We start from the raw sequence: 57,671 nt of genomic DNA, 5'->3' as shown, positions 1-57,671 counted from the left end.
CTTGCATTTTGATAAGGGATTGCGAAACGGGCTTTACATGTACCACGGTATTTTGACCAATAAATCTGTTGGGGACTGGTTTGGCCTAAACTATAGTGATATTAATTTTCTGATTTTCTAAGACGGATGGCTTTTTTACGGCGTTTGGGATGGTACTTGGTAGGACTGTCCATTGGGATTGTATTTTTGGTTTTTTTTCTGAAGAAAAAATCGGGTGAAGAGGGAATAGAATTTTGTTACTTCCCCAATTGCAGGGTGCTCAAGGACATGCGGTCCAAAGCCTTGGTTTTTGATGAAAATCTACCTGAACAGTTCAGGGATACGTTACTTGTAAAGGCTTTTTTAACGGATGGCGATATAGATTTTGGCAACAGCGACACCAAATCTGAGCCTTGTAAAACCTATTTCATAGAGAATGAAGGTAAGGTTTTAAAAGCACAAAATTGTGCGGATAAAATTGTAGTTGAAAGTATTAGGCAATAGTATTCTCTTTATCAATTACTCAAATACTCCCCATGGAAGACTTGCGTTGCTTCCATATTGTATTTGGATGATGAAAGTTTTATTTTTTCCATTCATCAATTCGAAAGGGGCATTCGTCAATTTGTAGGCTAATCACATCAAAGAAGTATTATATTTCTGATTAAAACTGAAGATTTATATGCTTTTCTTTCTGTTGATTGGATTTGTCTTAATTGGTTATGGAGTAGTAAAAGCTACCCAAGAGAAAATTTCTACCTCTTCTGACCATATAATACAACAGAATTACAAAGTTAAAAGAGAAATTCTTGAAGATATTTTAGATAAAGTTGAATATTGGGAAACTCAAAACGGATTTTTGGATAGCCGTATTACCCAGAGATCTTTAGCAAAAACATTGAACACTAACAGTGCTTATCTATCCAAAGCAATAAATGTTTATAAGAAGCAAAATTTTGCAAGTTACCTGAAAGGGGTTAGAATTGCCTATGCCATAGACCATTTACAACAAAACCCTGAAATGCTTAAAACAAAATCCATGATTCAGATTGCTGAAATGTATGGTTTTAATTCATTGACGGTATTTACAAAAGCATTTAAAAATAAAACCGGAACCACTCCGGGAATATTTTTTAGAAAGATGATTGAACAAGAATTCAGAAAAAACATGCAATAGACTAAAAAAGACCATTAAAAGTATTTATAAGTAAAGTATGCATGTACGTTCAATTATTACCCTTAAAAGACTGATATAGTATGTCTTTTAACAAAAGTTGATTGAATTTAACATGGAGTAAAACGATGGTTTCAGAAAGAAAAATGATACTTAAGACATCAACCTTTCATCTTCTTGCACTTTTTCTAATCATCAATTCCCCTCAAACCAAGTCAAAAAAGATCATCTAGAATTTATTATCTAGACAAGCCTACAGGAAGAACTAATCTTTTACCACGGTGAAAAACCTTCCGCTTGGATTTATATTTTCACTCCAAACCAAGATATCGTTATAAATGACTTGTGTAGCAACCTTCCAGTCCCCATCTCCGTCAACGAGGTTGACTACGATGAAATCTGATTCCTCATTTCCCCAATCTATCCTCAGCTCATGTTTATAAGGCCTATGGTCTGAATAGTAAGGGGTAAACCAGTATTTTCCATCAGTCAAATCAATCAAATAACCTCTAGGGTAGGCCAGTTGGTCATTTTCAAAAAGCACGTATTCTCCGTTTATCTTTTCGTATAGGGCAATTGAATTGGTATTCAAGGTTCCTTCGATAGAAGGGTTTAACAAATCTCTGCCTGAAGAATCTTCAAGATTAAATCTAAACAGTATATCACCTAGATTTACACTTTCGCCACTATTATCATCAGAATTATTGCATCCCAATAGGACGAAAAAAGCCAAAAAGAATGTTGTTAGTTTCATAAAATTATGGTTTTATATTATAAATCATCCTCTTATTGTATTTGAAATCGTACCCATTAGGCTTCCAACCATTGTAAGCATAATATCCGTTATAAGTTCCTCCCCATCCCCAATTCATATAATAATGAGTCGTTTGAACACCAATTTCGCAATAAAAAGTGGACCTATAGCCCTCACAGACCCAGGCATGACCATTTTGATACCCACACCACCATAAAAAACAGCTTTTATCTGTATGTCCTGCCAATATTACTGGCCTACTTGCAAGTATTTCACTTTTTGTGGTTGTATGGTTCCAATTGCCAAATGAGGCAGTGGAATACCCGAATGTATTTCTTAATGCTGTTGCCCCATCAGAAGTTTCAGCTCCTGAGCCATCACAGGAATAATCCATGTTGACAGCATTTCCAATATCCTCTAATAATTGTGAAACCGAGTTAGAACCAGAATTCGTCAATGGCATGGCCGCCCAATTATAACTATCTGGATGTTGATGATACCTCATTACCTGGCCAATTGCAGTGGCCACACATCCAGACGGAGGCCTTCCACCTATGCTATTGCATCCTATATTGTCTAGGGTATTGTTAAAACCATACCATTGATTCCATTGCGCATTTATGTACGGGCCATAATTCCAATATTGGTTTTGACAATCTCCATCACCACATTTGGAAGCCAATATATTGCCCAATGCTTTCTGCATTTCACATGGGGTGTTGTAGATAGATGTAGTATCATAACTTTTCTCAATATCATTTACCACTTCTATAGATTCTTCACGAATCTTCCCAATAACCGAAGCAGTGTTGTCCAACCAACTTATAACCCCGGCAGGCAGCATTTCTTCAGCAAAATTAAAAGTACCATCATCAGAGAATGCCAATATGGGTTGTTCTCTTTTGTCACCTGAAATTACCACGAAACCACCTTCTTCATAATTGATTATGTGATAAGCGGATTTGTTATTTTTATCTGGAACAGTCCTTTTATTTCTAACTTTTTTACTCGAAAACCCAGTTTTACCAGTTTTTGAATCGAAAACCTCAAAAACCAATGTATTGGCTATTAGCTCAGCTTCTTTATAGGAAATAAAATAAATATCGTCAGACCAATCTTCTACTAGAATTTCATCATTGGTTGACTTTATATGTTCATGATTTTTGGAATCTAAATCAAAATTATTGGAACAAGAAGCAACGAATGGTATGACACTTAGTGTTGTTAAAAAGTAGATAAGTTTTCTCATTCTGTACAGTTTTATAGTTTGACATGTTATCACAACATATTGTAAGTACTACTTTGAGTGGTCTCAAAAGTCCCAAAATGGATTAAACACAAGTACTTTTGCTTCCCCTTTTCAAAATCTTAATAATTGGGAAAAACAATTGTCAATACATCTAATGGAATAAATGTCTACGAATGGATTAAACCTCCAAAATCTACTTTTTGTCAATTTATAAATTGCGCATTCAATTTATAAATCCATTTGAATTGGAAATTTTGTAATCGGAAAGTGTAATGAAAATTTTCTAGACTAAAATAAAAATGACTCTACTCACGAATCCAACTTCCTGCGTTTTCGTTCCTTTTGGATAAGTACCAGCTCCCTGGAGGTCTGGCCAGCCACGGATGTGTTCTCCTCAGCTCTTCGGATAAGATAGGGCATTACATCCTTTACGGGCCCATAAGGAACATATTTTACAGCATTGTACCCTTCCTTGGCCAAATTGTATGTAATATGATCGCTCATCCCAAAAAGCTGCCCAAACCAAATACTCTGATCGGAAGAATCAAGGTTTTTCTCTTCCATCAAGTCGATTAGCTTATGGCAACTAGCCTCGTTATGGGTTCCAGCGAATATGGTGATGCGGTCCAAGTGCTGCATGCAATAGGCAATCCCATCATTAAAATTATTGTCCGTTTCCTGTTTGGACTTGCAAATTGGACTCTCATATCCCTTTTCTTGTGCTCGCTCATTCTCTTTTTCCATATAGGCTCCGCGAACCACTTTTGCCCCAATCGTAAAACCTTCCTTTGCCGCCAGATCATATAATTGCTTTAAATAATCCATTCGGTCCCACCGGTACATTTGGAAAGTGTTGTAAACAATGGTCTTCTCTTTGTTGTATTTGCGCATCATTTGCAATACCAAATCATCTGCAGCGTCTTGCATCCAACTTTCCTCAGCATCAATTAAAAGACCTACTTCCAGTTCGTGTGCTTTTTTACAGACTTTTTCAAATCGATCAATGATCCTACCCCATTCCGCAGTTTCCTTTTCCGTTAATTTTTCCCCGGCACTTACCTTTTCATAGAGTTTAAATCGACCAAAACCAGTTGGCTTGAATACGGCAAATGGAATGGCATCCTTCTCCTTTACAAATGAGAGAATCTCCAAAGTCTTTTCCAGGGCAAAATCAAATTGATTGTCCACTTCCTTTCCCTCTGCGGAATAGTCCAAAATGGAGCAAACACCATTACCATACATTCTATCTATTACCCGAAGACAGTCTTTTTCACTGACCCCACCACAAAAATGATCGAACACCGTGGCCCGGATGAGGCCTTCTACGGGCAAGTGCGCCTTTATGGCAAAGTTGGTCACAGCGGTCCCGATTCTAACCAAGGGTTCATTGGCAATCATTTTGAATAAAAAGTAGGCCCTTTCTAGTTGGGAGTCCGATTTTAGCTCAAAAGCTATTGCGGTATTCTCAAAATTTGGTCGCATTTTTGGCAATCTTTTAAAGATCCAAATATAAGTCGCCTTTCAAGAAGATTATCAATAAAAATAATCTTTATTTAGTGGTGTAAATTGAAATATGGAGTCCGTTAAATCACAATCATACGAAGTGCATTTGGGCCAGCTTGCAGAAGCCGCTCTAAAACAGCATATTGCAAAAATCAACTATTCCAAAGTGTTCGTTTTGGTGGATGAAAACACCAAAGAACATTGCTTGCCTTCCTTTAAAGAAATGTTGAACCACCCCATTGATCACATTTTTGAGATCAAATCTGGAGAAGAACACAAGCATATTTACACTTGCTTGGATTTGTGGAAGCAATTGTCAAATTTCGATGGTGACCGCAAAAGTTTGCTTATTAACTTGGGCGGAGGTGTGATTACGGACATGGGCGGTTTTGTTGCCTCAACTTTTAAAAGGGGAATTGATTTTATAAATATTCCCACTACCCTGCTTTCCATGGTAGATGCTTCCATTGGTGGAAAAACGGGGGTAGATCTCGGAGCATTGAAAAATCAAATCGGGGTTATCAATCAACCACAAATGGTATTGGTATTTCCTGAGTTTTTAAAAACGCTGGATCCGCGACAGGTGACCAGTGGTTATGCAGAAATGTTGAAGCATGGGTTGATCATGGATGCCGAATATTGGCAGAACTTGAAAACAGACGGAAATTTTACCGATGCTTCGTGCATACAACGATCTATAGCTCTTAAAAATGAAGTGGTCTTGGAGGACCCTACAGAGAAAGGACTAAGAAAGATTTTGAATTTTGGCCATACACTTGGCCATGCCATAGAATCATACTGTCTGGAAAACCCAAACAAGAAAACGTTGTTACACGGAGAGGCCATTGCGGTTGGAATGATTTTGGAAGGATATCTTTCCCACGAGTTAAAGGGACTTCCTAAATTGTCGCTCTTGGAAATCAAAGATGTCTTTTTACAATATTTTGATTTGGTAGAGTTTGATGATAATGATATCCGTGCCATTTTGCAATTGCTCAAATACGATAAAAAGAATTCGCACGGAGATGTGAATTTTGTGCTATTGCAATCCATTGGAACTGCAGTTACCGATGTAAAAGTGCCTGTAGAACTCTTTTACAAAGCATTTGCTTACTACAGGGAATAAGAGCTTCGTATACTAAATACATTCGTTTTACAACTCTTTGGAAGCCCCATTTTTAAAAATTCATAGTTTAGGATAGCATAAAAACCTATCCATTATGAAACGAGTATTAATTGACTACAAAAAGTTGGACCACAAGGTGGCCGCCGTACTAATTGACTCCTATCCTTACGGTTACGGCGATGAAGACATCATTACGATCAAAAAGCCAAACGGTGAAGTGATCGAAGCTGTTGAAGTAAGAACCGAGGACACCATTTACTTGGTAAAAATCAGTAAAAGTCTTTCCCACTTCATTTCCACTTTTGAGGAGAAGATAGAAAAAGAACTTGGCAAGGAAGAGGTTATGGAAACTGAAGAAACCTCATACAATGAAGCCGATTTTGAACCGGATTCAGATTCAGATTACGAAAATGATAGCCTATACTAGAATTTTACGCTAAAGATATCTTTCGGTAATAATCTTAAGGTGATGAGCTTGGTGGCCACTTATAATGAATCCCGTGGCCCTTGTGCTCAAGGGCGAACCACTGGAAACCCCTACTCTTTTCAAAGCCTCTTCATCAAAAGATTGAAACAACAAAATAGTGGAGTCCCGAACCGCCTTGTACTCTTCCATCAAATCTTTTATGGTTCTTTTGGAGGCATTGGATTGGGGAACATAGTCGTCTTGTTCGAAACCAGGTAAGGGGGTCTTGTCATTTCTTGCAAATCGAAGCGCTCTATATTGAAAAACTCTTTCTGCATCAATAATATGCACTACCAATTCTGCCAAGGTCCATTTTCCTTCGACGTAGGCATGCCCCAATTTATCTTCGGGCAGTTTTTCCAAAAAGGAAAGAAATCGTTCTTTTCCCTTTTGCAGTTCATCCATTAAGGATACATCCCCCAAGGCGAGTATATATTTATGGTAAAAAGGACTATACTCAGAAGACGGTAATTCTGAACTTTTCATAAGGCGATAAAAAGAACTGTAGAATTACAGTTCGTTGAAAATGGTATGCATCAAACGCTTCTTGTCATTGATGCTTTCTTCCAATGATATCATGGTTTCGGTCCTGCTGATACCGTCAATGTCATCAATCTTAAAGATGATATTTTTGGCATGAGTGGTGTCCTTGGCCCGAATCTTACAGAAAATATTGAACTTACCCGTGGTAATATGGGCAACAGTTACATATGGAATTTGGTTAAGCCGCTCCAGCACAAACTTGGTCTGATGGGTTTTCTCAAGAAAGATTCCCACATAGGCAATGAACGAGTAGCCCAGCTTTACATAATCCAATGTAAGTGAGGAACCTTTGATGATTCCTGATTCTTCCATTTTCTTCACCCTAACGTGTACTGTTCCTGCGGAAATCAACAGTTTCTTAGCAATATCAGTAAAGGGTGTACGGGTGTTATCGATCAGCATATCTAATATCTGATGGTCGATTTCGTCTAGTTTTACTTTGGTCATTACATTGAATTTAACAGCAAAATTAGTTAAATAAAGAAATTAACGTAATAAAAATGCTTCTTTTTTAAATAAAATGCAAGAAGTTATAAAAGTTAGCTGCCTATTTTTCAATCCTTTTGATCAAAGCCATGATTTCATTGTGCTTGGACAGCTGTTCCAAATCCTTTTTATTTAAACAGTTAAACGTCTCATGGCCAAAAAAACCCTCTAGTTTACCAATTTCAGCAAGCTCCGGTTTAAACTGAATTGCGTTTCCTTCCAAAATTTCCTGAAAACGGATACCAATACGGGAACCTTTTTCCAAATTAGAATTGATTGTTTGTGGGTTTTGGATTAAAATATCAAAAAAACATTTTTCATTTTCCGGAATCCGGTAATAATCCTCAGTACGCTGCGCATCTATTTTTTCTTTGGAAATAGTATCCAAAGCGGCCATGAGTGCATGGAATATGTACTCTCGCGTGTGCTCACGCATGTAGTCTTTTTCATAATGACCTGCCTCAAAAAGTATAGTGGGTACACCCTGCATTTGAAATGCATCCCCTACGCAATTGGCATTGAAGCCATCATCATAACGTCCAACCTGGCCTGGAATCAACTCTTGCAAGACCCTGTTCATGGCCACAATCAGCTTCATGGCTACTTCCCTACTCGGAGTCACATCACGCTGCTCGTTGCTAGCAGGTGACAGGAAGGAAACCGTTGCCGGTTTTTTAGCCGATCCAGCACTGAAAAGTGTGCGCTGGTCATGTAGGTTAAAGCAAAAATCAGGCTTAAATGCTTCAAAAAGTTCTCTCAGTACCTTGCTCTCAGGTTGTGAGCGTTGTTGCGCATCCCTGTTCAAATCAATCTGATTGGCATTTACCCTTGTGTAAGCCTTTGCGCCGTCAGGATTAAGCATGGGAACTACCATAAGGGTACAAGAATCAAGAATAGTTTTTGCAAGCGTTTCGTTGCCCTGCAAATAGTTTACCATATCCCAAACCGCCTTTGTGGTTGTGGATTCGTTTCCATGCATTTGAGACCACATAAGCACTCTGTGCTTACCATGCCCCAATGTAAATGCACTTATGGGGTCACCTTGTACAGATTTCCCCAATACCCTTAACGATGATGAAGCCACTTTTTTAAAACAGGGCATTAACATATCTAATGTAATGTACCTGTCCTTTAAGTTAGGCTCCTTGTATTTGGAATGCTCAATCATAGCGTAGCTAAACTTAAAGCATACAAAAGTAATCTTTGAAAAGTTTACAAATGTATTCCATAAAGTAGCTATTTGTTACAAATATATCAGGTATGTCGTACTGGAAAATGCGCTTTGATACATTTGTGAATAAAAAATTTCGAATGAATGCCAACTAATTGTAAAAGAGACTTTTAAAGTATATTATATGAATTAAAACTTATATATTGATTGGATTTTAACCAACGGTTTTCTGGCATCTATTGGATTTATGTGTATCTTCAAATTTATAAATTTACATTTGTGAATAACGACATCCTTCCACGTATACAATCAATAATGGAGCACTACGGTTTAACGGTATCTGCCTTTGCAGATGAGATTGGTGTACAACGATCCAGTATCTCCCATTTGCTCAATGGGCGCAATAAACCTAGTTTGGATTTTGTAATGAAATTGGTGGACGCCTACCCTAGCGTTAATCTGTATTGGCTTCTAATGGGAATTGGAAATTTCCCCTCAGATCCTGAAGACAGTCAAGAAATGTTCGCCGCACCATTGCCTAAAAGCTCTAATTTTGATATGGAAGAGCCAAAAAAGAAAATTTCAAAGAATGAAAATAAATCTCACGCGCCTTCAAAAATTGTAGTTTTTTACGAAGACGGCACTTTTGAGTCGTTTCTCCCAAAAAATGATTGACCCGCTTTAGTTCTTTCCGTTACTTTGCCACTATGGTAAAATACTTTTTCTCCATCGGGATTTTTTTAATCTTTATAGCCTGTGGTCAGTCTCCACAACGCAATTGCGCAAATTTTAAGACGGGTGAGTTTACCTTCACTGCCATGGTTGATGGTGAAGAAAAGAAAACCACCTTTCATAGGACTTTGGATACCGAAGTTGATTTTTATGAAGGCAAACAGGACACATCAACAGTTCGGTGGATCAATGACTGTGAGTATGTTCTCAAGAACATTAACCCAAAGAGTAAGGCAGAGGAAAAATCAATCCATATAAAAATCTTGACCACTACGGATTCTTCTTATACATTTGAATATAGTGCCATTGGCGACAAACGAAAATTTAGGGGAACCGCATATAAAACACACTGACCATGTTTGAAATTTTTTCCAGCCCAGATGCCTGGATGGCCTTGATAACCTTGACCTTCTTGGAAATTGTACTGGGGATAGACAACATCATTTTCATTTCCATTGCCGCCGGCAAACTGGAAAAAAGAGATCGAAGAAAAGCGACCAACATTGGGTTGGTACTTGCAATGGTAATGCGAATTTTACTGTTGTTTGGAATTACCTGGCTTACTAAGATGAAAAAACCTTTCATGCTTCTTGATGAATCTTGGGTCACGGGTGGCATTAGCTGGCAGGCTATTATCCTGTTTCTTGGGGGATTGTTCCTTTTGTACAAGAGTACCAAAGAAATTCACGAAAAGATAGAGGACCGTGGTCATGATGAGCGTGAAGTTGAAAAATCAAGGTCTTCGTCCTTGACGAACGCCATTGTTCAGATTACCGTGATCAACATTGTATTTTCATTTGATTCCATTTTAACGGCAATAGGAATGACCAATGGAATTTCCCCCAATCCAACAGATGCATTGGTGCTTATGGTTACCGCAGTGGTTATCTCTGTTGTTATTATGATGCTGTTTGCTAACCCTGTCGGGGAGTTCGTGAATCGTCATCCATCAATACAAGTGTTGGGGCTCTCCTTTCTGATTCTTATTGGGTTTATGCTGATTGCCGAAGCTGCCCACCTATCACATCTGGTTGTGTTTGGCAACGAGGTTGGGGCAATACCCAAAGGGTATCTTTATTTTGCCATTGCGTTCTCTTTAATGGTGGAGTTCTTAAATCTAAGAATGCAGAAAAACAAAACTCCAGAACAGGAAACCATCGAAAATAATTGACCTAAAGTTAGTTAGGGCGCTGGTAGACAAGTTCAGGATGAGCTTCTCGATGTTCTTCAAACAGTTTTTGCTGCTGTTTTACGGTTAGGGTGCTTCCATCATGGCTCCATCCAGGAGGTCCAAAAATGTACATAAGTTTGTGTGATAGTTTATCCACCTTCTTTACATCATTCCAGATATCCTTGAACTCATGGGTCAGAATTACTACCGGATTATAGGAGTTTGGAGAGTGGATTACGCCGTATTTAACATCAATGTCATCATCCAGCTCTTTCCATGTTCCGAATACCTTGTCAAAAATATTGAGGAAACCGCCGTGGTTTTTATCCAAATACTCAACATTTTGGGCGTGGTGCACTTGGTGCATGGTGTGGGTATTTAAGAACTTTTCCAGAAAACCAAGCTTAGGGATGTATACGGAATGCAACTGAAATTGCCATAGTGCCTCAATACCTAGACAAACCACTACCATTTCAGGCGGAAAACCAATAGCTGGCATCCACATATAGAATAAAGGCTTGTATAAAATTGTGAACCATCCATTTCTAACGGCTGTACCTAAATTAAAATTATCAGAGGAATGATGTACGATGTGGGCTGCCCACAAAATACGAATCTCATGGTTGGCCCTGTGAAACCAATAATAGGTAAAATCGTCGGCCAACTGACAAAGTATCCAAACATACCATGCATAACCAAAAGACTCATAGCCCAGCAAGTTTTGCCTTACCCCATCTATCTCGGGATTAAAAAAAGCATAGGTGGCTTTAAATAATACAATCGCGAAAACTACCTTGAACAAAGGTCCCAATATGGCAGAGCCTATACCCATAAACCCGCTTGCGGCTAAATCCTTCCAATCATACAGATGGTCGTCTCCATGGGTTTTACTATAAGTGAGTTCAACTAAGATGAAGGCAATAAAAACCGGTACGCCATATACCAGCGGGTTGGTGAAATCCATAAAGTATCTATGCTATGGGGTTAGGATTTTTTATAATTATGTTCGGTTGAGAATATAGGTAGAAATTACTTTAAAACAAAGAGGTTTGGTCAGAACTATCTTTTTTAGGTTCGGATTCGGTTTTGTCAACATCCACACTTTCTTCATCCACCACTTCCAAGTCCTCTGCTTTGGTGTCCTCGGGTTCTTCAAATGGTAATGGTTCCAATGCATTGATGTTCTTTACTTTTTCCGTAGTAAGTTGATTTCCAATTGCTTTTATCCCTTTAACGGAAATAAAATCTTCAACATTCACCTGAAGATTGGGTTTGGCATCTTTACCTCTAGGTTTCACGAATTCTATCTCTAATATGGGTCGCCAATCTGTTGACACCTGTTCCATAAATGATTTCGGATGCTCAGAAATTACCAATTCTTCTTTGTTGGGGTTCTCCACTAAGAACCGTTTGAGGTAATAACGCTCTTTTTCACCTTCAAAATGCACTACGGATATGGGTTTTTTGGGGTGCCATTTTTCCAGCACGATCATATCTTCATTAAAATGGGTAGACAAATCTGGAGGAATGGTCCTTACCGTTCCTTTTTGATCTATGACCAGAAGTAAGTCGTCTCCTTTAAAGTCTCCCAATAGTTCTCCCCTTCCATCAACATTTAGTCTCCCTACGATATCATCAAACCAGATTTTTCTCGGTTTTAGGGTAGAAACTCCTTTTTCTTTCAATTCTATTCTCTTGACACTGTATTTGGTGACCAAGTTTCCTTTGGATGCCCTGCCTTTAATAAGTACATCCGCAAAGTCCAAATCCCATTTCAGTTTTTTGATACTCCCGGATTGCCGCAAGAGTACTGTAATGACTTCTGCTTCTCCATTGGGATTGGCTGAAAAATAAAGTACTTCAGAAGAGGCCTTGTCCCCAGCCAATGGGTAGATTTTATCCCGGGTAATGCTGGTGACATTAAATCTTTTAATGTAACTGGAGCCCCCTTTACCTTCTTTATAGATCATGTTATAGACCGTACGCTTGTCCTTTTTCTTAAACACAGCCACGTGGATGATGTTTTTGCCTACAAAGACTTTGGAGTCTACCTTTGTGACCATCATTTCCCCGCTCTTCGTAAAGACAATAATATCATCGATATCGCTACAATCAGTTACATACTCGTCGCGCTTAAGCGACGTTCCTATAAAACCTTCTTCTCGGTTTACATAGAGTTTTGTGTTTCTAATGACCACCTTGGTAGCCTCGATGTCATCGAAAACTTTAATCTCTGACTGTCTTTCACGACCAGCCCCATATTTCTTTTTCAACTCTTTGAAATAGTCTATGGCATATTCTACCAAATGTTCCAAGTGGTGCTTGGTTTGGGCAATACGTTCGTCCAAACTATCGATAAGTTGTTGGGCTTTCTCTAAATCGAACTTGGAGATACGCTTAATGCGAATCTCTGTTAAACGGACAATGTCTTCTTCGGTAACTGCTCTTTTTAAATTCTTGGTAAATGGTTTCAATCCTTTGTCTATGGCAGCAATCACTCCTTCCCAAGTCTCTTCTTCCTCAATGTCCCGGTAGATTCTATTCTCTATGAAAATTCGTTCCAAGGAGGCAAAATGCCATTGCTCTTCCAACTCACTCAATTGAATTTCCAATTCGGATTTCAATAACTCCACCGTATTGTCCGTGGATCGCTCAAGCATTTCCTTGACCCCAATGAACAGGGGTTTATTGTCCTCTATGATACAGCCCAATGGCGAAATGGAGGATTCGCATGCGGTAAATGCATAGAGGGCATCAATAGTTTTATCGGGTGAAAGACCGCTGGGCAGATGAACCAGAATTTCAACTTCTGCAGCTGTGTTGTCCTCTATTTTTTTGATCTTGATCTTCCCCTTGTCATTAGCTTTAAGGATGGAATCAATTAAAGAAGATGTATTGGTGCCATATGGTATTTCGTTGATGACCAACGTATTTTTGTCCAGAGCCGAAATCTTTGCCCTGACCCGTATTTTTCCGCCTCTAACCCCTTCATTATAATTGGTCACATCAATGATTCCGCCAGTGGGAAAGTCGGGATATATAGTGAACCGTTGACCTTTAAGGTGTTTTATGGAAGCATCAATAAGTTCTATAAAATTATGTGGTAGTATCTTGGTTGAAAGCCCAACCGCAATTCCCTCCGCACCTTGGGCAAGAAGCAAAGGAAATTTGACCGGTAAGTGTATGGGTTCTTTTTTTCTACCGTCATAGGATAGCTGCCATTCCGTTATCTTGGGGCTATAGACAACCTCAAGGCCAAATTTGGAAAGCCGGGCCTCAATATATCTTGGTGCGGCGGCCCCGTCACCTGTTAAAATATTTCCCCAGTTTCCCTGTGTATCAATTAAAAGGTCTTTCTGCCCTATTTGAACCATGGCATCAGCAATGCTGGCATCTCCATGGGGGTGGTATTGCATGGTATGTCCTACCACGTTGGCCACCTTGTTGTAACGGCCGTCATCCAGTTCTTTGAGAGCGTGCATGATTCTCCGTTGCACTGGTTTAAATCCATCTTCAATTGCTGGTACGGCACGTTCCAGGATTACGTACGAAGCATAATCCAAAAACCAGTCCTTGTACATCCCAGTAACTTTTACCAAGCTATCTTGGGAGGTATCCTGATTCTCTAAGCCTTCATCATTCAGTTCTTCGTTCTCTTCCATTCAGAAGGATGTGTATTTATTTGTTTTACAGTTAGTTTTCTTCAACTAAATCAAGTTCAACTTTAAGGTTATTTATAATGAATTCCTGTCTATCGGGAGTATTTTTCCCCATATAGAACTGCAATAAGTTGTCTATACTCATGGCTTTGTCCAACATTACAGGCTCCAATCGAATGTCATCTCCAATGAAATGCTGGAATTCATCTGGCGAAATCTCACCCAATCCCTTAAATCGGGTAATCTCTGGTTTTCCACTTAGCTTGTCAATGGCTTTTCTTTTTTCCTCTTCACTATAGCAATAAATGGTTTCTTTTTTATTTCGAACCCTAAAAAGTGGGGTTTGAAGGATGTACAAATGGTTTTCCTTGATCAGTTCCGGAAAGAATTGCAGAAAAAAGGTAATTAACAGCAACCGTATGTGCATCCCATCCACATCGGCATCCGTGGCGATTACAATATTGTTGTACCGCAAATCCTCCATGGATTCTTCAATATTCAAGGCAGCCTGGAGCAGATTGAACTCCTCGTTTTCGTACACAATCTTTTTGGACATGCCGTAGGAGTTCAAGGGTTTCCCTCTCAAACTGAAAACAGCCTGTGTGTTCACGTCCCTGGATTTGGTAATGGAGCCGGATGCAGAATCCCCTTCCGTAATGAACAGAGTGGTGTCCAAGCGTCGCTCATTTTTCATGTCTTGGAGGTGCACACGGCAATCCCTAAGTTTTTTGTTGTGCAAACTTGCTTTCTTTGCGCGTTCACGTGCCAATTTCCGGATACCTGAAAGTTCCTTACGTTCCTTTTCAGCCTGTACAATCTTACGCTGCAGGGCTTCAGCGGTTTGCGGATTTTTGTGCAAGTAGTTGTCCAACTGTGTTCCCAGAAAATCGTTGATGTACGTACGCACAGTTGGCAAGTCCCCTCCCATGTCCGTAGAACCCAATTTGGTTTTTGTCTGACTTTCAAAAACGGGTTCCATCACTTTAATGGAGATGGCAGAAATGATTGACTTTCTTACATCTGAAGCATCGTAATTCTTTCCGTAAAAATCCCGAATGGTCTTGACCACGGCTTCCCGGAAGGCTGCTTGGTGGGTTCCTCCCTGGGTGGTGTGCTGGCCGTTGACAAAAGAATGATATTCCTCGCTATATTGGGTTTTACTGTGGGTCATGGCCACCTCAATATCATCTCCTTTTAAATGAATGATAGGATATAGGAAATCCTCATTATTGTTATTGTCTTCCAATAAATCCTTTAACCCGTTTTCCGAATGGAATTTTTCGCCATTAAAGACAATGGTGAGTCCTGGATTTAGGTAAACGTAATTCTTGAGCATGCGTTCCACATACTCGTTGCGATATTTATATTTCTTGAAAATGGATTCATCAGGAACAAAACTTACCTTGGTGCCCCTCCGTCTTGAACTTTCCTCCAAAAATTCCTCATTGGTAAGATTTCCTGTCTCAAATTCTGCAGATTTGGATTGTCCATCACGGGTAGACTCTACCCTAAAATAACTGGACAAAGCATTCACGGCCTTGGTACCTACCCCATTAAGTCCCACGGATTTTTTGAAGGCACGTGTATCGTATTTACCTCCAGTATTCATTTTGGAGACCACATCCACCACTTTTCCCAATGGAATGCCCCGACCAAAGTCACGAACATGCACGGTGTTGTCCTTAATGTTGATTTCTATGGTTTTCCCGGCCCCCATGACAAATTCATCAATACAGTTATCGATGACCTCTTTAAGAAGAATGTAGATGCCGTCATCGGCAGAAGAGCCATCGCCCAATTTGCCAATGTACATTCCGGGACGCATACGAATATGCTCCTTCCAATCCAGTGAACGAATATTATCCTCGGTATACTGGGTTTCTGCCATGTGTTAAGGGTTAATCCTTGCTAATATAAAATTTAGGGGCAAAAATAAAAGTATGGAAGCAAGAAATTAATCAACAATGGGTGTTGATATAGCTTGTAGAGTGAATATTAATACCTTCCTTCAACTAAAAAGAAACATGTCTCTCCCTTGAAGACCTATTGTAAGCTCAATTACTGCAGTCACTTTCCGAAATATTTCGGAGATATGGATTATATAGATTATCATATATACTAGAATATCCAAGCCATCCATTTTCTATAAGGGGTACTAAACCGCAATAGCTGCTTAATAAAGGATTTGAATTTATTCTGATATCTCCGTTCAAAGTCGTCAGAGTTTCCAACCCATCTAAATTAAGTAATCCTATATTAGAGTGAATATGTAATTCCCCCTGAATAGTTGTCAACGAATGGAAATCTTCAAATGTCGTGACTTTGTCTAGGTTTGAGATAGTCAAACCACCTTTAATCGTTTTAATATTTGATAATCCAGTAAAGTCATTTAAAGATGGGTTTTCACCAATAACCAAATTACCATTTATCTCTTCAAGATTGTTGAATCCATAAACACTAGTTAACATTGGATTGTCTCCAATTACAATGCCTCCACCTATTGTTTGTAAGGTCGAGAACATGTCTAGACTCTCTAATAGCGTTCCTGTAAGCGTTAGGCTCCCTATTGAATTAATTGAAGAAAAACCCGCTATTGTTTTAAGTTTGTAATTGCCTGAAACATTAAAGTAATCACCAACTTCCATTAGGGATGAAAAGCCATTTATTTGCTCCAATGCTTGATTGTAGAAAAAACTAAAGCTCTGCACTGTTTCCAATGACTCAAACCCATCAATGGAAATCAATTTCGGATTGTTGCGAATCTCTAATGCAACCATGTTTTTCAGAAGAGCCCCCCCTGAAATATTGATTAATTCTGGATTTGTAAAAATATTAATATAATCTACTTGCTCGAGCAAAGGAAACCCCTGAATATTTGCAAGAATAGCATTTGAATCTATTCTCAATCTTTGAACTTGAACCAGACTTTCAAAACCATTTATTGTAGTCAAATTAGGATTTTTCTGAATCAATATAGAACTTTTGACAAGATGCAAATTTTTAAATGGTATGTCTTTTAAAGCTGCATTACTATTTATTTCAATGGTAATGGCAAAATCCAAATTATCCAATCCAGATATACTCTCTAAACTTTGATTGTTATTAATGAAGATGGTGCCTTTAATTTCTTTGAGTTTACCTAAGGCGTCAAGGTTTTTTAAGCTAACCGTTTCGTTTATTGAAATCCCCCCGCCTAAAACTTCCAGTTGATTTAGGCCATCCAGGGTCTCCAATATATCGTTACCGTAGACAATTAGGCTCTCTCCCAACGATGTTAGCTTGCTCAACCCTGTTATACTCGTTAAAGAAGAATTGAAATTAATTTGAAGGCCATGTACCGAACTAAGATTGCTCAGGCCATCTAAATCAATCAATGCTTCATTGCTTAAAATATAAAGATACCCTCCTATAGTTGATACACTTTCCAATCCATTAACAGTTTCCAATTTGCTATTCCCAGCAACATAAAGACCTCCCCCAACTTTAGTCAAGTCTGATAAGGAGTTTATATTGGAAATTTCAATTCTGTTCTTACTAGAAATAATTAAATCACCCGTAATCTCTGTATATTTTTTCGCTCCAAAATCATCTACTTCACTTTGTGTGGTCAATTCCACGCTCCCCTCATAAGTCTTTTGTTGTGGTTCAGCTTCTAAAGTGGTAAACTGTTGCTGGTTTCCATAGGCAACACCCTTACTGTTTATGGCATAGGCACGAATGAAATATTGGGTGTTGGCGTTTAACCCAGTCAGGGAAGTTTTAAAATCGGTGGTTCCAGAACCAGAAGATTTCTTATTATCTGCTGTTGTTGGATTGGAACTCAAGCCCCAGACTACTCCTTGTTCGGTAATATTGGCTCCACCATCATCAGAAATTGAACCGCCAATATTAGCTGAATTCTCGGTTATGTCGGAGGGAATGGCTGTTGTAACTGAAGGTAAACTTACCTCATTTGGAACTTCATCAGTTGAATCTGAACTGGAACAGGAAACAATAAAAAATGCCAAAGCGGCATAGGTAAGCTTTTTAAACATACATTAAGGTTTGGAAAGGAAAGATATGGGTTTTGATTTTTGCATAGGAATAGTTTTCGATAAAAATCAGAAAACAAGGATTACACGTTAAACCTAAAATGCATCACATCGCCATCTTTAACAATGTATTCCTTGCCTTCCACGCGCATACGGCCAGCTTCCTTGACCTTGGCTTCGCTACCATGCTTTACATAATCATCATAGGCAATGACCTCGGCCCTAATAAATCCTTTTTCAAAGTCGGTGTGGATTACACCAGCGGCTTGGGGTGCCGTGGCTCCCACCGGAATGGTCCATGCGCGGACTTCCTTTACCCCTGCAGTAAAATAGGTTTCCAAATCCAATAAGCGATAGGCCCCACGTATCAATTTAGCGGAACCAGGTTCTGAAAGTCCCAAATCTTCCAAGAACATTTGTCGTTCTTCGTAGGTTTCCAGTTCGGTAATATCGGCTTCGGTACCCACTGCCAGAAAAATGACCTCTGCATTTTCTTGGGCCACAGCATCTTTTACCTTGTCTACATAGGCATTCCCTGTTGCTGCGGCTTCTTCGCCTACGTTACAGACATACATTACAGGCTTGTCTGTGATGAGTTGGAGGGGTTTTACGTACTCCAATCTATCCTCCTCACCTATTACAATGGCTCTTACCGATTTACCCGATTCCAAACCAGTTTTCAGAGCAGTTAGCACAGCCTCTTCCTTCTGCGCTTCTTTATTTCCGGTCTTGGCAGCACGCTTAACTTTTTCGAGCTTCTTTTCAACGCTTTCCAAATCCTTTAATTGGAGTTCCATGTCTATGGTCTCCTTATCGCGAATAGGGTCCACGGAACCATCCACGTGTACAATATTATCGTTATCAAAGCATCGTAACACATGAAGAATGGCATCCGTTTCACGGATATTGCCCAAAAATTGGTTGCCCAATCCTTCACCTTTGCTGGCACCTTTTACCAAACCTGCAATGTCCACGATTTCTACCGTTGCCGGAATCACACGTTCTGGCTTAACCAATTCTTCAAGCTTTTCCAAACGGGTATCCGGCACATTTACCACACCTATATTGGGCTCAATGGTACAAAAAGGGAAATTGGCACTTTGCGCCTTGGCATTGGATAAACAGTTGAAGAGGGTGGATTTTCCCACATTGGGCAGTCCTACGATACCGGCTTTCATTGGCTAAATACTAGATGTTAGGTTTTAAGATGTCAGATTATCAGATGTCATACTTCTGTATTAAAAGCATTCGAATAAAAGATATCTTACTGAATACTGCCAACTGAATTACTGAATTAAGGCTGCAAATATAAGTTGAAGTTTTGTTTTGAACGTTTTAATACCCTTTTATCAGGAAATAAAAACCCATGGCAAAAAGTGCAATCATACCAAAGATGGCCACCAATGACAAAATACACCCAGCTTGTTTCCAAAAACCATTGTATGTTTTTTCTTTTTCTTGCATAAAAAAACCCGAACCATTTTAAGTTCGGGCCAAAATTACATGTTTTTTATGGGCTATCCGTTGGGATGCATGAACTTCTGCTTACCCAAAAGTTCTTCTTCGCTCTCAACATGGTCATCGTCAGGAACACAACAATCTACAGGACAAACTGCTGCACATTGTGGTTCTTCATGGAATCCCATACATTCGGTACACTTGTCGGGTGCAATGTAGTAAATCTCGTCACTGACCGGTTCTTGAACCTCATCAGCATTTACCGCCTTTCCATTGGGAAGGACCACATCGCCCTCCAAGGAAGTACCATCACTATATCGCCACTCATCAGCTCCTTCATATATTGCAGTATTGGGGCATTCTGGCTCGCAGGCCCCACAGTTAATGCATTCGTCAGTAATAATTATCGCCATAATTTTCTTTTTCCGTGGTGCTGATTCATTTCAGCATGCGTATTTTTGGCAAAAATAAACCCTACCAAATTAGTATACAAATATAATGAGGGCACATCTCCCAATATCGAAAGCTTTTGTTAAACTTGGAAACTACCTCACCGATTTTTGTGAAAATGACAATGATTCGTTTTCTTCATTTAACGAGACATTGGTCAGGGCCGAACAGCAAAACGGATGGTTTACCCGTGAAAACATCATCTTTGCCTTAAGACAATGGAGCAAATTGTTGACGGATGAAAATCTATCCCAATGGCTTTCCAAATATGATTTTCAGGTTGATAACGCCCCAAAGGTCATTGGTATTGTCATGGCAGGGAATATTCCTCTGGTGGGATTCCATGATTTACTTTGTGTATTGCTTTCTGGAAACAAGGTGTTGGCAAAATTATCCTCCAATGATAAAGTTTTGCTTCCTTTTCTTGCCGATTATTTGATTCAGCAAGAGCCCTTACTGGCAGAACGAATTGAATTCACTGAAGGTAAATTGGAAAATTTTGATGCCGTTATTGCAACAGGAAGCAATAATACAGGGCGCTATTTTGAATATTACTTTGGAAAAAAGCCCAATATTATACGTAAGAATAGAAGTTCAGTAGCTATTTTAACAGGGAATGAATCCAACTCCGAGTTGGAAGCCTTGGGTGAAGATATTTTCAGGTATTATGGACTGGGTTGCCGAAATGTTTCTAAAATCTTTGTGCCTCAAGGCTATGATTTTGATGCGTTCTACAAGGCTGTTTTTAAGTTTCAAGACGTAATCCATCAACATAAATACGCCAACAACTACGATTATAACAAAGCGGTTTATCTAATGAGTGATTTTAAAATCTTGGACAATGGGTTTTTGGTGCTCAAGGAAGATGAGGGGTTCTCCTCTCCCATTGCCGCATTATTTTACTCGCGTTATGATTCATTGGAAAAATTACGCAACCAATTATCGGAACAAGAGGAACAAATCCAATGTATCGTGTCTGGAGAGGCGCAATCCGGAGAAGTGATCTTTGGAGATACCCAAAAACCTAGACTGGATGATTATGCGGATGGTGTGGATACCTTGGAATTTTTACTTCAGCTATAAAGAAACCGATTCGCAAAACCGTTTTTAGATCCAAGTTTTTTTTAGACCTTTACTTTTTAAAATAAGGGAATGAAAAAACACAATTTTAGTGCAGGACCTTGCATTTTGCCCAAAGAGGTCATGCAAAAAGCTTCCGAAGCTGTAGTGGAACTGGATGGTATCGGATTATCACTTATAGAAATATCGCACCGCAGCAAAGAGTTTGTGGCCATTATGGAAAAGGCCCGCTCCTTGGCCCTTGAACTAATGGGACTGGAAGGCAAAGGGTACCAAGCCTTATTCTTACAAGGGGGTGCCAGTATGCAGTTTTTAATGACTGCTTATAATTTGCTTGATAAGAAAGCCGGATATGTAAATACTGGAACTTGGAGTCAAAAAGCCATTAAAGAAGCTAAGCTTTTTGGTGAAATTGTGGAAGTGGCTTCTTCCCAAGCGGAAAATTTCAACCATATCCCAAAGGGATATAGTATTCCTTCCGACCTGGATTATTTGCACCTTACTTCCAACAATACCATTTTTGGAACCCAGATCAAGGAATTTCCCAAAACAAATGTCCCATTGGTTTGCGACATGAGTTCGGATATTTTTTCCCGTCAACTTGATTTTTCCCAGTTTGACTTAATCTATGCAGGCGCGCAAAAGAACATGGGGCCAGCCGGGACCACTCTTGTTGTGGTAAAAGAAGATGTTTTGGGCAAGGTTTCCCGAAAAATTCCATCTATGTTGGATTATTCAGTACATGCGAGTAAAGAGAGTATGTTCAACACACCTCCTGTATTTGCAGTGTATGTATCTATGCTCACCATGCAATGGTTAAAAGATTTGGGTGGTATCGCAGCTATTGAGGAAATCAATGAACGAAAAGCCAGTCTTATCTATTCTGAAATAGAATTGAACCCTGTATTCTCAGGTTTTGCAGCAAAGGAAGACCGTTCCATTATGAATGCCACCTTCAATATCACCGACGAAGGATTGAAAGAAGTTTTTGATGGTATGTGCAAGGAAGCGGGTATCAGTGGAATTAATGGACATCGTTCCGTGGGAGGATATAGAGCTTCCATGTACAATGCACTGCCCTTGGAAAGTGTAGGGGTTTTGGTCGACATCATGAGCGAATTGGAGAAAAAAGGATAGATTAGTGTTAAGTTTTTAGTTCTAAATCCTAAATATTGATCGAAGAAAGAAGTTTTGAATTTTCGTTGCGCATCATCAAGTTGGTTAAAAATTTGAAGGAAAACAACGAGTATGTCTTCGCCAATCAATTATTGCGTTCATCCACCAGCATTGGAGCCAATGTAGCCGAAGCAGGTGCAGGTCAATTCAAAAAAGATTTCATTTCTAAAATGCCATAGCTTCAAAAGAAGCACGTGAATCCAGATATTGGTTACGATTGATTCTTAAAGCCAATTTATCTGACCTTGATTTGAAAGAGTACTTGGAAGAAATAGAGCAAATCATCAAAATTTTGACCAAAATTGTCAAAACCAGCCAAGAAACTATTTAAAACTTAAGACTTATAATTTAAGCCTATGAATATTGTACTGGCCAATGATGGCTTAGCCCAATCGGGAATTGAGTTACTTCAAAAGGAAGGTTTTGAGGTGATTACTACCCGAGTGGCCCAAGAACAATTGGTAAATTTTATCAACACCAATTCAATCTCTGTTCTTTTGGTACGAAGTGCCACCGAAGTGCGAAAAGATTTGATAAATGCCTGTCCCAGATTACAGCTCATTGGCAGAGGCGGTGTGGGAATGGACAATATTGATGTGGATTATGCAAAGTCAAAAGGAGTTCATGTAATCAACACTCCGGAAGCATCATCGGCCTCCGTGGCAGAATTGGTCTTTGCCCATATGTTCAACGGAGCTCGATTTTTGCACGATTCCAATCGGAACATGCCCTTGGATGGCGATAGCCAATTCAAGCAACTCAAGAAAAGCTATGCTTCGGGGACAGAATTACGTGGAAAAACTTTAGGAATCATCGGTTTCGGCCGAATAGGGGAAGCTACCGCAAGAGTAGCTTTGTCCTTGGGCATGAAAGTCCTGTTCCATGATCACCATACAGAAAAAGCTACGGTAAAGCTCTCATTTTATGATGGTCAAGAGGTACAGTTCAAACTGCAGAACAGTTCGCTTGAGACCGTTTTAAAAAATGCTGATTTCGTAAGCATCCATGTTCCTTCCCAAAATGGATATGTCATCGGAAAAAAAGAATTGGCGCAAATGAAGCCTACCGCGGGAATCATCAATGCATCACGTGGTGGTATTTTGGATGAAGTGGCCTTGGTGGAAGCCTTGGATAATGACAAACTAGCCTTTGCAGGACTGGACGTGTATGAGTCGGAACCCCAACCTGAAATCAAAATTTTGATGCATCCCAAAATATCGTTATCCCCACATATCGGGGCATCAACCCAAGAAGCGCAACAGCGTATTGGTTTGGAATTGGCTCAACAGGTTATCAAATTGCTAAAATGACAGGTTTTTTCACCTGAATGAAGGTTCAAAACCTACTTTTTTAGTACATTGTCTCTCTAACCTTAACACAAATACAATGTCAGGATTATTGGATTTACTGAATAGCCCCATGGGCAAGCAATTGATTAGTGGGGTGGCCGGACAAACTGGACAATCCGAGAATAAAACCGCTGATGTTTTAAGCATGGCGGTGCCTTTGTTGATGGGAGCCATGAAAAAAAACACCTCTACCCCAGGCGGTGCCCAGGGCTTGATGAATGCGCTCTCTTCCAAACACGATGGGAGTATTTTGGATGATTTGGGTGGTCTTTTTGGTGGTGGAGTGGACCAGAATGTAATGGATGATGGTGCCGGAATCTTGGGGCATGTTTTTGGAGCAAAACAACCCCAAGTGGAAAACGCCCTGAGCAGCAAATCTGGCCTGGATGCTGGGACCATTTCACAAATCCTTAAAATTGCGGCCCCTATATTATTGGGATATCTGGGAAAACAGACACGTCAGCAGAATGTAAGCAGCCCTGATGGACTAAACGGTCTCTTGGGTGGACTTATGGGTGGTGGTAGAAGTGCTACCAAGCAACAATCCCTTATTGAAACCTTTTTGGACTCCGATGGTGATGGAAGTGTCATTGATGACTTGGCTGGAATGGTGTTGAACAGTGGCGGACAGAAGAAAGGTGGTCTAGGCGGAATATTGGGTGGTCTTTTTGGTAAATAGTACCTTTCCTTAACGATATTTAATAAAGCTGTTTGAATTTTCAAATGGCTTTTTTTGTACCTTAAACGTATGAAAAAGAGAATTTTATCCCTAGTTGTGGCCTTTGTTGCCACTTTTGGCTTTTTGATGTCCTGCTCTGCACAAAAAGAAGCCTTGGATATTTCGGATGAAGAGCAAGCTGTTTTCAATTCGCAGGAAGAAAAAGAAGTAGAAATCAAGGATGAGGAAAGTGAATATGAAATCATCATCATTGAACCAGGATTCTACACATGGCTCATGAGCATAGCCAGACCTGAAGGCTATTACTCCCAACCTTTTTTGGAAAACAGGAACAATATTCTTGTCATGGAATGGAATAGGCGTGTGATGCAACCCATGAATTTCAATCCTAACCTTTACATGCTCCAAATCAATTATGACCCCAACATTGATTATGGATATGAGGTAAACTACAAACTCTACAATTACTTCGTCTATTTCCAACGGAAGTACAAACAGCGTCTTGGTCCCTTTCTTCCAAGGATTTAAAACCGTATTTTTGCATCGGAACATTCTTGCCGATGAAAAAAATAAAGAACCGCTGGGAAATTCATAGCAACTGGCAACTTCTTTTCCCTTTTTTGGGCTTCGCCTTAGTTTTACTTACCGCCTACTGGATATCTAGACGTCTGTTGCACACCTTCGATTTTAATAATAGTCCCATAGAATGGGTTTTTACGATAGGTTCCACAATAGGATTGTATTTTCTGATGATGCGTTTCTTCCTTTGGTGCTTTAAAAAATTGGAACATAAATGGAAGGTTTCCCATAAATGGGAAATGATTGCTATTTTTATTGTCTTCGCCATTACAGGAAGCCTTTCGGGAAAACTAGCCGGACCATTGGTCGAATGGATGGGATTGGGCGAAAATAACACTCATGGTGTTATCTATTGGACCGCACGTATTCTTTTGATATTCCCTGTTTATCAATTTATACTTATCATAATTGGATGGTTGTTTGGGCAGTTCAGATTCTTTTGGGAATTTGAAAAGAAAATGTTGAAGCGTATGGGATTAGGCTTTCTCTTTCCTTAGTTTTATGGTTTTGTTAACATAAAAAATGTCTTTGGATAAGTTACTTTGTCCAAGATGACCTCATTGCTTTCTAAACGTAGTATTGCTGTTGTTTCCTTTGTGCTGGCCTTGGGGATACTCACCCCGTCTGCATTAAAGCTTACACACCTTCTTTTTGAGCATTCCAAGGAAAAACGTTGTATAGCTGAAGGCACAAAGCACATTCATGAGGCGGATTTCCATTGTGAATTCCACGATTTCACCTTGGTATCCAAAGTATTTTTTGGTTCGTCTTATGAATACGTTGCTGTGGAAATGCCAACTATTGGTCATCAAAACAGTTTTTACACCTCTTTCTTTAAACCTTACCAAAAGGAATTTCTTGCCCTACGAGGACCCCCTATAGTTTCATTGTAGTTTTCGTTTCGATTTAACATATTCAATAACGTAGTAATTTTTATAATGAAACAATTATTCACGTCAATGCTTTTGGCATTGACACCACTTTATATAGTAGCACAGAGCACAGTTACAGGTAACATAACAGATTCGGAAAATGGACAGCCTTTGGAACAGGTGTCTGTATACATACCCCAATTGGAAAAAGGTGCGGTTACTGATACCAATGGTTCCTACACAATAGCAGGTCTTCCGGAGGGTTCTTACAAACTTGTAGTTGCCTACTTGGGTTATGAAACCCACTCCACAACCTTGCAGATTCACTCAGGTACCAATACTTTTAATTATGCAATGGTAGCATCGGCCATTGAGATTGATGAAGTTGTCCTATCTACTCCTTTTCATAAACTTCAACGTGAAAACGTAATGAAGGTGGAGCAAAAATCAATTGCTGAAATAAAAAGTGAAGGCGCAATTACCCTAGCCGAAGGAATTGCAACCATTCCCGGGGTAACTTCAGTTTCCACAGGAGTGGGAATAGGGAAACCGGTCATTCGAGGACTTAGCTTCAATCGGGTTTTGGTATATACCCAAGGGGTTCGCCTGGAAAATCAGCAATTTGGAGGCGAACATGGCCTCGGCATCAACGATGCCGGTATTTCAAGTGTAGAGGTTATCAAAGGCCCAGCTTCCCTGCTCTATGGTTCCGATGCTCTTGGAGGAGTTCTCTACTTAAATCCTGAAAGCTTTGAACTACCAAATCAGACTTCGGGCGACATCAACCTAAACTATTTTACCAATACACTAGGCTATGGGGCCAATGCTGGATTTAAGACCTCTGGTAACAAGTTTAAGTTTTTGGTCAGGGGCGCATATGCCTCCAATGCAGATTATGAAACGGGCGATGGTACTGGGGTTACCAATTCCAGATTTAATGAAGCAGACATAAAAACTGGGGTGGCCTATCAAGCAACCAAGTTCAAAACAGAGCTACGGTATAATTATAATGAATCCAATCTGGGTATTCCGGAGGAAATTGGCGTACAGAACAATGAACGGGATCCTTTATTGCCCAACCAAGAGATTGCGACCCATATCTTGAGTTCAAAAACTAATTTTTTCTTTAGAAAATCCAGCCTTGAGGCTACTTTCGGGTATATTTTTAATGATAGAAAGGAATTTGAGGAACACCACGAGCATGAAGAGGGTGAAGAACATGAAGAGGAAGGGCACGAAGAGGAACATGAAGAGGGTGAGGAAGGTCCCTCTTTGGATATGGACTTGAGCACATTCAACTATAATATCCAGTTTAACCCTCAATGGGGTAGTATGACCACGATTTTTGGTGTACAAGGGATGCACCAAAAAAATGAAAATTTTGGGGAAGAAGTGCTGATTCCCAATGCTATTACCAATGATTTCGGGGTACTGGCCACATCACATATTCACTTTAACAAGAGTGACCTACAATTAGGGGTCCGGTACGATCTTAGATCTATAAATGGGGAAGAAAGTGGTATTGTTGGGGATGAAGAATACATTCCCAGTTTGGACAAAAACTTCAACAGCTTCAATGCTGCGGTAGGGTATAGAGCCGATCTAACGGATAATATTTTGTTCCGTTTGAACTTGGCCACTGGATTTAGGGCTCCAAATTTATCCGAATTAACCTCGAACGGCTTACATAGTGGTGCCAATCGCGTGGAAATTGGAAACCCTGACTTGGATAGTGAGCAAAATGTACAGGTAGATTTGGCTCTTGAATATGGAAACCAGCACATCGAGGTGTATGCCAACGCATTTTATAACAGTGTGAGCAATTATATCTATTTGCAACCTACTGGAGATTTTAGGGATGACAACCCGATTTATGTTTTTCAGCAACAAAATGCAAAGCTATATGGTGGGGAATTTGGTTTTCACTTGCACCCACATCCTTTGGATTGGCTTCATTTTGAGAGCAGTTTTGATATGGTGTTTGGAGAACTGGAAGATAAGACAGACCTTCCCTTGATTCCGGCAAACCGGTGGAACAATACCCTGCGGGTGGAATGGAACACGATTAAGGGAACAAAATCCAAAAGCTATGCTTTTGCTACACTTCAATCCGTATTTGACCAGAATAAAGTGGCCACTTTTGAAGCAACTACGCCAGGTTACAGCCTATTCAACATGGGAATTGGTGGGGAATTAAAAATATTTAATCAACTTGTGGGGTACAAAGTCAGTGGTAACAATCTTTTCGATAAGACTTACATCTCGCACCTATCTCGATTAAAAACCGACGGCATTGCCAATATGGGCAGAAATATTGCCTTTAACTTGAGTATCGGGCTTTAAAAGGAAGATTTGAATTTTTTAAAGGGCAATAGGTAATTTACTTGTTGCTCTTTTTTTTGCTCAGAAGATAAGTGTAAATCCAAGTCAACGTGAAGGTAGGCACCACATCCATCCCGGGAATCAGCTCTTCAGCAAAGGTAATGAGACCGGCCGCTTGCCCTACTCTACCCTTGTAAAGCCTGGTCATAAGCCAACCTGCTATGGGAGCCCATATTACATCTGAAAATTCACCAATTCCTGGGATTGCGAACGAAAGCATTCCTATACCATCGAACAAAATCCCTAAAAGCAGGTTACGGTACTTGGGGTCTTTCTCTTCTGTCATCGTGGTAAAATAGAAAATCCAAATGAAATGGGAAAATGCCTTACGATAAATCTGAACTGATTAGTTTAAGAAACTCATTTCGCGTCTCAATTTTTTCAAACTGTCCCCTGAAACCAGAAGTTGTAGTAACCGAATTTTGTTTTTGTACTCCTCGCATCATCATACACATATGGGCGGCTTCAATGACCACGGCCACACCTTTGGGTTTTAGTGTGTTGTTGATGCATTCCAAAATATCGTGGGTCAAACGCTCCTGTACCTGCAATCGGCGGGCAAAAACATCCACTACACGGGGTATCTTGCTCAGTCCAACAATATGTCCATTGGGAATATATGCTATATGTGCCTTTCCAAAGAAAGGGAGCATATGGTGCTCGCAAAGGGAATATACCTCGATATCCTTAATGATCACCATATCATCATAGCTCTCTTCGAACATGGCACTCTTTAAGATTTCCGTGGCATCTTGTTTGTATCCTTGTGTAAGGAAAAGCATAGCTTTTGCGGCACGTTCCGGTGTCTTTACTAGACCTTCCCGTTCTGCATCTTCACCAATATCCTCCACGATTTTAGCAAAGTGGTCTTTTACTTCATTGGTGATTTCTATGTTGTACTCTTCTAGATTTCTGTATGGTGACATAAATTTAATTGGCGGTATTTAACTTATTTGAATAATAAGCATTCAATTTTTTGATCTTGGGGTCTATGATAACCTGGCAATACGGCTGTTCCCTATGATCGTTATAGTAATTTTGATGTTCTACTTCAGCATTGTAAAAAGGTTTTTCTTCTGAAATGGCAGTTACAATGGGTGAAGCAAAAATCTGTTCTTTTTCCAACAAAGCAATAAACTCTTCTGCTTTTTGTTTTTGTTCTTGGGTCGTGTAAAAGATTTCACTGCGATATTGAGTGCCCACATCATTCCCTTGTCTGTTCAAGGTAGTGGGGTCATGGGTGGCAAAGAAAACCTCCAACAACTCAGAATAAGAGACTTTAGAAGGGTCAAAACTAATTTTGATAGCCTCGGCATGCCCAGTACGTCCTGTACAGATTTCCCGATAGGCCGGGTTCTTAATTGAGCCTCCCGTATAGCCAGGAACTACTTGTTCCACTCCATTTAACCGTTGAAAAACAGCTTCCGTACACCAAAAACAGCCGCCAGCAAATATGGCCTCTTCAAAATTTGTATTGATTTGCTTATCCATGAAGTTTCAAAATTAGGTAAAGTTTAGTATCTCGCAATCTTGATAAAAAACTTATTTTCCCCTATCAGTCGGAAAGATGCCCAATAACTTAGCAAAAATTCCAATCTTTGCTTTTTAAGGAAGGTAATGTATTTTCCTAAAGAAGCAGTTCATGATCAAGGCTACAAATATTCAGAAGAGGTATGGGGACCTGAAAGTTCTCAAAGGAGTTGACCTAGAAATCAAAAAAGGGGAAGTGGTATCTATTGTTGGTGCTTCGGGTGCCGGAAAAACAACCTTGTTGCAAATTTTGGGCACTTTGGACTCTCCATCCAATACACAAGAAAGTAAGCTACTGATCAACGACACCGAGGTTACCCAACTGAACGACAAAAAACTGGCCCGCTTCCGCAATGAACATATTGGCTTCATTTTTCAGTTTCACCAACTGTTGCCAGAGTTTACGGCTTTGGAAAATGTCTGTATTCCTGCCTTCATCAAAAAAACACCTAAGGAAGAAGCTGAAAAACGAGCCATGGAACTCCTAGATTTTTTAGGGCTGAAAGACCGTCAACACCACAAACCCAATGAACTCTCTGGTGGAGAACAACAGCGTGTGGCCGTGGCACGTTCCCTTATGAACAATCCGTCCGTGGTTTTGGCCGATGAACCCAGTGGCAACCTAGATTCTGAAAGTGCGGACAATTTGCATAAACTATTTTTTAAGCTTCGGGACGAATTTGGACAAACCTTTGTATTGGTGACCCACAACCTTGAATTGGCCAACATGGCAGACAGGAAATTAACGATGGTTGACGGTTTGATTGTTTCTTAAAGCCATGACCAAATCTGAACTAAAGGATTTTTTGGACGAGAAAGTGGTGGAATATAACCATCCAAAATTCTTGGAGAGTGACCCATTGCAAATTCCCCATCGATTCCAAAAAAAAGAAGATATTGAAATCAGTGCGTTTTTAACGGCCACCATTGCCTGGGGCAACCGAAAGAGCATTATCAACAATGCATCTAAATTGATGGAGCTGTTGGGCAATACACCCCACGATTTTGTAATGAACCATTCGGCCGATGATTTGGCTATGCTTTCCCATTTTGTGCACCGTACATTTAACGGGGAGGACTTGGGCTATTTTGTAACCAGCCTGAAAAATATCTATAAAGCGCAGGGTGGATTGGAATCGGTTTTTGCTAGGAACCAAGGACAGGATTCGCTACAATTGGCTATTTCAGATTTTAAAAAGGTTTTTTTTGAATTACCCCATCCTCGAAGGACCACAAAGCACATTTCAGATCCTATGAAAGGTTCTGCAGCCAAACGTATCAATATGTTTTTACGTTGGATGGTCCGCGACAATAACACTGGGGTCGACTTTGGCCTTTGGAAGCAATTACGGCCAAGCCAACTTTCCTGTCCGCTTGACGTGCATTCGGGCAATGTGGCCCGAAAGCTGAAACTGCTCAAACGCAAGCAAAACGATGCCAAAGCACTGGCCGAACTGGACAAAAACTTAAGAAAACTGGACGCCTTGGATCCGGTAAAGTACGATTTTGCCCTTTTTGGTTTGGGGGTTTTCGAAAAGTTTTAGACCATACGCCCCTCTTTATTTTCCATCCATAAACTCTTTGTCCGTTAGTGTTTTCATAAAGGCTACCAATGCTTTTTGTTCACGATCACTCAGGTTCAGCGAATCCGGAGGTAAAGTCTGGTAGGGCACATCTAGTCCCATTCCCTGCCCTCCTCCAACATTATAGAACGTGATTACTTCTTCCAAGGTTTTATATACCCCATTGTGCATGTAGGGCCCGGTCAATTCTACATTGCGAACCGTTGCCGTTTTAAAGAAATTTCGTTTTTCTTCTACTTCATAGGGATAGTACATTCCGGGGTCATCATCCAAAACAGGATGTCCAAAGCTTGGATTTTTAGGTACTCCCAAGTTTTCAAACTCCGTTTCTGCATACTTGGGAGGTACTATTCCGTTAAAGGCTGGGGGGAAATGACAAGTGGCACAGGCTGCTTTTCCCATAAAAAGGTTGAAACCTAGCCTTTCTTCATGGGTCAGTGAATTTTCTGTTCCCTGTATATTTCGATCAAACTTGGAATTGAAGGGGGCAAGACTCCGAATATAAGTGGCAATGGCATGACGTACGTTTAAATTAGTGATTTCGCCTCCGTACAAACTGTCAAATGCAACTTTGTACAGATTGTTCTCCCTTACCTTTTTTTCAATAGTGTTCAAATCAATATGAAATTCATTTTCATCGTTGACCACATTTACAATTTGGTCTTCAAGACCATCGGCCCTACCATCATAAAACATTGTTGTCTGATATACTGCATATGACAAAGTAGGCGTATTACGTTGCAACTCAATTCCATTGATGCCCAAGGCTTTTGGATGTCCATCGGTAAATGCTTTTTCTTTGATATGGCATGTGGCACAACTTATATTGTCTGTACTGGAAAGCGTTCCATCATTAAACAATTGCTTTCCAAGAGCAATGCGTTCTGGGGTGATGGCCGGAGAGCCTGGTATAGAAAACTGTTTGATATTGAAAAAATCCCTATCGAAAAGATTAGTAGCAGTTGGATTCAAGGGTCGGGAGGTATTTAAGACAATGTTCCAATCTCTTGCAGTTGAGTTCACCAACCCCAATTGCCTGTTGGTACGGTTTTTAATGAAGGTGTAGCGGTCAAAACTATCAAAGTCCCCTGATTTTAAAGTTTCAATGGTCTTCTGAATTTCTGCGGACCAAAGATCTAACAACGCTTTATCCGTAAATGCTTCCTTATAAATATCCAAGATCTGGGCAATGGTTTCATAATTATAAATGGCCTCATTCAATGAATTGGCCAGCATGGGCGAATCAAAACCGGTAATGCCTTTTGTGGCAATATTGACAATGGCATCCCTAATCATCTTAAGATGATGCCGGTCTCTTTGGGTATATAGGATATGGTTTCTTCTCATATACGGAATACGGGCCTGTAAATAGCTTAATACCATGTCCAATTCCTGATTTGATATGGGTTCCTCTCCATATAAAAGCTCCTCCAAAACCTGATAACTCTTGGGTTTAAGTCTTTTAATGTCTGTGTAGTCATCAATTTCCACCTTAAGAAGATTGGGGGCATTCATAGACAGGTAATTTTCATAATCATAGGCAATTATCATAGGTTCGGCCCGCTTGTACCATTCCCTGCTTTTAAGAAAATTTCTCTTGTTCTCTTCCAAACTTTTTATAGTGTCCATTTTTTGAATATAGTGTGTAGCACTGTCCAAGGTTTGGAAATAATGTACCCTTATATCTTCATTATAAAGGGATTCTTTATCCATTGACGTAGAACGATTTGCATTCCCTTCTTGCTTTTTGCATGATCCCAACATCATAAAAAAGAATGCAAAGAGGATGGTGTATATTGGTGATCTCATAGGTGGATGAATTTAAAAGTGGAAACAAAAAGGTTCCCCGAAACAGGGAACCTCTTTATTTTAAAACTGTTATGATGCGAAATCAATAGATTATCTGGGAAGACCCGTTAATTTGAAAAGGAACGATCCTTCCAAAGTGGCCGCAGCCTCATCAATGGCAGTAGGATCCACAAACTTCTTTCCATCTGCCCTGTATGTCATAGGGTTGCTACTGTCAAAAGACCAACCGTGTACTTGGGCCCCTCCGATAAAAGTAGGCTCAGAAGCTCCGATGATGTCGGTCACATCTATCATACCGGTAATTTCCCAATAAGAATCCGTATTACCAATACCGAGGCCAGCTGCAGCAACTTGGTTACACTCCATTACTTCCTTAAAAGTGCCTGTGGCGATATCATATTGCCACAATTTGGCATAACCTTGAATGTCTGCATTCTCATTAGCATATCCATTGGGGTCTTCTTGAACATATACATAGTTCTCTGTAACAACAATATTATCGGGAGAGTGCATACCATCTCCTTTGCCACCCTCCAAATCACCATCAACAACAACGGTCAATTTTGCATCACCAATGGGGTTGTTAGGGTCAAGTTCCAGTTTGTACACTCTTCCAAAGGAAGTACCTCTATTGGCCAAATCGGGGTTATCGGAACGTATTCTACCTGTAGCGTTGAAGAAAACCGTTCTGTTATTTTCAGCGGAACCTCTTCTCCAATCAATATCTTCAATTCTCTGGAATCCAATGGCAACGGAGTCAATGGCTTCTTGATTTAATTCGGCTAGGGTGCGCTCAGTCATCTCAACCCATTCCACATCGTATTCAACGTCTTCAGCCATCCCCATTTCAAACTTAAGACCCCCACCACCAATGGCAGTTTCTGTGGTATCCTTTCCTCTCAACACATAGAGTTTCCCACTGTAAAGATCACCCCTGTTGCCCACATACATACCAAAGTGTGCTTGGGGATATGTGTTGTTGCTATCATCGTCTCCCATAAAAACAACTGTTTGTGTAGGATAGGCATCTTTTCCAATGGCAACGGCATTTTCTGTAGCCCATTCACCAAGTGCGTGCAATCTTTCAGCCTCTACCCTATCATCTGGTGAGCGGAATGGATTGATTTTGTATACGCCTTTTGCATTTCCGCCCCATTCACCTCCAGAAAGATAAAGTGGGCCAAATCCATGCTCTTCAATAGTAATTGAAGAACCGGAACACATTGCTGTGAAAGCGGTAGCCGCAGAGTTTACGATATAATCGCCTTCCAAGGGTTGCAAATCGGAGTTCATACGAATTCGGGCAACGGAATAATCGGCTTCCAAGTTGTTGATGAAGGCATATGTACCATCTTCATAAGGATACAATGCCGCTCCATCCATGTAGGCCCCATATACAAAAGTGGAATCGGATTCAAGGATATCTGCCGAGGACATGATCATTTCCAATTGGGCAGAGGTACTGAATTCCCCCTTAAGTTCAAATACAGTATTGGGGGTTACAGAACTGGTAAGTGGAACAAGTTCAGCTACGGTTAGGTCATCTCCGTCCTCTCCATCTTCACCATCCTGACCATTGGTTCCGTCCACACCATCAATACCATCTGTTCCATCGATGCCATTCTTTCCATCTTCCCCATCACAACTGGTAAGTCCGAATGCAACCACGGAAGAAAGCATTAATCCAAAGAATAATTTTTTCAAATTCATAAAGTCTAGTTTTAAGGTTATTTGTGTTTTATCAAAACTAGAGATGGACCTTTAGGATTGAGTTAGCCCTACATGTTGATTGGTTTATGCTTGTTTTAAATCAATGTTAAAATGTAAAGTTTAGGCAGGTTTTGTGTTTCGCATTCTTGAATTTAATGTTAAGACCTTATTTTTTGGGATGGTAAGGGTTCTTTTACCTAAAATACCTATTTTTAGTGCTAGACTAATTAACCTTAAAAATGAAAAAAATCTATCTCTTCCTGGGCATAGCCCTCTGTTCCTCCCTTGTGATTGCCCAAAACCGAAAAATACCCGTAGATACAACCATTACAACCCAACATGCCGTTACCATAAACGGTATCAACATCAACTATACGGCCACTACGGGTACTCAGCCTGTATGGGACGAAATGGGGGAGCCTGTTGCGGCGCTTCACTACACTTACTATACACGGAACAATGTGAAAGATCGCGCAAGTCGTCCTTTGTTGATTTCTTTCAACGGAGGGCCTGGTTCCGGTTCAGTTTGGATGCATTTGGCCTACACAGGACCGCGAATCCTTAAGATTGATGATGAAGGATACCCCGTTCAACCCTATGGCGTAAAGGAAAATCCTTTCTCTGTGTTGGATGTTACCGATATTGTTTATGTAAACCCTGCCAACACCGGGTACTCGAGAACCATTCCTGAAACCGGAGAGAAGGTAGATCGTGAAAGATTTTTTGGCATTAATGCAGATACGGCCTATTTGGCCGAATGGTTGAACACATTTGTGACTCGAAACAACCGATGGAGTTCCCCAAAATATATTGTAGGAGAAAGTTACGGTGGTACCCGGGTCATGGGGCTATCCTTGGCACTTCAGAACCAACAATGGATGTATTTGAACGGAGTCATCATGGTTTCTCCTGCCGATTATAAGGTTTTCCGCGACAACGACCCTGTTTCCAGTGCGCTAAATCTCCCCTATTTTGCTGCCACTGCATGGCATCATAAAGCACTTCCTTCAGCGCTGCAGAGCAAAGATCTTTTAGAAGTCTTGCCAGAGGTTGAAGCATACACCATAAACACCTTGCTTCCTGCCATTGCTAAAGGAGGGTTTATTCCTGATGCGGAAAAGAAGGCCGTGGCCCAGAAAATGGCTTACTATACTGGTCTAAAGGAACAAGATATCCTAGATCATAACCTGGACGTTCCTACCCAGTTTTTCTGGAAAGCCCTGATGAAAGATAGAGGAGCCTATACGGTTGGCCGATTGGATAGCAGATACCTCGGGATAGATAGGCAGGTTTTTGGTGACAGTCCTGATTATTCCCCAGAACTTACCTCATGGCTACATAGCTTCACACCCGCCATCAACTACTATTTACAGGAAGAGCTCAACTTTAAGACAGATATTAAGTACAACATGTTTGGGCCAGTACACCCATGGAACAATGATGATGATAATGTTAGGGAAAATCTTCGTCAGGCCATGGCGCAAAACCCATATTTGAATGTGTTGGTACAATCTGGCTATTACGATGGGGCCTGTACTTATTTTGCCGCAAAGTATACCATGTCGCAAGTAGACCCAAGTGGCCGAATGAAAGACCGGTTTGAATTTAAAGGATACCGTTCCGGGCATATGATGTACCTAAGACGGGAAGATCTGCAAAAGGCCAATGATGATATCCGAGCGTTCATTATAAGGACACAGGCCAACGGAAAGAGTGCCAAATACTAGAGAATTATTTCCTAAAAACAATGAAACGGTAAAGTTGGCTCAAGCTGATTTTACCGTTTTTTTTGTAACAAAATTTGGTAACTCACTACAAATAAGTAAACTACAAAACTATGGGCGGTGGTGGTTTCATGTTGGATGCAGTAAAGTCGTTCAAGGCTAATCGTGAATTGGTAAAAAAGCGAAAGCTAAAAAACAAGGGCGATGTATATGGACGTGAAGTTGCTACCCAACTGAATTTAAAAAAATCCACTCCACTGGATATGTTGCGTATTCGGAAAAAAATTGCGCAGCGCAAGCGAAAAGATAGGAAAGCAACCTTCTACACAATTCTTACCATGATCTTGTTCGGACTATTACTCTATTATCTATTCTTCTGATCTTAGAATCTGATTATTTGCTTATTTTTAGCAAAACCAAACATAGATGCAAAGAATAAAAATCCAACTACTTGTTTTGCTTTCGTTCATATCATTTTCCGAAGCTCTAGAAGCGCAAGATTGGCCCAACCTCCAAAAGTTTCAGGAAGCCAATGTCGAAGTCCTCAAGAATAAAAACACAGATGGCCGCATCGTCTTTATGGGCAATTCCATAACCGAGGGCTGGGAAGATGCCAATCCTTCATTTTTTATCGATAATCCATACATCAATCGAGGAATCAGTGGGCAGACCACGCCCCAAATGTTGCTCCGGTTTCAACAAGATGTTATCAATTTAAATCCAAAAGCAGTGGTCATCTTAGCGGGCACCAACGACATCGCCGGGAATACGGGTCCCATGACCTTGGAACAGATCCGGGACAATATCCTGTCCATGGTGCAATTGGCCAAGGCTAATGGTATACACCCTATCGTAAGTTCCGTTTTGCCGGCGTACGATTATCCATGGCGACCTGGTCTTGAGCCTAATGTGAAAATTCCAAAGTTAAACCAACTACTGAAGGAAATGACAGATAAGCAAGGGGTGATGTACCTTGACTATTTTTCGGCAATGGCTGATGATCGAAATGGATTGCCCAAAGCCTATACCACTGATGAAGTCCATGTAACCAAGGAAGGATATGCCGTGATGGAAAAATTGGTCAGTGAAGCCATCAGCAAAGCCTTAAATCTTGAAAAGTAATCTGTTCATAGCGGTTTTCTTTTGGGGAATTGCATGTCAAGCCCAAGAAAAGACCATGGTTATGCCCGCATTGGTTATCCTCAAAGATTTTGATAAGGTCAGGGATTTTACCATGGATCAGAATGGGAACGAGGCCTATTTCACCATTCAATCCCAAACCGAAGATGTTTCTGTTATTTCCATGTCTTCAAAGAATGGTAATGAATGGGAAACCCCTAAGATTGCTTCGTTTTCAGGTGAATACAAGGACATGGAACCTTTTTTGTCTCCAGACGGACTTCGACTGTATTTTGTATCCAATAGACCACTAAATAAATCCACCTCAGATACCAAGGATTTTGATATTTGGTATGTAGAGCGAGATTCTCCCTCCCAGAAGTGGTCCAATCCCATTAATATAGGTACACCAATCAACACGGAGCACAACGAGTTTTATCCAGCTGTATCGGCCAATGGAAACCTTTATTATACGGGTGACCGACCAGATTCCAAAGGAGAAGATGATATTTTTTTCAGCAGTTTTGAAAATGGTAATTACAGCGAGCCCATTTCCTTAAGTGAAAACGTCAACTCCAAAGGCTACGAATACAATGCCTATATCGCCAAAGACGAATCCTATTTAATTTTTGGCGGATATGCCCGTGAAGATGGTCAAGGTAGTGGCGATCTTTATATAAGTTTCAAGGGGGATAATGATGAGTGGTCCAAAGCCAAACCATTGCCCGTACCCATAAATTCAAGATATATGGATTATTGTCCTTTTATGGATGAAACCAACGGTCTTCTTTACTTCACGAGTAGGCGCGTTCAAAATCCCACAGGGACTATTGAAAACATGGACCATTTCAAGCAATTTTTGGATTCATACGAAAATGGGAATAGTAGGTTGTACAAGGTTAAAATGGATATCACAGAACTTCGACCATAACTACATGATTTTGTTCCATTGATGAAACAGTACCGGCAACACACACAATAACCCATATGTGTGACCACTCCCCTGCCCATCATGGGTGATCTTTTGTATCTTTGACCATTACAATTATTTTCTGGTGGAACTGGTTGGAAACAAGGAAACTACAATTGCAGTATTGCCCTTTCAGATTATTGGGGTAAAAAAAGACATGAGCCCTGTTATAAATGGGTTCACGGAAGATCTTATCATCAATTTTTCAAAGTTTGTTGGTTTATCCGTCATTTCACAATACTCCACTATGGGTATTTCAGACATTTCCGATACGGAATCCATTACCAAATTAGGTGCTGATTATATTATTACGGGCAGCTTTAGGCCATCAGGCGATGGATACAGAATTGGTGTGCAACTAGTACGGACAAGGGACAAAAAAGTGGTTTTTGCCGGAAATCATAATGAAAATCTTGAGACCATTTTAAATGCAGAGGATACCATTACCCAACAGATGGTAAGTGTATTGCAGCAGCAAATAGCACATGATTTACTCTCTTACTCCTACAAAAAAGAATCTTTTGAACTTGCTGCCTACGAAAATTGGCTTTTAGGCATCAGGGAATTAAAAAAAGGTACTGTTGAAAGTGATCTTGCCGCTCGGGAATATTTTAAAGCTGCTTTAAAAATAGATCCTTTGTTTGCAAGGGCCTACACTGGAATATCGCTTTCTTATTTTAATGAATGGAGTTGCCAATTATGGGATCGTTGGGAAGTAAGCCAAAAGGGTGCTCATGATTATGCCTTGAAAGCCATTGATTTGGATGAAACCGATTATGTGTCATTGGCAGTTTTGGGAAGGACCTTCCTCTATTTGGGAGATTACGATAAATCTGAACACCTTTTGCGAAAGTCATTGCGGATGAATCCCAATGATGCTGACAACCTTATCCTCATTTCCAATTGTTTCATATGGTTGGGTTATTTACAGGAAGCGGAAGATTTATACCTAAAAGCCCGTAATCTAAATCCATTGCAGCCCGAAGCTTATCTACCCATTGGTATGTTGGTATATTTTGAAAAAGGAGATTTTGAGAAAGCCATAGAATTGGGAGAGAAAGTGACCATTGTTTCCATCTGGACAGATTTTCCCGCATATATGTCCGCTGCCTACTACCACCTTTCCAAATATGATAAAATGAATCTCTATTGGAAAAAATATTTGGAATTGTTCAGAAAGAACATCAACAAAGGAAATGAGCCTACCGACCAAAAAGCCGTGGAATGGCAGAAAGTGGTCAATCCCTATAAGGTCAAGAACAATATGGAACCTTTCTGGGATTACAAATTAAGAGCGTATTCAAAAAAAAATGTGTCCCCTGCCCCTGCGCGTCAATCAAACTCTACTACAAAAGGAAGTTTCTTGGACAATGGCGAATTATGGGAGCTCAGCTATTTAAATCAGTCAGTTACTATAAAAGATTCCAAAGGATTGCATGATATTGTCAAACTACTGGAAAAACCAGAAGAGCAAGTACACTGTGCCGAACTCATGGGTATCGTCCTTGAAACTAGTGGCACTTCAATGATTGATGACCGGGCCATGAAAGCGTATAAAGAAAAAATCAGGTCCTTAAAAATAAATATTTGCGATGCTGAAGAAATGGGATTTACCCAAAAGGCCGATGAATTAAAAGAAGAATATGATGCTTTGATGGAGCACCTTTCCCAAGTCACCGGTCTGGACAACAAAATACGAAAAACGGGTTCTTCCATTGAAAAAGCTAGGGCTGCCGTTACATGGCGGGTTAGAAGTTCTATCAAGAAAATTGAAAACGTACATCCACAATTGGCCAAGCATCTGACCAACTCCATAAAGACGGGAACTTGTTGCAGTTACGAACCAGAAACGCAACATGAGTGGACCACCTAATGGTCCTTACAGCAACTTCCTTACAATGTAAGGTGAAAACTTTTGCCTATAGGGGTGAACAACACATTAAAACTAGACAAGATGTTTGAAATTATTAAAAGTTTGCCCAATCCGTGGGAGGTGCTCATAGACCCTATCTCCTTGATTGTATTGGGCATGTACGGAGTATTGATGCTTTGGGAAGCCCTGTTTCCAGCACGGGAGTTACCAAAAATCAAGAATTGGAAACTGCGAGGATTAGCATCCTTCGGGGTGTTTTTTTATCTATCTACGTATTTTCCCTTGATTTGGGACACCTACTTGGTGGATTACCAAATATTTGATCTAACAGCCCTAGGTGCTGGTTGGGGTGCTTTTGTTGCGGTCATGATTTACGAATTTGGACTGTACGTTTGGCACTATGCCATGCATAAGAATGACACCTTATGGAAAATTTTCCATCAGATGCACCATAGCGCGGAACGTATGGACAGCTACTGGGCTTTTTATTTTAGCCCAATGGACATGATTGGTTTTTCACTATTGGGAAGTCTTTGTTTGGTGGTCGTTGCCGGATTTACCCCAGAAGCTGCAACACTCTTTATTTTGATTACTACTTTTTTGGCCATTTTTCAACATGCCAATATCAAGACACCTAGATGGATAGGATATATAGTGCAAAGGCCAGAGGCCCATACCATTCACCATGCTAAAGGGATCCATGCGTATAATTATTCGGACATATCTCTTTTCGATATCATTTTTGGAACCTTCAACAATCCAAAAGGCTATACAAATGAGACTGGTTTCTACAATGGAGCTTCTAAAAGGGTTTGGGAAATGCTGACTTTTAAAGACGTTTCAGAGAAAGCGTAATCTTCTGACCATATTGCCACAGGTAATTTCATTTGATGCAGGTTTCCTGTGGCATTTTTTCATTCCCCAAATAGAAATAATATATCGCTGAGTCTTTCTGCCCAAAGTTGTATCATAAATTAAATACCATGTCCTGTACAAATCCAAATCCATGGTATGCTAAAAAGCATACCCATCATTCCCAATTTAGTGATATAGAATTCATTGAAGCGTTTGAAAAAGCAGTATTAGATCCAAAACTCTTCAACCATGAAGCGCATCTTAGATTGGCATGGATATACCTGCAAAACTTTGGAGAACAGAAGGCAATCGAAAAGACCTGTTCGGGTATTAAACATTTTGACATAGTGTGTGGCAATGGAGATAAATTTCACACAACAATAACCGTAGCCTCCGTAAAAATGGTGCGCCATTTTATAAAAAAATCCAAGTCAGCAAGTTATTTCGATTTTATAGAGGAATTTCCACAATTGAAAGTGGCTTTCAAAGAAATTCTTGGTCAACATTATTCTCCAGAAGTCTTTATTAGTAAAAAAGCAAAAGTGGATTATATTGCTCCAGATGTGCTACCTTTTGATTGATATAATGCATTTGCTTTTGGATTTAGTTTCTTTGCAATATGCAAAATCCCAAGGTAAGCATTCTAATACCCTTCAAGGATACCGCACATTTTCTTCCCGAATGTCTGGATTCAATCCTAGCACAGACATATCCCAATTGGGAAGTTCTTGCTGTAAATGACCATTCAACAGATACGAGTTTGGAATTATTAAATTCCTATGTACAAAAAGAAAACCGGATTAAGGTCCTCAACAATTCTGGAAACGGTATTATTCCTGCTTTGCGCACTGCATATGTAGAAAGTTCAGGAGAATTGGTCACCCGAATGGATTCGGATGATATTATGAAACCCCACCGTTTGGAAGTCATGGTGCAATCACTTTTAAAATCGGGAAAAGGGCATGCTGCTGTTGGGCAAGTGAAGTATTTTTCAGACCGAGGCATTAGTAACGGCTATGAACGCTACGAATCTTGGTTGAACCAATTGACGGCTACAGGCTCCAATTACAGTGAGATTTACAAAGAATGTGTTATCCCTTCACCCTGTTGGATGGTCTACACAGATGACTTTGAAAAATGCGATGCTTTTAGACCGGACCGATATCCAGAAGATTATGATCTTACTTTTCGGTTTTATGAAAATGACCTAAAGATCATTCCATGTAAGGAGATACTCCACTTATGGCGCGATTACGATACCAGAACTTCCCGAAACCATGAGCATTATGCACAAAACTATTTTTTGGATATTAAACTACACTACTTCTTAAAGTTGGACCACAATGCAGAACGCCCTTTGGTTGTATGGGGTGCTGGGTTTAAAGGAAAGTCCATTGCCAAAACTCTTTTAAAGCAAAAAATTGACTTTATCTGGCTGTGTGACAATCCAAAGAAAATTGGAAAAAAAATCTACGGCAAGGAATTGGTTCATTTTAAATTTTTAGAACGTTTGAACACTCCTCAAAGCATAGTTACTGTAGCCAATGAGACGGCCCAAAAGGAAATTAAGGGTTACTTTTCCAAGTTTGGACATTTACCCATGAAGGATTATTTCTTCTTTTGCTGATAGATGCTGTCTTACCATTCCCTTAACAGAAAAATTTAAGAAGCTTCACTATTTTAATCCCTATATTTGTTCAATCAACATTGGGAATGCAGTTTAAACATCCAGAAATCCTTTGGGCCCTATTTCTTCTCATCATTCCCGTTTTAATCCATTTGTTTCAATTAAGGCGGTTCAAGAAAACACCTTTCACCAATGTGGCCATGCTTCAGAAAGTGGTGGCGGAGTCCAGAAAAAGCAATACACTTAAAAAGTGGCTTTTACTGGCTACTCGATTGCTGCTGCTCGCTTCACTCATCATTGCGTTTGCCCAGCCTTTTTCTTCTGCTGCAACGGCTTTGCAAGAAAAGGAAATGGTAATCTATTTGGACAATTCCTTCAGCATGCAGGCCAAGAACAATGGGGTATCCCTTTTGGAGAAATCTGTTCAAGACCTGATCCGAAATATTAATGGAGAGGCAGTTTTTAGCCTCTTTACCAATGAACATTCTTTTAGGGATGTAGACCTGAAAGACGTGCAAAACCAATTACTGTCTCTCTCGTATTCCCACAAACAGTTGAATCTGGATGACATTCTGCTAAAGGCCAATACTTTATTTTCAAAGTCCAGCGGTACTGTAAAAAATCTTCTGATTATTTCGGATTTTCAACAGCGCATGGCATCTAACGGAGCCACATCGGATTCAACCATAAATTCCTATTATGTCCCTGTTCGCTCACCCAACCTGTCGAATGTTTCCATAGATTCCATTTATTTGGATGATGATTTTTCAGTCCAGTCCAGTCTAACTGTGCTTTTATCCGGAGGAGTACAGGATGATGCACTGCCCATTTCCCTTTATAATGGTTCTTCGCTTATTGCAAAATCGGCCGCCAAGTTTTCTGCCACGGGCGTATCCGAAGTGATTTTTTCCATTCCCAACACTGATGAAATCAATGGAAGGCTGGTAATTGCTGATAATGGTTTGGGATATGACAATCAGTTTTATTTTAATATCGACCGCAAGGAAAAAGTAAAGGTTTTGGCCATAAGCAGCTCAAACAGTGATTATTTGAAACGCTTATACACTGAAGATGATTTTGATTTCAGAAAAGTTCCTTTGGATCAATTGGACTACAGTAGCATTGATGAACAAAACACGGTGATTTTGGATAATTTGAGGTCTGTCCCCAACAGCCTTCAACAAATTCTTCTTTCTTTTAAAAATAGCGGTGGGACCATAGTGGTAATACCCTCTGAAGAAAGTGAATTGGCGTCTTACAATGACTTTCTTTCAGGGTTTTCCAATACAAGTTTAATTGCTGGTGTGCCAAATAGAGCTGATATAACCTCCATTTCATTTGACCATCCGTTATATAAAAATGTTTTTGAAAGAAGAGTAACCAATTTTCAATATCCAAAAGTTGAAAAATACTATAGGTTGCAGTCCAATCTACCGCAGATACTTTCCTTTGGCAATAACGAGCCTTTCTTGGTGGGAATCAATGGTTTTTATTGTTTTACGTCCTCATTGGAAACCGAAAACTCCAATTTTACCAGTTCTCCATTAATCGTTCCCACATTTTATAATATGGCCATGCGAAGTTTACAGCAATCCCGTATACAGCACACATTGGGACAGGAGGAATTGGTGGATATTCCCACACAAATGGGTCATGACGACATTTTAAGGATTTCAAAGGACAATCAAGAATTTATCCCGCTACAGCAGAATCTCCCCAATAAGGTCAGACTCACTTTTGATGAAAATCCTACTGAAGATGGCATCTATACCATAAAACAAAAAGAAGAGGAACTAAGAAATATAAGTTTTAATTATCCCAGAACGGAAAGCCGATTGGTCTATTTAGATACTGAGAATCTGCCCAATACCAATACCCAGGACTCCATAGCAGCTCTTTTTACCTATTTAGACGCTGAAAGTAATATTGCCGCTTATTGGAAATGGTTTGTTATTTTAGCGTTGCTTTTTGCGCTGATAGAGGTAATCATCCAAAAATTCATTCCATGAACATTCTGCTCAAGGCTGCAAGAATAGTGTGCCCAGACAACAAGGAACTACACTTGAAAAAAAGGGATATCCTTATAAAAAAAGGAACTATTGAGAAAATTGCCGCCACCATAGATGCGCCATCGAACACTAAATTGGTCGATTTAAAAAACCTCCATATCTCTCTAGGTTGGCTGGATACTGGCGTAAGTTTTGGCGAACCCGGACATGAGGAACGTGAAACCATTGCACATGGACTTTATGTAGCTGCAAAAAGTGGTTTTACAGACATTATCCTTTATTCCAGTACAGAGCCAGTTCCCGATACCAGTTCTGATGTGGTCTTTTTAAAGGAGCGTGGGCACGGCAAGCCGACAAGACTTTACCCTATGGGTACGTTGACCAAAAAAGGAGAAGGCAAGGATTTGGCAGAACTTTTTGATATGAAGAATGCCGGTGCAGTGGCCTTTTATGACTTTAAAAAACAGGTTGCCAATCCCAATCTTTTAAAAATTGCCTTGCAATATGCACAAAATTTTGATGGTTTAGTGTTTTCTTTTCCCCAAGATGGGAATATTAAAGGTGTGGGAGTGGCCCATGAAGGAATAATGTCCACCACTTTGGGTCTAAAGGGAATTCCATCATTGGCGGAAGAACTTCAAATAGCCCGAGACCTATTTATTCTGGAATATACAGGAGGAAAATTGCACATTCCCACCATTTCCACATCAGAATCTGTTAAGCTGATTGCCAATGCCAAGAAAAAAGGATTGGATGTGACCTGTAGTGTCGCCATTCACAATTTGGTACATACAGATGAAATGCTCAGCGATTTTGATACTAATTTTAAAGTATCACCACCTCTTCGAACCAAGCAAGATGTCAAGGCCCTCATTAAAGGGATAAAAGATGGAACTATAGATTATGTTACTTCTGACCATATTCCCATAGATGTTGAGGAAAAAAGGGTGGAGTTTGATAATGCTGCCGATGGTAGCCTTGGTCTTGAATCTGCATTTGGGGCCCTAAATCACATATTTGGATTGGAAGAAACCATATCCATATTAACCAAAGGGCATAGCCGTTTTGGTTTACAGAATTTGGTTATTAAGGAAGGCGAAAAGGCTTGTATTACCTTGTTCGACCCAGAAGTGGAATACAGTTTCGGTGTGGACCATATCTTATCCACCTCCAAAAATAGTATGTTTTTGGGAGCGCCCATGAAAGGTAAGGTTTATGGGGTAATCAATAATGATCACATTTTAATCTAAAATTTTGAACGAAGCCAAATCAGGTAAAACCACAGCAATAGTTGCTTATATCACCTTAGTGGGCTGTTTGATTGCCATGAGCATGAATATGGAGCCTCGAAATGCATATGCCAGGTTTCATATTAGGCAGGCCTTTGGCATACATTTATTGTTCCATGCCATGGCCATTGTGTTATCTTTTAGCCAAATCGTATCCCTTACCCTACCTCTCTATGGATTGTATTTAGTGCTATTGGTATATGGGCTCGCCCAAGCTTCATCAGGAAAGAAGAGTCCCCTGCCCATTATTGGGGAGCATTTTCAAAAATGGTTTACCTTTATTTCCTAAAAACATCCCATGTCCCCCATCCCACTATCTTTGGAATACCTTGTTCGTCCATCAACTATTGAATCCGGTAAGAAACCAGCTATTTTCATGTTTCATGGGTATGGCAGCAATGAAGAAGATCTCTTTTCATTTGCTTCCGAACTGCCAGAGGAACTTTTGGTGATTTCGGCAAGGGCACCCTATAATCTAGACCCTTTCGGGTATGCTTGGTATGCCATCAATTTTGATGCGACCCACGGTAAATGGAACGATGCGGAACAAGCATCGGAATCCCGTGAAAAAATCGTGGGCTTTATAGATGAAGCTATTAATGCCTATGATTTAGATCCAGAAAACATTACCCTTTTAGGATTTAGCCAAGGAAGCATCCTCAGTTATGCCGTGGCACTTTCCTATCCTGAAAAAGTGAAAAATGTAATTGCTCTTAGCGGTTATATCGATGAAAATATTTTGAAGGAGGGCTATATGAACAATGATTTTAGCGACCTACACATTTATGCTTCCCATGGTCAAGTAGACCAAGTGATTCCTTTGGAATGGGCACAAAGAACCCCGGATTTCTTAAAAAATCTTGGCGTTGACCATATTTATAAGGAATTTCCGATTGGACACGGGGTTTCCCAGCAAAATTTTTACTCCTTCCATAAGTGGTTGGTGGAGCACCTTTAATTGCTTCGAGTGTAAAGTAAATGATCTACCAGGGTGAAATCCACTCCTAGATTATCCTTAAGCTCGTATTTAATGATCAAATCACCCCAAAATTTTCCATCCGAAAAATCTGCCAAGATCCATTTATGGTTCAACACCTTTATCTTGTTGATTTTAAAATCACTTTCCATCCCTTCATAGGGAATTAACGGGTTGTCTCCAGATTTTTCATTGGTCTCCAGTAATTTGTCTTCGATATATCGGGCAGGGTTTTCTAAATTAAGATGGTCGTAATAGGCCAAGGCATCATCATTGTTTTCCAAGGAAAAATACTGCATGTCCAACAATCGTAACTGGGTCTTTTGAATGGAATCTTCAAGCTGTTCCACCTTGGTCTGCAACTGGTCCACATCAGCAGTCATGGCCTTCTGTAGATTGCTGGCACTTATAAATTGATACAATGCCAACAAGGCGGCAAATACAAATAGGTATAGAAAAATCTTGTTCTTCATGGTTTAAATCTTCAATTTCAAATTGTCATAGGCCAAATGTACGTTCTTAGGAAGTTTTTTCTCTACTTCTTCATGAAATCCCAACATATGGCTAATGTGCGTAAAATAGGTTTTTTCGGCTCCAACCTCTTTGGCAAAGGCAAGAGCTTCTTCCAAATTAAAATGGGAGTGATGGGGTTCTTCCCGAAGTGCATTGACCACCAATATTTTTGCGCCCCTTATCTTGGATATTTCTTGCTCGTCCAACCGTTTTACATCAGTCAGGTATACAAAATCCTTGAACCGATATCCGAAAACCTGAAGTCGATTATGGTATGCCTCAATGGGAATAACTTCCAAATCTTTCAATACAATGGGGACGTCTTTCCGTACCTCGCTGACCTGTACCGCAGGGGCACCTGGATATCGGTCTTCATCAGCAAAAATATAGTCGAACCTCCGTTTTAATGAAGCAACGACCCGTTTGTGTGCATAAATGGGAATATCACCTTGCCGGAAGAAAAAAGGTCGAATATCATCAATGCCGGCCGTATGATCAGCATGTTCATGGGTAAAAAAAATACCATCCAAATGGTCAATGGGATTGGTTAGCATCTGCTGTCTAAAATCAGGACCACAATCAATTACATAATTGAAATTCTTCCAAGAAACCAGTACAGATACCCTTAACCTCTTGTCCTTGGGATTTTTGCTTAGACACACAGGATGCTTACTACCAATGACAGGTATCCCCTGCGAGGTTCCGGTGCCCAAAAAGGTAATGGTCATCACGTCATCCATTAAAATCAAAATTATAACTTATTTATTTAATAGATTAAATGAAGAGTGTAACTTTGTTGACAATAAAATACCGGATATGCCTACTGTACTCAGCAAAGAAGATGCGTTTGAAAACATCCCTTCGATCAAGGCAAAGACGCTTCGAATAAATCTTAACCCAAATATTTACGGGACCTTTGCAGAGATAGGTGCCGGACAAGAAACAGCTCGACATTTTTTTAGGGCCGGTGGTGCTTCAGGGACTATTGCAAAAGCCATGAGCGCTTATGACAAGTCCTTCAGTGATGCCATTTATGGGATTGAAGAAGACGGGCGGTATGTGACCCAGTCCCGCTTAAAAAAAATGCTGAACCATGAAATGCAATTGGTGGAGGAACGGATCAGCAGGGAAAACAATCCCAACTATCTGTTCTTTACCTACGCCAATACTGTGGCAACCATCGATTTTTCCAAACGTTACAAAGGACATGGTTGGGTAGGTATCCGATTTCAATTAGATCCCGATCAAAAAGAATATGATGAGATTGTCCTGCACATTCGCTTTAAACAAAATGAAGCCCGTTTACAGCAGGAAACCCTAGGGATTTTGGGTGTGAATCTTATTTATGGCGCCTATTTCAAGTTCAACAAGCCCAAAAAACTTTTAAAATATCTATACGACCATATCGACAAGGATACCGTTGAGATTGACATGGTCAATTTTACAGGTCCTAATTTCAAAGAGGTAGATAATCGATTGATGAGCTTGCAGCTGATCAAAAATGATATGACGGATGCCGTGATGTTCGGGCCAGATGGCAACAACCTTTTGCCAGCAGCAGCCCTCTATAAAAAGAACATTTTGGCCTTACGGGGAAGCTTTAGGCCCGTGACCAAGGTAAATATGGACATGTTCCAAAAGTCATACGACATCTTTATCCGGGAACAGACGGTTGAACTTGAAAATACCATTGTGGTTTTTGAAATCACCTTGTCCAATTTGAAAGCGTCAGGGGAAATTGATGAACAAGATTTCATGGACCGTGCGGAATTGTTGTGCTCATTGGGACATACGGTTCTCATCTCCAAATTCCAAGAGTATTATAAGTTGGTGGAATATTTCAACAACTACACCAAGGCCCGCATTGGGCTTACTATGGGTGTGAACAATCTGGTGGATGTCTTCGATGAAAAATACTATCGCCACTTAAGTGGCGGCATCTTGGAGGCCTTTGGAAAACTGTTCTTCAAGGATTTGAAAGTGTACCTCTACCCTATGAAAGATCCAGAAACTGGACAGATCATGACCAGCAACAATGTCAAGGTGCACCCACGAATGAAGGAACTTTACAAGTTCTTCAAGTATAATGGTAAGGTGATGGACATCATTGATTATGACCCTGATGTGATGCACATCTTCTCCAGGGATGTGTTGAAAAAATTAATGAACGGAGAAAAAGGATGGGAGGATGAACTTCCCGAGGGTATTCCGGAAATCATCAAGGAAAAACATCTTTTCTCCCAAAAAGAACTTCCCGAAGGAGAAATTCCAGAAAAGAAAAAAGAAAAGGAAAAAGCATAATTCCTTCAACAAATTCTGATTTAGTTCCGCCAGAACATTCAAAGCTATTTTGAAAGTTGAGTTTTGAGGAGGAATTTAAATTGTTGGTATTTTAGATTTTCGGATTTCTTTTTGGTTCTCGCATCTTTTGTTTTGTCTTTTATCGGAAGTCTGACATCCGATATCTCAATCCATCAAAGTTATCCCTGGCCTAACAACTGCGCTGCATGATTCTTGGTCTTTACTTTTTCAATGACCTTTTCCACCACGCCTTCTTCATCAATGACAAAAGTGGTTCTATGGATACCATCAAAAGTACGTCCCATGAATTTTTTGGGTCCCCATACCCCAAAAGTGTTGATCACGGTATGGTCCACATCCGCCAATAAAGGAAACGGGAATTTGTATTTATTTCTAAAATTGGCCTGTTTGCGTTCGGTATCGGCACTTACCCCCAAAAGTTCATAACCCTCATCGGTCAAGTCCTTGTAATTGTCCCTTAAATTACAGGCTTCCAAGGTGCAACCTGGAGTGTTGGCCTTCGGGTAGAAGAACACTACAAGCTTTTTCCCCTTGTAGTCGCTTAGATTAATTGTGTTTCCATCTTGGTCTTTTGAAGAAAATTCAGGTACTTTATCCCCTACTTTTAACATGTTCATATGCGAATGGTCTTTATTTTATTGTTTAATATTTATAATTCAAAATTAAACAAAAATGACTAAACAGGAAAAAATTGATTTTACCATCAAAACCTTGGATGAGCTCTATCCTACCATTCCTATCCCTTTGGACCATAAAGACCCCTATACGCTTTTGATCGCGGTATTGCTATCGGCCCAAAGTACAGATGTACGGGTCAACCAGATTACACCACTGCTTTTTGAACGAGCGGACAATCCCATTGATATGGTAAAGCTTTCAGTTGATGAAATACGGGAAATTATAAAACCCGTGGGGCTCTCACCCATGAAATCGAAGGGAATCCATGGGCTCTCACAGATTCTCATTGAAAAATACAATGGTGAGGTTCCACGAAATATTGAACTCTTGGAAGAATTACCCAGTGTGGGACATAAAACGGCCAGTGTTGTGGTCTCCCAAGCTTTTGGAATTCCGGCTTTTCCTGTTGATACCCATATCCACAGACTCATGTTCCGATGGGGTTTCAGCAATGGAAAGAATGTGGTGCAGACCGAGAAAGATGCCAAACGCTTGTTTCCCAAAGAAATTTGGAACCGTTTGCACCTACAGATTATTTGGTACGGAAGGGAATATTCTCCTGCAAGGGGTTGGGATTTGGAAAAAGACATCATCACCAAGACCATTGGTAGAAAAACGGTATTGGATGACTATTATAAAACAAAAAAGAGCCGCAATTAGCGGCTCTTTTTTCTGTTTTTTGAAGCTATCAGTTTAAAGTTACTTCAAATTGATGCTTTCTGTAGTCAACTACATGAATCGATTTAGAATAGCTTAACAAAAAATCAATGGTCTTCTTGCTAGCTTTTACCGATCTAACGGCTTTTTGTTCTTCAGAGTAAATGTTTTCCATATTCTAGCATTAATGTTTCAAATAGATAACGCCGCTAGATTGGAAATATTGCAGGGTTCGATATAATGCCCTATTAATTCGTTAAAACGATATTCTTGCGGTCTACTATTTTTCGAAGGTTGATCAGCGCATATCGCATTCTTCCCAAAGCTGTATTGATGCTAACCCCAGTGTTTTCGGATATTTCCTTAAAGCTCATATCCTTGTAGATTCGCATGATCAACACCTCTTTCTGATCTTCGGGCAATTCCTCGATCAATAAGGTAAGATCATTGTCTATTTGATCTTTGATAAGTTGCTTCTCTACATTGAGTTTATCATCCTTAATCACAGAAAAGATGTTGAAATCATCACTTCCCTCGAACTTGGGCATTCTTTTGTTCTTGCGAAAATGGTCAATGATAAGGTTATGGGCTATCCGCATTACCCAGGGCAAAAACTTACCTTCTTCGCTATAGGTACCCCTTTTCAAGGTTTTGATCACCTTTATGAAAGTATCTTGGAAGATGTCCTCTGCAACATCCCGATCCAAAACCTTGGAGTAAATAAAGCTGGAAATTCGTTGATTGTGCCTGTTAATTAAGGTCTCAAGGGCCTTTTCATCTCCGGCAATGTAATTCTTAACTAATATCGAGTCATTAATCTGTAGTTCCATACAAATTACTTTTTTGGTTAAAATCTAGGGTCTTCCTTTTTCAAGGAAAGCCTTTAGGTATTTAGTCTATTTGTAAAAAAGTAATTATCGCTGTATAGGCCTATCAGATTTTTAATTACATCCCAAATATAGAAAATTAGGTAGGTGACCTAAAAAACTATGTTGTGATTTGCCCTTTTTTATATGTTAACTGATGCAATATACGTATTAAGTGAGGTGTATCGTATCTTTGGGGATCTAATTTTAACAGATGGCAACCCCTATAAACGTAGATCCCAAGCATAATATTATCATTAAAGGTGCCAAACTGCACAATCTCAAGAATATCGATGTGGTCATCCCAAGAAATAAGCTTGTGGTAATCACGGGATTGTCCGGTTCTGGAAAGTCCAGTCTGGCTTTTGATACCCTATATGCAGAGGGGCAACGCCGTTATGTGGAAAGCCTATCATCCTATGCCCGACAGTTTTTGGGGAAACTGGACAAACCAAAAGTAGACTATATTAAAGGTATAGCCCCAGCCATTGCCATAGAACAAAAGGTGAACTCCACCAACCCAAGATCTACGGTAGGCACTACTACCGAAATTTATGACTATCTGAAATTATTATATGCCCGTATCGGGAAGACCATATCCCCCATTTCTGGAAAAGAGGTAAAAAAGCATACGGTAACCGATGTCATTAATTATATAAAGTCATTGCAAGAGGGCGCCAAACTGTTGTTATTGGCCCCAGTGACTATCAAGGAAGACCGCGATCCCATAAAATCCTTGGAACTTTTTTCCAAACAAGGCTACGCTAGGATAAAATATGAGGGCAATGTTATCCGAATAGATCAAGTACCCGAAAATATAGGTCGGACTTTTGATTTGGTGGTGGACCGTATCATTATAAAGGATGATGAGGATTTTTACAACCGCTTGGCCAATGCGGTAGACAACGCCTTCTTTGAAGGGAAGGGAGAATGCGCTATTGAAAATTTGGAAAATGGTGAAACCAAAACATTCAGCAACCAGTTTGAACTGGATGGCCTTAAGTTTTTGGAACCCAATGTACACCTATTCAGTTTTAACAATCCCTACGGGGCCTGCCCCAAATGTGAAGGGTATGGGGACGTTATCGGTATTGATGAGGACTTGGTCATTCCCAACACCGCACTTTCGGTGTATGAAAATGCCATTTTTCCATGGCGGGGAGAAAGCATGGGCTGGTATCGTGACCAATTGGTCAACTCTGCCTATACCTTCGACTTTCCCATCCATAAACCTTGGTTTGAACTGACCGATCCCCAAAAACAACTGGTGTGGGATGGTAACAAGCACTTCACGGGTCTAAACCAATTCTTTGAACAACTCGAAGAGAAAAGTTATAAAATCCAGAATAGGGTCATGCTCTCCCGTTACCGGGGGAAGACAAAATGTTCTGTCTGTAAAGGAAAACGACTCAGGGCCGAAGCCAATTATGTGCAGATTGCCGGGAAATCCATTTCAGATATCATTGAGTTGCCTATTAAACGGTTGATTCCTTTCTTTGAGGAACTTCAACTTTCGGAGCACGACAGGACCATTGCCAATCGTTTGCTCAAGGAAATCACCACCCGTTTGGACTTTTTGCACAAAGTGGGATTGAGCTATCTCACCCTCAACCGAAAATCGAACACTCTCTCTGGCGGGGAAAGCCAGCGCATCAACCTGGCCACTTCGTTGGGCAGTAGCTTGGTAGGGTCCATGTATATTCTGGACGAGCCCAGCATTGGTCTGCACCCCAAGGACACCGAAAATTTGATAGAAGTACTGTTATCCCTTCGGGATTTGGGCAATACCGTAATTGTGGTGGAACACGATGAGGACATCATGAAAGCCGCCGATGAGGTCATCGATATAGGTCCCGAGGCAGGTACCTTGGGCGGCGAGGTAGTGGCCACCGGAAGTTTGGAAGCCATTCTGAAGGCCCATTCCCTCACAGCGGATTACCTAAATGGCACCAAGGCCATTGAAGTGCCCAAGGGGCGTCGTAATTCCAAAAGCTATATCCAAATCAAGGGTGCCCGGGAGAACAACCTTAAAAATATAGATGTCACCTTTCCTTTAAATATGTTGACGGTGGTCACGGGCGTTTCCGGAAGTGGAAAAAGTACCTTGGTCAAGAAGATTCTATATCCCTCCATATTAAAAGAAGTGGGTGGTTATGGCGAAAAAGCGGGCCAGTTCACCGCCATGGAAGGCAAATATACCCATATTAAACATGTGGAGTTTGTAGACCAGAACCCCATTGGGCGTTCGTCCCGTTCCAATCCGGTTACCTATATCAAGGCATACGACGATATCCGAAACCTCTTTGCCTCCCAAAAACTGAGCAAACTGCGGGGTTACCAAGCCAAACATTTCTCGTTTAATGTGGACGGAGGTCGCTGCGAAAAATGCAAGGGTGAAGGTGAGATTACCGTGGAAATGCAGTTTATGGCCGATGTCCATTTGGAGTGTGATGCCTGCGACGGCAAACGCTTTAAAAAAGAAATTCTGGAAGTACAGTTTGAAGGAAAGAACATTGACGACATCCTGAACATGACCATTGATGATGCCGTGGCACACTTCAAAACCCACCAGCAGGACAAAATTGTGACCAAGTTGCAGCCCCTACAGGATGTGGGATTGGGCTACGTGACCTTGGGGCAGTCCTCCTCTACCCTATCCGGTGGTGAGGCACAGCGGATAAAACTCGCCTCCTTTTTGGTCAAGGGGAACACCAAGGAAAAAGCCTTGTTCATCTTTGATGAACCCACCACGGGATTGCATTTCCATGACATCAAAAAGCTGTTGAAGTCCTTTGACGAACTCATTTCCAAGGGGCATTCGGTGATTGTGATCGAACACAATATTGAACTCATCAAATGTGCGGACTACCTTATAGACCTTGGCCCCGAAGGCGGGGAAAATGGTGGATATTTGGTGGCCGAGGGCACGCCAGAAGAAGTGGTCCAAAACAATGCGTCGCATACTGCTAGATATTTGGCCGAAAAACTTTGACCTAAATACGTATTTCTACTACATAATTTTGGCCCTCAGCTAGGGGTAAGATGATTACCATATTTCTTTAGGTTGATTTTTTTATCAACCCAAAACCCCATTTCGTCAATTGGATTGACTAATCCATCAATTTACCCCCTCAAATAAAAGGACCACACCTTAATATAGTAGGTTAAAAGAGAACAAAATGGTCTATCCATGATCAACAACCTTGTGTTACACCTATTGAAAACGAAAACATCTGGGGTACTTCCCTACAGATGGAGGCTTCTCAACCCCAAAACCTACAAACCCAAAAACTATGTACTCCCTCAAACAAAATCCAACACCGTATAGAAAAACTTTACTTGCACTAATGCTTGCCCTTTTCTGCCTTGCCTTTTACCATTTGGGTAGAGGTGCTGTGGATTCCAAGGAGAAAATAAGCCTGATTGCTCCTACCAAAACAGCATCCGTAGAGATGTTATATGTTCCCAGTATTGGTGTAGGTCTTGACGCCAACCTCAGTTCCGATTGTGCTGTGATTGATTACACGGTTTCCATTAGAAATACAAGTACCAATAACGAATCCTTGATTATTACCAGTATCATCGACGTTAATGATCCCCTGTTTATCGTACCCAGCTTGGTTGCCACAGTTGCCCAAGGAGATATCAACGGAAATGGGCTTTTGGATGCAGCGGAATCCTGGAACTTGGATGCAACTCGGTCATTGTCAGCCACGGACCTAAACGCGGATACCTTTCAAAATCAAGCAACAGTAACGGCCGAGGTGTTTGGCCAGCCCGGAAATACGGTAAATGATCTTTCCCATCCAGACCAGTTTAATGAAGATGCCCCAACGGTTACCGATATTTCCAACTGTCGCCGAATCGGCACCTTACTTTTTGTTGAAACTAAAGATTGGTGGGGCAACCAACCAGGTTGTGAAACCATAGAATATAGACTTTCTGTTCGACATATGGGAGTGGCCAAAGAATCTCTAACCATAACCGATGTAAGCAACAGTTTCGGTCCAGTCTTAAACTTTGCTCTAGAGAACCCTAATGCAGGGGATACCAATAACAATGGTCTGCTAGACTTAGATGAAAACTGGAAGTTTACCGCCTCAAGACCCCTAAATCAGACTGACTATGGTGATTTCCTTATTCTAGAACAAGTCAAGGTTACTACAACTGTTGATGGGAACCCCTTAGCTCTGGAAATCGATTTATCCCATCGTGATAATCTATTGGATGATGCACCTACTGACATCTATATTGAATGCGAAAAAGGCACTATTGCACTTACAAAAGAAGCGCAAATCATTGGAGATTGTGAAGAAATTGAATACACACTGGTCCTCACCCATTTAAACAATGTTCCCCATTTATATCAAAATATTGTAATCCAAGACCCACAACTGGGTGATTTTTTAGCGGCCGATGTTGTGGAAAGCATAGCTGTTAATGGTTTTTTAGAACCCGGGGAAACCTGGACCATGAGTGGTTCGGTATTCCTAACACAAGATGATATCATTGCAGGGCAGGTCACCACTCAGGCGTATGCGGTGGCAGAAATAAAGGATATATTACCATTCCGGTATTCCGTAGATGCCTCAGACCCCACAGACTTAGATCTAGACCGTGAAACCGTTACCGACCTTACTGCCTGCGCTCCCCGTATAGCCATTGTAAAAAAAGGCATCGAAAATAGCTGTAACAACGTAGAATACACCTTTTATGTAACCAATGAAAGCGGAAATGGCCACCCCTTGCACAATGTCATAGTTACGGACGACTTGGTCCCAATCGTCACCTATGTTTCTGGAGACGATGGGGACAATATTCTCCAAATCGATGAGACATGGGAATATACAGGAGTTCACGTTATCACCGCACAAAATCTTGAGGATGGCAAAGTGGAGAATACAGGACATGTTTTTGCTGAAGACCCTATTCTGGGTATTACCGTGGAAGATTGGTCCGATTTTGACAATGTGGACGAAGACCGCCCCACGGTCACCGACCTGTCTAGCTGCCAACCGGGCATCAACATACTGAAGACCGGTACCGTGGACGCCAACTGTGCCAACATCGACTATACCCTGACCGTGAACAACAACGGCAGCCAGGATTTGGAGAACGTGGTGGTCTCCGATCCCCTGATGGCCGTGCCCGCACTACCCGATTCCGGGGACAACGGCGTGCCCGGGGTCATGGAGATCGGTGAGACATGGGTCTTTAACGCATCCTATGCCATCACCGCTACCGACCTTACCAACGGACAGGTGGACAACATGGCCACCGTGGACGCACATGCCCTCGGGCTGCCAGCGATAACCGTCACCGATGAGTCCCATCCCTCCGACACCACCCTTGACGGGGACACCACCACCGACCTTTCCGGCTGTGTGCCCAACATCAACATACTGAAGACCGGTACCGTGGACGCCAACTGTGCCAACATCGACTATRYCCTGACCGTGAACAACAACGGCAGCCAGGATTTGGAGAACGTG

General features: G+C 40.6%; 55 protein-coding genes and 1 pseudogene (1 of these 56 running past the window's edge). 35 read left to right on the top strand and 21 right to left on the bottom strand.

What is annotated here, in order from left to right:
• The 3 genes from EZV76_RS13920 to EZV76_RS13910 all read left to right on the top strand — a co-directional run.
• Nucleotides 1-121, top strand: the 3' end of a protein-coding gene (locus tag EZV76_RS13920) for an alanine dehydrogenase (RefSeq protein WP_136567178.1). 1,079 nt of this gene lie to the left of the window's left edge; 121 of the gene's 1,200 nt are visible here — the last part of the coding sequence; the start codon falls outside the window, past its left edge; it ends in the stop codon at nt 119-121.
• A gap of 5 nt (nt 122-126) precedes the next feature.
• The gene (locus EZV76_RS13915; RefSeq protein ID WP_136567177.1) at nt 127-483 is read left to right on the top strand and encodes a DUF4258 domain-containing protein; all 357 of its coding nucleotides are present in this window, start codon (nt 127-129) and stop codon (nt 481-483) included.
• 178 nt (nt 484-661) lie between these two features.
• On the top strand, nt 662-1,156 hold the full coding sequence (locus EZV76_RS13910; protein WP_136567176.1) for a helix-turn-helix domain-containing protein: 495 nt from the start codon (nt 662-664) through the stop codon (nt 1,154-1,156).
• A gap of 262 nt (nt 1,157-1,418) precedes the next feature.
• Here EZV76_RS13910 and EZV76_RS13905 read toward each other — a convergent pair whose 3' ends face one another.
• The 3 genes from EZV76_RS13905 to EZV76_RS13895 form a co-directional block, all read right to left on the bottom strand.
• The gene (locus EZV76_RS13905; RefSeq protein WP_136567175.1) at nt 1,419-1,907 is read right to left on the bottom strand and encodes a hypothetical protein; all 489 of its coding nucleotides are present in this window, start codon (nt 1,905-1,907) and stop codon (nt 1,419-1,421) included.
• 4 nt (nt 1,908-1,911) lie between these two features.
• Complete coding sequence (locus EZV76_RS13900) at nt 1,912-3,156, bottom strand: C10 family peptidase (RefSeq protein WP_136567174.1); 1,245 nt, start codon at nt 3,154-3,156, stop codon at nt 1,912-1,914.
• A gap of 309 nt (nt 3,157-3,465) precedes the next feature.
• Nucleotides 3,466-4,638 (bottom strand): proline dehydrogenase family protein, encoded by a 1,173-nt coding sequence (locus EZV76_RS13895; RefSeq protein WP_136567173.1) that lies wholly within the window; start codon nt 4,636-4,638, stop codon nt 3,466-3,468.
• Nucleotides 4,639-4,729: 91 nt separating this feature from the next.
• Here EZV76_RS13895 and aroB point away from each other — a divergent pair, with 91 nt between their 5' ends.
• Together aroB and EZV76_RS13885 are read left to right on the top strand one after the other, a co-directional pair.
• Nucleotides 4,730-5,785, top strand: coding sequence for a 3-dehydroquinate synthase (aroB, locus tag EZV76_RS13890; RefSeq protein ID WP_136567172.1), 1,056 nt, complete (start codon nt 4,730-4,732; stop codon nt 5,783-5,785).
• Between the two features lie 94 nt (nt 5,786-5,879).
• Nucleotides 5,880-6,212 carry a hypothetical protein gene (locus EZV76_RS13885; RefSeq protein WP_136567171.1) on the top strand — a complete coding sequence of 111 codons (333 nt, stop codon included), beginning with the start codon at nt 5,880-5,882 and terminating at the stop codon, nt 6,210-6,212.
• A gap of 9 nt (nt 6,213-6,221) precedes the next feature.
• Here the strand turns inward: EZV76_RS13885 and EZV76_RS13880 are convergent, their stop codons facing one another.
• The 3 genes from EZV76_RS13880 to EZV76_RS13870 all read right to left on the bottom strand — a co-directional run bounded on the left by EZV76_RS13880 (nt 6,222) and on the right by EZV76_RS13870 (nt 8,448).
• The gene (locus EZV76_RS13880) at nt 6,222-6,737 is read right to left on the bottom strand and encodes a DinB family protein (RefSeq protein ID WP_136567170.1); all 516 of its coding nucleotides are present in this window, start codon (nt 6,735-6,737) and stop codon (nt 6,222-6,224) included.
• A 24-nt stretch (nt 6,738-6,761) separates the two neighbouring features.
• The gene (locus tag EZV76_RS13875) at nt 6,762-7,241 is read right to left on the bottom strand and encodes an Lrp/AsnC family transcriptional regulator (protein ID WP_116218835.1); all 480 of its coding nucleotides are present in this window, start codon (nt 7,239-7,241) and stop codon (nt 6,762-6,764) included.
• A 100-nt stretch (nt 7,242-7,341) separates the two neighbouring features.
• The gene (locus tag EZV76_RS13870) at nt 7,342-8,448 is read right to left on the bottom strand and encodes a M14 family metallopeptidase (protein WP_136567169.1); all 1,107 of its coding nucleotides are present in this window, start codon (nt 8,446-8,448) and stop codon (nt 7,342-7,344) included.
• 318 nt (nt 8,449-8,766) lie between these two features.
• On the opposite strand from EZV76_RS13870, the gene EZV76_RS13865 reads away from it, so the two are divergent.
• Genes EZV76_RS13865 through EZV76_RS13855 form a run of 3 tightly spaced genes read left to right on the top strand, consistent with a single transcriptional unit; the run spans nt 8,767 to nt 10,354 of the window.
• A complete protein-coding gene (locus EZV76_RS13865) occupies nt 8,767-9,126 on the top strand; it encodes a helix-turn-helix domain-containing protein (RefSeq protein ID WP_136567222.1) in 360 nt (119 codons plus the stop codon).
• A 32-nt stretch (nt 9,127-9,158) separates the two neighbouring features.
• Nucleotides 9,159-9,536 (top strand): DNA topoisomerase IV, encoded by a 378-nt coding sequence (locus EZV76_RS13860; protein WP_136567168.1) that lies wholly within the window; start codon nt 9,159-9,161, stop codon nt 9,534-9,536.
• A 2-nt stretch (nt 9,537-9,538) separates the two neighbouring features.
• Complete coding sequence (locus EZV76_RS13855; protein ID WP_136567167.1) at nt 9,539-10,354, top strand: TerC family protein; 816 nt, start codon at nt 9,539-9,541, stop codon at nt 10,352-10,354.
• A gap of 7 nt (nt 10,355-10,361) precedes the next feature.
• Here the strand turns inward: EZV76_RS13855 and EZV76_RS13850 are convergent, their stop codons facing one another.
• The 6 genes from EZV76_RS13850 to EZV76_RS13825 form a co-directional block, all read right to left on the bottom strand.
• A complete protein-coding gene (locus EZV76_RS13850) occupies nt 10,362-11,318 on the bottom strand; it encodes a sterol desaturase family protein (RefSeq protein WP_136567166.1) in 957 nt (318 codons plus the stop codon).
• 70 nt (nt 11,319-11,388) lie between these two features.
• Nucleotides 11,389-14,016: a DNA gyrase/topoisomerase IV subunit A gene (locus EZV76_RS13845; RefSeq protein ID WP_136567165.1), complete on the bottom strand. Its 2,628-nt coding sequence runs from the start codon at nt 14,014-14,016 to the stop codon at nt 11,389-11,391.
• A 31-nt stretch (nt 14,017-14,047) separates the two neighbouring features.
• Nucleotides 14,048-15,901 (bottom strand): DNA topoisomerase IV subunit B, encoded by a 1,854-nt coding sequence (locus EZV76_RS13840; protein ID WP_136567164.1) that lies wholly within the window; start codon nt 15,899-15,901, stop codon nt 14,048-14,050.
• 166 nt (nt 15,902-16,067) lie between these two features.
• Complete coding sequence (locus tag EZV76_RS13835) at nt 16,068-18,047, bottom strand: leucine-rich repeat protein (RefSeq protein ID WP_136567163.1); 1,980 nt, start codon at nt 18,045-18,047, stop codon at nt 16,068-16,070.
• A gap of 80 nt (nt 18,048-18,127) precedes the next feature.
• Entirely contained in the window at nt 18,128-19,222 is a 1,095-nt protein-coding gene (gene ychF, locus EZV76_RS13830; RefSeq protein WP_136567162.1) for a redox-regulated ATPase YchF, read from the bottom strand.
• A gap of 339 nt (nt 19,223-19,561) precedes the next feature.
• Nucleotides 19,562-19,915, bottom strand: coding sequence for a 4Fe-4S dicluster domain-containing protein (locus EZV76_RS13825; RefSeq protein WP_136567161.1), 354 nt, complete (start codon nt 19,913-19,915; stop codon nt 19,562-19,564).
• Between the two features lie 85 nt (nt 19,916-20,000).
• Here EZV76_RS13825 and EZV76_RS13820 point away from each other — a divergent pair, with 85 nt between their 5' ends.
• From EZV76_RS13820 to EZV76_RS13780, 9 genes and pseudogenes are all read left to right on the top strand, one after another.
• Nucleotides 20,001-21,035, top strand: a complete 1,035-nt coding sequence (locus EZV76_RS13820; RefSeq protein ID WP_136567160.1) for an acyl-CoA reductase — start codon at nt 20,001-20,003, stop codon at nt 21,033-21,035.
• Between the two features lie 69 nt (nt 21,036-21,104).
• Complete coding sequence (serC, locus tag EZV76_RS13815; protein ID WP_136567159.1) at nt 21,105-22,169, top strand: 3-phosphoserine/phosphohydroxythreonine transaminase; 1,065 nt, start codon at nt 21,105-21,107, stop codon at nt 22,167-22,169.
• Between the two features lie 35 nt (nt 22,170-22,204).
• Nucleotides 22,205-22,539: pseudogene (locus tag EZV76_RS13810) on the top strand (four helix bundle protein).
• Nucleotides 22,540-22,564: 25 nt separating this feature from the next.
• On the top strand, nt 22,565-23,518 hold the full coding sequence (locus EZV76_RS13805; RefSeq protein ID WP_136567158.1) for a D-2-hydroxyacid dehydrogenase: 954 nt from the start codon (nt 22,565-22,567) through the stop codon (nt 23,516-23,518).
• Between the two features lie 76 nt (nt 23,519-23,594).
• A complete protein-coding gene (locus EZV76_RS13800; protein WP_136567157.1) occupies nt 23,595-24,236 on the top strand; it encodes a DUF937 domain-containing protein in 642 nt (213 codons plus the stop codon).
• A gap of 69 nt (nt 24,237-24,305) precedes the next feature.
• Nucleotides 24,306-24,764: a DUF6146 family protein gene (locus tag EZV76_RS13795; protein ID WP_136567156.1), complete on the top strand. Its 459-nt coding sequence runs from the start codon at nt 24,306-24,308 to the stop codon at nt 24,762-24,764.
• A gap of 32 nt (nt 24,765-24,796) precedes the next feature.
• Nucleotides 24,797-25,312 carry a DUF6787 family protein gene (locus EZV76_RS13790; protein WP_136567155.1) on the top strand — a complete coding sequence of 172 codons (516 nt, stop codon included), beginning with the start codon at nt 24,797-24,799 and terminating at the stop codon, nt 25,310-25,312.
• A 54-nt stretch (nt 25,313-25,366) separates the two neighbouring features.
• A complete protein-coding gene (locus EZV76_RS13785) occupies nt 25,367-25,708 on the top strand; it encodes a hypothetical protein (protein ID WP_136567154.1) in 342 nt (113 codons plus the stop codon).
• Between the two features lie 45 nt (nt 25,709-25,753).
• Nucleotides 25,754-28,030 (top strand): TonB-dependent receptor, encoded by a 2,277-nt coding sequence (locus EZV76_RS13780; protein ID WP_201741872.1) that lies wholly within the window; start codon nt 25,754-25,756, stop codon nt 28,028-28,030.
• Between the two features lie 37 nt (nt 28,031-28,067).
• On the opposite strand, the gene EZV76_RS13775 is transcribed toward EZV76_RS13780, so the two are convergent.
• The 3 genes from EZV76_RS13775 to msrA are packed head-to-tail and all read right to left on the bottom strand — an operon-like array spanning nt 28,068 to nt 29,560.
• The gene (locus tag EZV76_RS13775) at nt 28,068-28,355 is read right to left on the bottom strand and encodes a hypothetical protein (RefSeq protein ID WP_136567153.1); all 288 of its coding nucleotides are present in this window, start codon (nt 28,353-28,355) and stop codon (nt 28,068-28,070) included.
• Nucleotides 28,356-28,395: 40 nt separating this feature from the next.
• Complete coding sequence (folE, locus tag EZV76_RS13770; protein ID WP_136567152.1) at nt 28,396-28,995, bottom strand: GTP cyclohydrolase I FolE; 600 nt, start codon at nt 28,993-28,995, stop codon at nt 28,396-28,398.
• Nucleotides 28,996-28,999: 4 nt separating this feature from the next.
• A complete protein-coding gene (gene msrA / locus EZV76_RS13765; RefSeq protein ID WP_136567151.1) occupies nt 29,000-29,560 on the bottom strand; it encodes a peptide-methionine (S)-S-oxide reductase MsrA in 561 nt (186 codons plus the stop codon).
• Between the two features lie 151 nt (nt 29,561-29,711).
• Here msrA and EZV76_RS13760 point away from each other — a divergent pair, with 151 nt between their 5' ends.
• Together EZV76_RS13760 and EZV76_RS13755 are read left to right on the top strand one after the other, a co-directional pair.
• Nucleotides 29,712-30,374: an ABC transporter ATP-binding protein gene (locus tag EZV76_RS13760; RefSeq protein WP_136567150.1), complete on the top strand. Its 663-nt coding sequence runs from the start codon at nt 29,712-29,714 to the stop codon at nt 30,372-30,374.
• A 4-nt stretch (nt 30,375-30,378) separates the two neighbouring features.
• Nucleotides 30,379-31,143, top strand: coding sequence for a TIGR02757 family protein (locus EZV76_RS13755; protein ID WP_136567149.1), 765 nt, complete (start codon nt 30,379-30,381; stop codon nt 31,141-31,143).
• 15 nt (nt 31,144-31,158) lie between these two features.
• Here the strand turns inward: EZV76_RS13755 and EZV76_RS13750 are convergent, their stop codons facing one another.
• Nucleotides 31,159-32,895, bottom strand: a complete 1,737-nt coding sequence (locus EZV76_RS13750) for a cytochrome-c peroxidase (RefSeq protein WP_161594425.1) — start codon at nt 32,893-32,895, stop codon at nt 31,159-31,161.
• Between the two features lie 186 nt (nt 32,896-33,081).
• The gene (locus EZV76_RS13745) at nt 33,082-34,701 is read right to left on the bottom strand and encodes a PhoX family protein (RefSeq protein WP_136567147.1); all 1,620 of its coding nucleotides are present in this window, start codon (nt 34,699-34,701) and stop codon (nt 33,082-33,084) included.
• A gap of 239 nt (nt 34,702-34,940) precedes the next feature.
• Between EZV76_RS13745 and EZV76_RS13740 the strand changes: the two genes are divergently transcribed.
• The 12 genes from EZV76_RS13740 to EZV76_RS13685 all read left to right on the top strand — a co-directional run bounded on the left by EZV76_RS13740 (nt 34,941) and on the right by EZV76_RS13685 (nt 47,125).
• Nucleotides 34,941-36,428, top strand: a complete 1,488-nt coding sequence (locus tag EZV76_RS13740) for a S10 family peptidase (RefSeq protein WP_136567146.1) — start codon at nt 34,941-34,943, stop codon at nt 36,426-36,428.
• Between the two features lie 110 nt (nt 36,429-36,538).
• Nucleotides 36,539-36,805: a hypothetical protein gene (locus EZV76_RS13735; protein ID WP_136567145.1), complete on the top strand. Its 267-nt coding sequence runs from the start codon at nt 36,539-36,541 to the stop codon at nt 36,803-36,805.
• A gap of 46 nt (nt 36,806-36,851) precedes the next feature.
• Nucleotides 36,852-37,547, top strand: a complete 696-nt coding sequence (locus EZV76_RS13730) for an SGNH/GDSL hydrolase family protein (protein WP_136567144.1) — start codon at nt 36,852-36,854, stop codon at nt 37,545-37,547.
• Complete coding sequence (locus EZV76_RS13725) at nt 37,537-38,475, top strand: TolB family protein (RefSeq protein ID WP_136567143.1); 939 nt, start codon at nt 37,537-37,539, stop codon at nt 38,473-38,475. Before EZV76_RS13730 ends, EZV76_RS13725 begins: the two co-directional genes overlap by 11 nt.
• Before the next feature lie 124 nt (nt 38,476-38,599).
• The gene (locus tag EZV76_RS13720; RefSeq protein WP_136567142.1) at nt 38,600-40,387 is read left to right on the top strand and encodes a tetratricopeptide repeat protein; all 1,788 of its coding nucleotides are present in this window, start codon (nt 38,600-38,602) and stop codon (nt 40,385-40,387) included.
• A gap of 81 nt (nt 40,388-40,468) precedes the next feature.
• Entirely contained in the window at nt 40,469-41,242 is a 774-nt protein-coding gene (locus tag EZV76_RS13715) for a sterol desaturase family protein (RefSeq protein ID WP_236640928.1), read from the top strand.
• A 128-nt stretch (nt 41,243-41,370) separates the two neighbouring features.
• Nucleotides 41,371-41,823, top strand: coding sequence for a hypothetical protein (locus tag EZV76_RS13710; RefSeq protein ID WP_161594424.1), 453 nt, complete (start codon nt 41,371-41,373; stop codon nt 41,821-41,823).
• 38 nt (nt 41,824-41,861) lie between these two features.
• A complete protein-coding gene (locus EZV76_RS13705) occupies nt 41,862-42,869 on the top strand; it encodes a glycosyltransferase family 2 protein (RefSeq protein WP_136567140.1) in 1,008 nt (335 codons plus the stop codon).
• Nucleotides 42,870-42,955: 86 nt separating this feature from the next.
• Complete coding sequence (locus EZV76_RS17775) at nt 42,956-44,878, top strand: BatA domain-containing protein (RefSeq protein ID WP_236640927.1); 1,923 nt, start codon at nt 42,956-42,958, stop codon at nt 44,876-44,878.
• Nucleotides 44,875-46,128: a dihydroorotase gene (locus EZV76_RS13695; RefSeq protein ID WP_136567138.1), complete on the top strand. Its 1,254-nt coding sequence runs from the start codon at nt 44,875-44,877 to the stop codon at nt 46,126-46,128. The genes EZV76_RS17775 and EZV76_RS13695 overlap by 4 nt, the downstream gene beginning before the upstream one ends.
• A gap of 4 nt (nt 46,129-46,132) precedes the next feature.
• Nucleotides 46,133-46,456: a magnetosome magnetite crystal formation protein family gene (locus EZV76_RS13690; RefSeq protein WP_136567137.1), complete on the top strand. Its 324-nt coding sequence runs from the start codon at nt 46,133-46,135 to the stop codon at nt 46,454-46,456.
• A 9-nt stretch (nt 46,457-46,465) separates the two neighbouring features.
• On the top strand, nt 46,466-47,125 hold the full coding sequence (locus EZV76_RS13685; protein ID WP_136567136.1) for an alpha/beta hydrolase: 660 nt from the start codon (nt 46,466-46,468) through the stop codon (nt 47,123-47,125).
• Here the strand turns inward: EZV76_RS13685 and EZV76_RS13680 are convergent.
• Complete coding sequence (locus tag EZV76_RS13680; protein ID WP_136567135.1) at nt 47,122-47,616, bottom strand: hydrolase; 495 nt, start codon at nt 47,614-47,616, stop codon at nt 47,122-47,124. The two genes, EZV76_RS13685 and EZV76_RS13680, sit on opposite strands and share 4 nt — an antisense overlap.
• Before the next feature lie 3 nt (nt 47,617-47,619).
• Entirely contained in the window at nt 47,620-48,384 is a 765-nt protein-coding gene (locus EZV76_RS13675; RefSeq protein ID WP_136567219.1) for an MBL fold metallo-hydrolase, read from the bottom strand.
• Between the two features lie 88 nt (nt 48,385-48,472).
• On the opposite strand from EZV76_RS13675, the gene EZV76_RS13670 reads away from it, so the two are divergent.
• Nucleotides 48,473-49,957: a TonB-dependent receptor gene (locus EZV76_RS13670; protein WP_136567134.1), complete on the top strand. Its 1,485-nt coding sequence runs from the start codon at nt 48,473-48,475 to the stop codon at nt 49,955-49,957.
• 179 nt (nt 49,958-50,136) lie between these two features.
• Here the strand turns inward: EZV76_RS13670 and bcp are convergent, their stop codons facing one another.
• The gene (gene bcp, locus EZV76_RS13665; protein ID WP_136567133.1) at nt 50,137-50,595 is read right to left on the bottom strand and encodes a thioredoxin-dependent thiol peroxidase; all 459 of its coding nucleotides are present in this window, start codon (nt 50,593-50,595) and stop codon (nt 50,137-50,139) included.
• A 55-nt stretch (nt 50,596-50,650) separates the two neighbouring features.
• Here bcp and EZV76_RS13660 point away from each other — a divergent pair, with 55 nt between their 5' ends.
• Entirely contained in the window at nt 50,651-51,316 is a 666-nt protein-coding gene (locus EZV76_RS13660) for an endonuclease III domain-containing protein (RefSeq protein ID WP_136567132.1), read from the top strand.
• A gap of 245 nt (nt 51,317-51,561) precedes the next feature.
• On the opposite strand, the gene EZV76_RS13655 is transcribed toward EZV76_RS13660, so the two are convergent.
• A complete protein-coding gene (locus EZV76_RS13655) occupies nt 51,562-52,143 on the bottom strand; it encodes an RNA polymerase sigma factor (protein ID WP_136567131.1) in 582 nt (193 codons plus the stop codon).
• A gap of 250 nt (nt 52,144-52,393) precedes the next feature.
• Between EZV76_RS13655 and uvrA the strand changes: the two genes are divergently transcribed.
• Together uvrA and EZV76_RS13645 are read left to right on the top strand one after the other, a co-directional pair.
• A complete protein-coding gene (gene uvrA, locus EZV76_RS13650; RefSeq protein ID WP_136567130.1) occupies nt 52,394-55,171 on the top strand; it encodes an excinuclease ABC subunit UvrA in 2,778 nt (925 codons plus the stop codon).
• A gap of 301 nt (nt 55,172-55,472) precedes the next feature.
• Nucleotides 55,473-57,671 (top strand): CLIPPER-2 domain-containing protein (locus EZV76_RS13645; protein ID WP_136567129.1); only part of this gene is annotated, 2,199 nt, incomplete at its 3' end.

It is taken from the genome of Flagellimonas alvinocaridis (genome assembly GCF_004916895.1).
Lineage (GTDB): Bacteria > Bacteroidota > Bacteroidia > Flavobacteriales > Flavobacteriaceae > Flagellimonas > Flagellimonas alvinocaridis.
This window is presented reverse-complemented; position numbering and strand designations above follow the sequence as displayed.

Bases quoted from the DNA above. Each gene is read 5' to 3' on its own strand.
- EZV76_RS13915 (WP_136567177.1), top strand. From the start codon at position 127: ATGGCTTTTTTACGGCGTTTGGGATGGTACTTGGTAGGACTGTCCATT.
- EZV76_RS13910 (WP_136567176.1), top strand. From the start codon at position 662: ATGCTTTTCTTTCTGTTGATTGGATTTGTCTTAATTGGTTATGGAGTA.
- EZV76_RS13905 (WP_136567175.1), bottom strand. From the start codon at position 1,907: ATGAAACTAACAACATTCTTTTTGGCTTTTTTCGTCCTATTGGGATGC.
- EZV76_RS13900 (WP_136567174.1), bottom strand. From the start codon at position 3,156: ATGAGAAAACTTATCTACTTTTTAACAACACTAAGTGTCATACCATTC.
- EZV76_RS13895 (WP_136567173.1), bottom strand. From the start codon at position 4,638: ATGCGACCAAATTTTGAGAATACCGCAATAGCTTTTGAGCTAAAATCG.
- aroB (WP_136567172.1), top strand. From the start codon at position 4,730: ATGGAGTCCGTTAAATCACAATCATACGAAGTGCATTTGGGCCAGCTT.
- EZV76_RS13885 (WP_136567171.1), top strand. From the start codon at position 5,880: ATGAAACGAGTATTAATTGACTACAAAAAGTTGGACCACAAGGTGGCC.
- EZV76_RS13880 (WP_136567170.1), bottom strand. From the start codon at position 6,737: ATGAAAAGTTCAGAATTACCGTCTTCTGAGTATAGTCCTTTTTACCAT.
- EZV76_RS13875 (WP_116218835.1), bottom strand. From the start codon at position 7,241: ATGACCAAAGTAAAACTAGACGAAATCGACCATCAGATATTAGATATG.
- EZV76_RS13870 (WP_136567169.1), bottom strand. From the start codon at position 8,448: ATGATTGAGCATTCCAAATACAAGGAGCCTAACTTAAAGGACAGGTAC.
- EZV76_RS13865 (WP_136567222.1), top strand. From the start codon at position 8,767: ATGGAGCACTACGGTTTAACGGTATCTGCCTTTGCAGATGAGATTGGT.
- EZV76_RS13860 (WP_136567168.1), top strand. From the start codon at position 9,159: ATGGTAAAATACTTTTTCTCCATCGGGATTTTTTTAATCTTTATAGCC.
- EZV76_RS13855 (WP_136567167.1), top strand. From the start codon at position 9,539: ATGTTTGAAATTTTTTCCAGCCCAGATGCCTGGATGGCCTTGATAACC.
- EZV76_RS13850 (WP_136567166.1), bottom strand. From the start codon at position 11,318: ATGGATTTCACCAACCCGCTGGTATATGGCGTACCGGTTTTTATTGCC.
- EZV76_RS13845 (WP_136567165.1), bottom strand. From the start codon at position 14,016: ATGGAAGAGAACGAAGAACTGAATGATGAAGGCTTAGAGAATCAGGAT.
- EZV76_RS13840 (WP_136567164.1), bottom strand. From the start codon at position 15,901: ATGGCAGAAACCCAGTATACCGAGGATAATATTCGTTCACTGGATTGG.
- EZV76_RS13835 (WP_136567163.1), bottom strand. From the start codon at position 18,047: ATGTTTAAAAAGCTTACCTATGCCGCTTTGGCATTTTTTATTGTTTCC.
- ychF (WP_136567162.1), bottom strand. From the start codon at position 19,222: ATGAAAGCCGGTATCGTAGGACTGCCCAATGTGGGAAAATCCACCCTC.
- EZV76_RS13825 (WP_136567161.1), bottom strand. From the start codon at position 19,915: ATGGCGATAATTATTACTGACGAATGCATTAACTGTGGGGCCTGCGAG.
- EZV76_RS13820 (WP_136567160.1), top strand. From the start codon at position 20,001: ATGAGGGCACATCTCCCAATATCGAAAGCTTTTGTTAAACTTGGAAAC.
- serC (WP_136567159.1), top strand. From the start codon at position 21,105: ATGAAAAAACACAATTTTAGTGCAGGACCTTGCATTTTGCCCAAAGAG.
- EZV76_RS13805 (WP_136567158.1), top strand. From the start codon at position 22,565: ATGAATATTGTACTGGCCAATGATGGCTTAGCCCAATCGGGAATTGAG.
- EZV76_RS13800 (WP_136567157.1), top strand. From the start codon at position 23,595: ATGTCAGGATTATTGGATTTACTGAATAGCCCCATGGGCAAGCAATTG.
- EZV76_RS13795 (WP_136567156.1), top strand. From the start codon at position 24,306: ATGAAAAAGAGAATTTTATCCCTAGTTGTGGCCTTTGTTGCCACTTTT.
- EZV76_RS13790 (WP_136567155.1), top strand. From the start codon at position 24,797: ATGAAAAAAATAAAGAACCGCTGGGAAATTCATAGCAACTGGCAACTT.
- EZV76_RS13785 (WP_136567154.1), top strand. From the start codon at position 25,367: ATGACCTCATTGCTTTCTAAACGTAGTATTGCTGTTGTTTCCTTTGTG.
- EZV76_RS13780 (WP_201741872.1), top strand. From the start codon at position 25,754: ATGAAACAATTATTCACGTCAATGCTTTTGGCATTGACACCACTTTAT.
- EZV76_RS13775 (WP_136567153.1), bottom strand. From the start codon at position 28,355: ATGACAGAAGAGAAAGACCCCAAGTACCGTAACCTGCTTTTAGGGATT.
- folE (WP_136567152.1), bottom strand. From the start codon at position 28,995: ATGTCACCATACAGAAATCTAGAAGAGTACAACATAGAAATCACCAAT.
- msrA (WP_136567151.1), bottom strand. From the start codon at position 29,560: ATGGATAAGCAAATCAATACAAATTTTGAAGAGGCCATATTTGCTGGC.
- EZV76_RS13760 (WP_136567150.1), top strand. From the start codon at position 29,712: ATGATCAAGGCTACAAATATTCAGAAGAGGTATGGGGACCTGAAAGTT.
- EZV76_RS13755 (WP_136567149.1), top strand. From the start codon at position 30,379: ATGACCAAATCTGAACTAAAGGATTTTTTGGACGAGAAAGTGGTGGAA.
- EZV76_RS13750 (WP_161594425.1), bottom strand. From the start codon at position 32,895: ATGGATAAAGAATCCCTTTATAATGAAGATATAAGGGTACATTATTTC.
- EZV76_RS13745 (WP_136567147.1), bottom strand. From the start codon at position 34,701: ATGAATTTGAAAAAATTATTCTTTGGATTAATGCTTTCTTCCGTGGTT.
- EZV76_RS13740 (WP_136567146.1), top strand. From the start codon at position 34,941: ATGAAAAAAATCTATCTCTTCCTGGGCATAGCCCTCTGTTCCTCCCTT.
- EZV76_RS13735 (WP_136567145.1), top strand. From the start codon at position 36,539: ATGGGCGGTGGTGGTTTCATGTTGGATGCAGTAAAGTCGTTCAAGGCT.
- EZV76_RS13730 (WP_136567144.1), top strand. From the start codon at position 36,852: ATGCAAAGAATAAAAATCCAACTACTTGTTTTGCTTTCGTTCATATCA.
- EZV76_RS13715 (WP_236640928.1), top strand. From the start codon at position 40,469: ATGTTTGAAATTATTAAAAGTTTGCCCAATCCGTGGGAGGTGCTCATA.
- EZV76_RS13710 (WP_161594424.1), top strand. From the start codon at position 41,371: ATGTCCTGTACAAATCCAAATCCATGGTATGCTAAAAAGCATACCCAT.
- EZV76_RS13705 (WP_136567140.1), top strand. From the start codon at position 41,862: ATGCAAAATCCCAAGGTAAGCATTCTAATACCCTTCAAGGATACCGCA.
- EZV76_RS17775 (WP_236640927.1), top strand. From the start codon at position 42,956: ATGCAGTTTAAACATCCAGAAATCCTTTGGGCCCTATTTCTTCTCATC.
- EZV76_RS13695 (WP_136567138.1), top strand. From the start codon at position 44,875: ATGAACATTCTGCTCAAGGCTGCAAGAATAGTGTGCCCAGACAACAAG.
- EZV76_RS13685 (WP_136567136.1), top strand. From the start codon at position 46,466: ATGTCCCCCATCCCACTATCTTTGGAATACCTTGTTCGTCCATCAACT.
- EZV76_RS13680 (WP_136567135.1), bottom strand. From the start codon at position 47,616: ATGAAGAACAAGATTTTTCTATACCTATTTGTATTTGCCGCCTTGTTG.
- EZV76_RS13675 (WP_136567219.1), bottom strand. From the start codon at position 48,384: ATGACCATTACCTTTTTGGGCACCGGAACCTCGCAGGGGATACCTGTC.
- EZV76_RS13670 (WP_136567134.1), top strand. From the start codon at position 48,473: ATGCCTACTGTACTCAGCAAAGAAGATGCGTTTGAAAACATCCCTTCG.
- bcp (WP_136567133.1), bottom strand. From the start codon at position 50,595: ATGAACATGTTAAAAGTAGGGGATAAAGTACCTGAATTTTCTTCAAAA.
- EZV76_RS13660 (WP_136567132.1), top strand. From the start codon at position 50,651: ATGACTAAACAGGAAAAAATTGATTTTACCATCAAAACCTTGGATGAG.
- EZV76_RS13655 (WP_136567131.1), bottom strand. From the start codon at position 52,143: ATGGAACTACAGATTAATGACTCGATATTAGTTAAGAATTACATTGCC.
- uvrA (WP_136567130.1), top strand. From the start codon at position 52,394: ATGGCAACCCCTATAAACGTAGATCCCAAGCATAATATTATCATTAAA.